Raw genomic sequence first — 55,900 nt, forward strand, 5'->3', positions numbered from 1 at the left:
AGACCCGCGAGGACAAGAAGGGCAGCTACTACGTCGCGGTCATCGAAAAGCCGGGACGCGACACCGCCGATGTGATCGCCGAGATCGTGCCGGAGATCGTGAAGACGTTCCCGTGGCCGAAGGCGATGCGCTGGGGCGCCGGCAAGCTGCGCTGGGTGCGGCCTCTACACTCCATACTCTGCATCCTCGGCGGCAAGGTCGTGGACTTCGAAGTCGATGGCATCAAGAGCGGCAAGACCACACGCGGTCATCGCTTCATGGCGCCGAAAGAATTCGACGTGAAGAGCTTCGCCGACTACGAGGCGAAACTGCGCAAGGCCTACGTCATTCTCGAAAGCGACGAACGGGTCGCCAAGATCCTGGATGGCGCGCGCGCGCGGGTCGGGGAGCATGGTCTCGCGCTCGTCGAGGACGCGGGGTTGCTTGCGGAGAATGCCGGTCTAACCGAATGGCCCGTGCCGCTCATGGGCGCGTTCGACGAAGAGTTTCTGAGCGTGCCGCCGGAAGTGCTCGCCACCTCCATGAAGGCGCATCAAAAGTGTTTCTCTGTGTCGAAGGGCGACGATCTTGCCAACAGCTTCGTGCTCGTGGCGAACCTGGAAGCCGATGACGGTGGCACCTCCATCACCCAAGGCAACGAGCGCGTGATCGCCGCGCGATTGTCGGATGCAAAATTCTTCTTCGATCAGGACCTCAAGGTCTCGCTCGAGACACGGGTGCCGCAGCTCAAGGACATCACGTTCCATGAGAAGCTGGGCACCCAGTACGAGCGCGTTCAGCGCATCTTCAAGCTGGCGCGCGATCTAGCCCCGCTTGTCGGCGCGGACGCGGAGGATGCAGAGCGCGCGGGCATTCTCTGCAAGGCCGATCTCGTCAGTGACATGGTCGGCGAGTTCCCCGAGTTGCAAGGCACGATGGGGCGTTACTACGCGCTCGATCAGAACGAGCGGCCCTCCGTCGCCAACGCCATTGCCGATCACTACAAACCTGTCGGTCCTACGGATGACGTGCCGCGTACGCCTGTCTCCATTGCTCTCGCGCTTGCCGATAAGCTCGACACGCTGGTGGGTTTCTGGGCCATCGACGAAAAGCCGACCGGCTCTAAGGACCCTTACGCCTTGCGCCGCGCTGCGCTCGGGATCATCCGGATCGTGCTGGAAAATGGCATCTCGCTACGGCTGATGGACATCTTTGAAAGCCAGGGCGAAGGAGCCCGTGGCGAAGTTGATTGGGGCGGGCGCAAGGTCGAGCAGCGAAACGTCGATCTTCTCGACTTCTTCGCCGACCGCCTGAAAATCTATCTGCGCGACCAAGGTGCACGGCACGATCTGGTGGACGCAGTGTTCGCGCTCGGCGGCGACGATCTGTTGATGATCGTGGCTCGCGTGAACGCGCTCGGCCGCTTTCTCGACACGGACGATGGCGCGAACCTGCTGGCGGGCACCAAGCGTGCGGCCAACATCCTTCGCATCGAGGAGAAGAAGGACAAGAAGACCTACGACGAAGCCCCTGACCCCGCGCTGCTGGAGGCACCGGAAGAAAAGGCGCTGGCGAAAGCGGTCGACGATGTCGAGAAGGCCGCCGCCAAGGCCGTGCAGGACGAGGACTTCGAAGCGGCCATGTCCGCCATGGCCAAGCTGCGCGCGCCCGTCGATGCGTTCTTCGACAGTGTCACCGTCAACGCGGACGATCCGAAGCTGCGTGACAACCGCTTGCGGCTCCTTAACCGCATCCGCAATACGACCAAGACCGTCGCCGATTTCTCAAAGATCGCGGGATAACCCATGCGTCCGCATATCAGCATGATCACACTTGGCGTCGCCGACATTGCCAAGGCGACCGAATTCTACGAGCGGCTAGGCTTCACGCGGTCGAGCGAGAGCCAGGAGGCGGTGACGTTCATGCAGGCCGGCGCGGTGGTGCTTGGGCTGTTCGGCCGCGATGCGCTCAAGGACGACGCCAAGGCCGACGACATCTGGACCGGCAACGGCGGCACGGCCATCGCCATGAACTGTGCGGACGAAACGCAGGTCGACGCCATGATGGCGCAGGCCGAGGCGGCGGGCGCGCAGATTCTCAAGCCCGCCGAGAAGGTATTCTGGGGCGGCTATAGCGGCTATTTCGCCGATCCGGACGGCCATGCGTGGGAGGTCGCCCACAATCCGTTCTGGACGCTGGACGAAACCGGCCGCGTCGAGTTACCCGCGTGAGTAACAAGGCCGAGGCCGAACCAGGCCACGTCTTCGTCTACGGGACGTTGCGCCAGGGCAGCAATCATCCGATGGCGCGGCGTCTCTCCGCACAGGCGCGCTATGTCGGCCAGGCCCGCGCGAACGGCAGGCTCTACGACATGGGCTGGTATCCCGCCGCGATGTTCGACGCGAACGCGCCGACACGCATTATCGGCGACGTATTCGCCTTGCCGCCCGGGGAGCGACTGCTGGCGGAACTCGACGCCTATGAGCATGGCGACCCGAACTATGCGCGCATTCCCCTCGAAGTGTCGCTGGCTGGAACCGGAACTGTCCTCGTCTGGACGTATGGGGTGTCCGCGCCGCCGAACAGCCGCGTCATCCCCGGGGGCGATTTCTTGACCCATTGGAACGCCAAGTCGCGACGTCCCATCCGGCCCTGACTGCGCGCATCGAGAGTCGCGCACACCCTACGTCCATTTGCCCGTTTGTGTGTGGCGCGCTGGGCAGGCTAAAAGAGGGGCCGGACGGGGCAATCAACGACGAACGATGAGGAGGCGAGGCCTTAAATGGCGGAACAGACGCCCAAATGGGTGTACAGCTTCGGCGGTGGACACGCCGATGGCTCCGCCGCGGACAAGGATCGCCTCGGCGGCAAGGGCGCGCATCTCGCGGAGATGTCGCGCATCGGTCTGCCCGTCCCGCCCGGTTTCACCATCGCCACGGATGTGTGCGCGGCCTATTACGAGAACGGCCGTAAGCTCCCCGACGCGCTGAGACCCATGGTGGACGAGGCGCTTGTGCAAATGGCGTCCTTCAGCGGCGCGCAGTTCGGCGACGTGGAGCATCCGCTACTCGTGTCCGTTCGTTCGGGCGCGCGCGCCTCCATGCCCGGCATGATGGACACTGTCCTCAATCTCGGTCTCAACGACCAAACCGTCGAGGGGCTGGCCCGCCGGACCGATGACCGGCGCTTCGCCTACGACACCTACCGGCGCTTCATCCAGATGTACGCCGATGTGGTGCTGGGCGTCGATCACGGCCTGTTCGAGGATATTCTCGAGAATTACAAGGCGTTGAAAGGCTACGAGCTCGATCCTGAACTTCAGGCGGACGATTGGATCGAGATCGTTGCGCGCTTCAAGTCGCTGGTGGAGAAGGAGCTCGGCCTGCGGTTCCCGCAAAGCCTCGGCGACCAGCTTTGGGGCGCGATCGCCGCCGTGTTCGGGTCCTGGCAGAATGCACGGGCCATCGCTTATAGGCGGTTGCATGACATTCCCGACGACTGGGGCACCGCCGTCACCGTCCAGACCATGGTGTTCGGCAACAAGGGCGACAACAGCGCCACCGGCGTTGTGTTCACCCGCAATCCATCGACCGGCGAGAACGAATTGTTCGGCGAATTTCTCTTGAATGCGCAAGGCGAGGACGTGGTTGCCGGCCTGCGCACGCCTCAGCCCTTGACCAAGCAAGCCAGCGCCGCCAACGGCAATGGCAAGCTGTCTCTCGAAGAGGCGATGCCGGAAGCCTTTGCAACGCTGAAGCAAAACTGCGCCGCCTTGGAACGGCACTTCCGCGACCTGCAGGACATCGAGTTCACGATCGAGGCAGGCGAGCTCTTCATGCTGCAGACCCGCACCGGCAAGCGCTCCACGCAGGCCGCGCTAAAGATCGCTGTCGATATGGCGGGCGAGGGCATCATCACCCAGGAAGAGGCGGTGATGCGGATCGATCCGGCGCAGCTCGACCAGTTGCTGCATCCGACGCTCGATCCCAACGCGGACATGACGGTGCTGGCGAAGGGATTGCCCGCATCGCCCGGCGCCGCGTCCGGTGAGATCGTTTTCGATGCGGACGAAGCGGTGCACATGAAGAGCCAAGGGCACACGGTCATTCTCGCGCGCATCGAGACCTCGCCCGAGGACGTGCAAGGCATGCACGCGGCAGCAGGCATCCTGACAACGCGCGGCGGGATGACGAGCCACGCAGCCGTGGTGGCGCGCGGCATGGGCCGCCCTTGCGTGGCCGGTGTCGCCGCAGCTCATATCGATCTTGAACGCGAAACTTTGGAAGCGGCGGGCGTCGTCCTGCGCAAGGGCGACATCGTCACCATCGACGGCTCTTCCGGAAAGATCATCAAAGGGCGCGTCTCCATGCGGCAGCCCGATCTGTCGCCCGACTTCGCCACCCTGATGGAGTGGGCCGACGGACTGCGGCGTATGGACGTGCGGGCCAATGCGGATACGCCGGCCGATGCCCGGCATGCCCGGGACTTCGGCGCCGAGGGGATCGGCCTGTGCCGGACCGAGCACATGTTTTTCCAGGCCAACCGCATCGTCGCCATGCGCGAGATGATTTTGGCGGAGACGAAGGAGGCGCGCCGGGCCGCTCTCGCCGAGCTCCTGCCGGAGCAACGCCAGGACTTCATCGAACTCTTCGAGATCATGAAGGGCCTGCCGGTGACGATCCGGCTCTTCGATCCGCCGCTGCACGAGTTCCTGCCGCATGAAGACGATGCGATCGCCGACGTGGCGGAGGCCATGGGCGTGAGCATCGAGCGGCTCAAGCGGCGCGTCGCCGTGCTCAGCGAATTCAATCCCATGTTGGGTCAGCGCGGCGCGCGTCTCCTCGTCTCTTATCCGGAGATCGTGGACATGCAGGCGCGGGCGATCATCGAGGCCGCCATCGAGACGGGCAAGGAACTGCATGATCGCGTGCGTCCCGAGATCATGGTGCCGCTCGTTGCCACCAAGCGGGAACTCGACATCATCAAGGACCGTATCGCGGAGACGGCGCGTGCGGTGGAGAAGGAACGCGAAACGACGGTCGCATTTCAGGTCGGATCCATGGTGGAACTGCCCCGGGCCTGTCTCGTCGCCGGCGAGATCGCGGAGTCTGCGGAGTTTTTCTCCTTTGGAACCAACGACCTAACCCAGACCACGTTCGGCCTCAGCCGCGACGACGCGGGCCGTTTTCTCGGGGAATACGCCGACAAAGGCATCATTAACCACGATCCATTTATGACGCTCGACGCTGCCGTCGGCGAACTCATGCAAATCGGCGTGGAGCGGGGCCGTGCGGTTCGTCCGGATCTCAAGATCGGCATTTGCGGCGAACATGGTGGCGACCCGGAAACCATTGGTTTTTGCGAGAAAATCGGGCTGAGCTACGTGTCCTGCTCACCCTATCGGGTGCCCGTCGCGCGCCTTGCCGCAGCCCAGGCGGCCGTGAAAAACCCTGCAGTAACGGATCGTTAGCCAGTCTGCGACGAAAGTGTTGGGCGTTGCCGATATGCACAGATTGATCTAGAATAATCACTGCTCGTTAAGGCAAACAACGGGATCCGGGCTCAAACCGGCAGGGGGCTTAGCACCGATTTTCCGTCGGTGATCTTCCAGCCAGCAGCTTGGAAAATTTGGGGACGCCCCAATTTTGGGGACACCCTATGGAACGCGTGGTTCGTCCACACGTTTGAACGGGGTAAGAAGTTTCGGAGGCTTTCCAGGGGGATGCTCGCCAAAGCGGGCAGCTGGAAAAGCCGACCGTACGGGGACCTTGGAGGGAAAATGGGCCGACGCTCGTTTCGTCGGATGTGGTACGCCGCCGCTGCGCTCGTATCGCTCCCGTCAATCGGTGTGGGTTATGCAGCCGCGTACGGCAGCCTGTTTGGCGCCGAGGTCGAGTTGTATCTGCCCGCTCCCGGTACTGTTTCCAACGCAATTCGGACTGAAGACGACGCCGAACCCAGAGAGGTTTCGACCGCCGCCGCCCGTCTGTTCTACGAAGAAGGTAAGGGTCCTCGCGCGGATCGCTTTGCGGTAACCGCCTCGAAGCCGGCCAAGCCGTCGATCATGGCCAGCATCGCCAAGTTGCCTGCGCTGCCGGGGTTCTTTACCGAGAATGATGACGACGAGGGAGGCGCCGTCGTTCCCGTCGCCTTCGTCCCTTCGCAGCAGGATCAAGACATCGGCAGCGCCGTCCTCCCGACGGCGGGTTATGCGGCGCTCTTCGATGCCAACTATGAGGTGGACGGTTTCCGGCCCGACCCCTACGACATCGCCTATCGCCCGTCGGAGGAAGCCCTGAAGTTCCGCTACAAGGGCGAAACTCAGGCCGAGTTCGAAGAGCGCGAGCGCCACTGCTTGGCCACCGCCATCTATTTCGAAGCCCGCGGCGAGCCGCTCAAAGGGCAGATTGCCGTTTCGCAAGTGATCTTGAATCGCGTTCGCAGCCCGAAATTCCCGCAGACGATTTGCGGCGTGGTCTATCAGGGCCAGTACCGCAAAGGCTGCCAGTTCTCCTTTACCTGTGACGGTCAGTCCGACACGCCGCGCGACAAGGCCCTATGGGCCCGCGCCCAAGAGCTCTCCAAGAGCTTCATGGCGGGCGAACATTGGCTGCCAGAAGTCGGCTACTCGACCTTCTACCATGCCGACTATGTGCGGCCGCGCTGGTCGTACCGCATGAACAAGATCGACAAGATCGGTCGGCACATCTTCTACAAGAAGCGTGGCGAACAGCCCTATCTGGTCGAGGCTTCCTTAAGCGAGGACTCCGGGACGGACGGCGAGGCGGAGAACGACAGCGAATTGCCGACGACCTCTCTTGCGTGGGCCGTGCAGGCCGTGACGGGTTCCGTCAATGCGGTCACCGGGACGAGCGCTACTGCTCCCACTCAAGTGATGAGTCTAGGTTACGGGGCGAGTGAGTAAGGGCTCCGACTGAGATCAGGTCGACGCCCGTTCGCGCGATTGCCGCGACACTTTCCAGCGTGACGCCGCCCGAGGCCTCGGTCACCACCTTGCCCTCGGCGATTGTCACGGCCTCTTCCAACGTCGCCACATCCATATTGTCCAGCAGGACCGCGTCGATCGGGTAGGTCAGCGCCTCGCGCAACTGGTCGAGCGTGTCCACTTCCACTTCGATCTTGACCATGTGACCGCCCCGAGCGCGCACGTGCGAAAGCGCTGCGCCGATCCCGCCGGCCGCGGCAATGTGGTTGTCTTTGACCAGCACCGCGTCATAGAGGCCGAAACGGTGGTTCACGCCGCCTCCACAGCGCACCGCGTATTTCTCGAGACCGCGCAAACCGGGCGTCGTCTTGCGCGTATCGGCGATCCGCGCGCCGGTGCCGTCGACCGCGTCCACATAGGCGGCCGTCAGTGTCGCTATTCCGCAGAGCCGGCCGAGGAAGTTCAGCGCGGTGCGCTCCCCGGTCAGCAGCGCCCGCGTCAGGCCTTCGACCCGGGCGATTGCCGTGCCCGCTTTGGCCTTGCCGCCGTCGTCCACGATGCGGTCGAAGGCCACGTCCGGATCGAGCGCACGGAACGCGGCCTCCGCAAGATCGAGGCCGGCGATGCAAGCCGGCTCGCGGACGACGATCGCGGCGGCACCGCGCGCTTCGGCGGGAATAATGGGATCCGTGGTAATATCGCCCGCGAGGCCGAGATCCTCTTCGAGCGCCTCGCGCACGGCCTTCTCGACGAGATGCCGCGGCAGAGGTGTCAACGGTTCCGGGGTATTCATGAGAGGCCCCTCGGGGTGCGTTGTCCGCTCACGCGGAGCAGGATCTAACCTTGGCTGACGACGCGCAGGCGCGGCGGGCTCGCGATACCGGCAGCCTCGCGGGCCAACTCGTCAGCCTGCTCCAGGGTCAGGAAGCTCCGCCGGGCCTGAGCCTCGTCGGGCGCAGGGTAGTCGCTGCGGAAATTCGCCCCGCGGCTCTCGGTTCGGGCGAAGGCGGCCGTGGCCACGAACTTGGCCGTCGTCAGCATGTTCGCAAGTTGCGGGTCGCCTTCGTTCTCCCGCTCGAGAGCGATGATCGTTCCGAGAGCCTCCGACAGTCCGTCCGCATCGCGGACAACGCCCACATTGGTCGACATGGTTTCGCGGAGCGTCCGTTCTGCCTGGCTGTTGCGATAGATCTCACCGCTGGCGCGCGCGACCGCATGCAGGTTCTGAGGCGGCAGCGGGGGCAGGGCGGCGGTGATGTCCTCGGCGACACGGGCGCCGAACACGACGGCCTCCAGAAGCGAGTTCGAGGCAAGGCGATTCGCACCGTGTGCGCCAGTCGAGGTCACCTCGCCGCAGGCCCACAAGCCGTCGACGGTGCTGCGGCCTTGTACGTCCACCAAAATGCCGCCCATGTGATAATGCGCTGCCGGCGCCACCGGGATGGGCTCCTGTGCCGGGTCCATGCCCGCCGACATACAGATCGATGCGACCGTCGGGAACTTTTCCGTGATACCGGGGCCGATCGGACGGCAATCGAGAAATGCGCCGCGCCCGCTGACGACCTCGCGATGGACGGCGCGCGCAACCACGTCACGCGGGCCCAGTTCGGCATCCTCGTGAACGGCGCGCATGAAGCGCTCGCCCTTGCGGTTGATGAGCACGGCGCCGGCGCCCCGCAGCGCCTCGGTGGCGAGCGGCGCCGGATCGCGGCCGATATCGATGGCGGTGGGATGGAACTGCACGAATTCCGCGTCGGCGATCACCGCGCCGGCGCGCGCGGCGATCGCGACGCCTTCGCCACGGGCCTCGACCGGATTGGTGGTGACCGAGTAAAGGTGACCGGCGCCGCCGGTCGCCAGCACCACGGCCCGTGCGGGCAGAACGAAGGTGTCGGTCCGAGACCCTTCCATGGTGGGCGCAAGCACGATGCCCCGGACACGCCCCTTATGGACGACCAGATCGCGTGCGGTTACGCCTTCGAGCACGGTGATCGACGGCGTCTTGCGCACTGCGGCGATGATCGCGCTCATGATTGAGCGGCCCGCGGTGTCGCCTTTGATATGCAGGATGCGATTGGTGCGGTGAGCGGCTTCGTGGCCGAAAGTCAGCTTGCCTTCGAGGTCTTTGTCGAAGGGCACGCCGTAACGCAGCAGATCCTCGATCCGGGCCCGGGCCTCTCGTGCCATCAGAAGCGCGACGGCCTCGTCCACGATGCCTGCGCCGGCGCGCACCGTGTCGGCCGCATGGTCCTCGGCCGTGTCGCCTTCGGACAGCGCGGCGGCGATACCGGCTTGCGCCCAAACGCTGGAAGCGCCTTCGCCGATCGGTGCCGGCGAAATAACGGTGACGTTCAGCGGCGCGAGCTTGAGGGCCGTGAAGAGGCCCGCAAGGCCGGCGCCGACAACAACCACGCTGTCAGCGGCGTTACTCGGCACAAAGGATGGACTGCCGTTCGTCATCGCTGTCCTTTCGACGTCGTAGTGACGCGTACGCTAGTGGTTGAGATTGATCATCCGCTCGACTGCCGCGCGGGCGGGGCCCGCAACGGCCGGATCGACGGTCACCTCTTCCTTCATGAAGATGAGGCTATCGAGGATCTTCGGCAGCGTGATGCGCTTCATGTGCGGGCAGAGGTTACAGGGCCGCACGAACTGGGTGTTCGGCGCTTCGACCGCGACGTTGTCGCTCATCGAGCATTCGGTCACGAGCAGCACCTTGGACGGCTGATTGTCCTCCACCCATTTGATCATGCCGGACGTCGAGCCCGTGAAGTCGGATTCGTCGATCACCTCGGGCGGACACTCGGGGTGGGCGATGATCTTCACGCCCGGGTCGCTCTCGCGATAGGCGCGAAGCTCCTCGGCGGTGAAGCGCTCATGCACCTCGCAGTGACCCTTCCAGGTGATGATCTCCACATCCGTCTGCGTCTGAACCCATTTGGCGAGAAACTCGTCGGGGATCATGATTACCCTTTTCGCGCCCAGGGCCTCGACGACGCGCACGGCGTTCGACGACGTGCAGCAGATATCGGACTCGGCTTTCACGTCGGCCGACGTGTTCACATACGTGACCACCGGAACGCCCGGATAGGCCTCGCGCAGCGCCCGGACATCCGCACCCGTGATCGACTCCGCCAGCGAACAGCCAGCGCGGCTATCGGGGATCAGAACCTTCTTGTCGGGATTGAGCAGCTTCGACGTCTCCGCCATGAAGTGCACGCCGCACTGGACGATCACCTCGGCGTCGGCCTTGGCGGCCTCGCGGGCAAGCTGCAAGGAGTCGCCCACGACGTCGGCCACGCAATTGTAGATCTCCGGCGTCATGTAGTTATGCGCCAGGACCACCGCGTTGCGGACCCGCTTCAGATCGTTGATGGCCTTCACGTAAGGCGCGAACTGAGGCCATTCGACAGGCGGAATCACACGCGCGACACGCTCGTACAGATGCGCGGTTTCGCGGGCCACTTCTGGCGTATACGTGAGACCGGGAACGAGCGAGGACGGCAGCACGGCCTGCGCCTTGGCCTCCCAGGCCTCACTCCCAATTTGAACGGATTCCATCAGTATCGGCCTCCTGATAATATACTCAATATGAGTATATATAGGGTGTAAAAAGGTCCGGCTCAAGGCCGGCGCGTTTCCTCGACCGCGCACAACAGCGCTATTCTCAACGTGAGTATAGGGTTTTCTCCTTATTCTTCAAGGCGTCGCTGCTCTGCACAATTTTCATGGGCCTATCAACACGTTACTCCAAGGCCCCGAAACACCGGCAAGGGCGAGGGATACGCCGACAGACCAGTTGTGGTTGGCATATAGGGGCATCCCGGATTACCCTGAAGGCTGTAAGCGGGGATTGTAGGATGCGTGGGCATGCTTCATTCGCGATCCTTAGACGGCTGGGGCCGTGTGCCCTCGCGCTCCCGCTCGGCCTCCTGACAGTTTCCTTGCCGCAATCTTCTCGCGCGGACGACACCGTTATTCTCGAGATACCCGATCACCCGGGCGCGGGCGCTGTCGACCTACAGGTCGAGGAGGAAGACGCCGAGCCGCCGGCGGAAGAGTTGATGATTGCCGATGCGATCAAGGTGCAATCCAACAAGCCCAGTCTTCAAAAAGGACAGCATGCGGACGATGTTGCGGCGCTCACGGAATTCTACAGGACTCGCACCGGCCCAGCATTGTGGCTGACGACGGCTGGGTTCTCGGAGCGCGGGGCGGCTCTTCTCGAGGTCATAGGAAAGGCAGACAACTGGGGCCTCGACCCGACGGCGTTTCCCGTGCCGCCGAAAGACTACAAACCCAGCTCGGCGGAGGATCAGGCGGCCACGGAATTGGCGATCAGCCTCGCCGCGTTGAAATACGCGCGCGCGGCCCGCGGCGGGCTAGACGATCCGAAGAACATCAACCCCATCTATGGCCATGAGCCCACGGTTCGTCCGCCGGCAGAGGTGCTCAAGGAACTTTCCACCGCTTCCGCGCCGGATGAGGTGCTGCTGGAGCTCCACCCAAAACACGAACAGTTCGTCCGGCTGCGCAAGGCGCTCGCCAACGCCAAGTCGGAGAACGAGGACCTGCTGTTGCGGCGGAATATGAACCGCTGGCGCTGGATGCCCGAGGACCTCGGCGCGACCTACGTTTGGCTGAACATTCCCGAATTCATGGTGTACGCGGTCGAGGACGGTAAGACGGTCGAATCCGAAAAGGCCCTTGTCGGTGCAACCAGCTCGCCGACACCGGTGCTGTCGGCGGACATGACGGAGATCGTCTTCAATCCTGAACGGATCGTGCCACCCGCCGTGTTCCGCCGGGATGTGCTGCCCAAGCTGAGGGGCAGCGGCTCGTTCTTCGGCGGTACGCCCAATACGGCGGTCCTGGATCAGTACGGCATCACGGTGAAGAAGGGCGGCAGGACTGTCGACCCCAAGACGATCGATTGGAGGAAGGCTAACCTGTCGGGCCTTACCTTTGTGCAGAAGCCGGGCCGGACCAACATCATGGGGAACGTGCAGTTCCTCTTTCCGAACGACCGGAAGGTCTTCATGCGGGCCACGACGTTCGGCGGCAAGTTTGCGCGCGACACCCGCGCCGATGGCGCCAAGGAGCCCCGTGTCGACAATGCGGAAGACCTTGCTGCGCGTATCCTCGCCGCCAGCAACGGCACAAGCAGCGCGACCGTCCGCCAGCAGATCGCAAGCGGCAAGACCAGTCGGGTCAGCCTCACGAAACCGATCCCTGTGCACCTGACTTATTTCACGGCCGTGGTCGGTGACGATGGCACGGTGAAGACGTTCGGCGACATCTACGAGCTGGACAATCTGCCGGCGGCAACTCCGGCGCCGGCCGAGGATGCATCGTCCGCTCCCGCGGCGGGAGCGCCGTCCAGTGAAGCGCCCGACACAGTGCGCAAGCCGATCAACGGCAGCCTTGCGACCACGAGCCCTTAACGGCCACGAGCCCTCATCAGCTTCTCGTCGGCGCTTCCGCGTCGGCCGTGTCCTCGCCGATGTCACGAATGGCCTCGGGGTCGAGCCACCGCATTAGCAGGAAGATCAGGAAAGAGGCGAGCAGGAGTCCTCCGGCGATGGCCGGGGCTTCCCAGTCGCCGCTCGACACGCGCGCGACGATCAACCCGAGGCAAACGAGGAACCCCAGCGCCGGGATGATGCGCGGGATCTCGAAGCGGCCCGGCGGCTCGCCTTTGCGGCCCTTCAAGATGAAGAGCGAGCCGTTCACCACCGCGAACACGGTAAGCAGCAGCAGCACCGTGGCGGCGGCAAGCTCGGCGATCGTGCCCATAAGCGCCAGCGGCACCAGGATCAGGAACAAGACCAGGATTGCGATATGGGGCGTCCTGCGCTGGCGGTGCACCTTGCCCAGGTGATCGGGCAGGAGGTTCTGCCGCGCCATGCCGTAGAGCAGGCGCGAGGAGGTGACGAAATTCACCAGCCCCGTGTTGGCGACGGCGAAGATGGTGATGGCCGTGAACAAGACGGGCGGAACAAACGGCGCCGCTCGCGCCATCACCTCGGTGATCGGGCCGGGCGCCGCGGCCAGTTCGTCCCAGGGCACCACGGATACAGCCGTGATCGCCACGGCGATGTAAACGAGCGCGGCGATCACCATGGCCGATATCAGCCCGAGCGGAATAGTCGTCTCCGGCTCGCGCACCTCTTCGGCGACGTTGTACATGTCCTCGAAGCCAATAAAGGCGAAGAAGGCGAGTACGGCGCCTTGAATGACGATCAGGAACGTCAAGTCGCCATCCGCGACGGGCGGCGTTTCGAAATAGTCGACAGAGCCCCAATAGGGCAACCCCACCGCCATCAGGAGAAGAAGGCCGGCGACGGAGACGACGGTGCACAGCACGTTCACCCACATGGCTTCCTGGATGCCGCGAAAGATAATCGCGGTCGTCGCGAACAGGTAGCACAAGGCGATGGCGGAGACGGGCAAGCCGTGCAGGCCGAAAAGCTCGAGGAAGTTCGCGCCGAATACGCGGGATTGCGTGGCGATCGACGTCAGTCCGGAACAGACCAGCGCCAGACCGACCATGAAGCTCAGGAGCGGAAAGCCGTACGCGCGCTGCGCCACATAGACGGCGCCGGCCGCGCGCGGATAGCGCGAACCGAGCGACGCATAGGACAAGGCCGTGAGCAGGGCGGCGATGAGGGCGACGACGAATGCGAGCCAAACGGCGTTCCCGACTTCACCAGCAGCCTTGCCGATCAGCCCGTAGATGCCCGCGCCCAACATGCTGCCGAGCCCGTAGAGCGCCATCTGAAACGGCCCGATCGACCGGTTCAGTGTCGGGCCGCTCTCTTGCTCGGGCGTATTCAGGTCATCCCCCATAGTCCGTTCAGTACCATGGGCTCGCTGCATCGCCTATGACGGCGTATGCCTGCCCCAGTCGCGGGCCGCACGTCGCGAGCTTGCTTGGCCCGGACGACCATGCGTACGCGTGCCCGCTGTCCGGCTAGCTCTTCAGGCGGTAGCCGGTTTTGAATACCCACCAAACTGCGGCGAGGCACAAGGCGAGGAACAGACCGATCATGGCAAGGCTCACTTCCACGCCGACATCGGCAGTGCTGTAGAAGCTCCAGCGGAATGCGCTGACAAGATAGACAACCGGGTTGAGCAGCGAGATTTTCTGCCAGAGCGGCGGCAGCACCTCGAGCGAGTAAAAAGTCCCGCCGAGAAACGTCAGGGGCGTGATGACGAGGAGAGGGACGAGCTGAAGCTGCTCGAAGCCTTCGGCCCAGAGCCCGATCACGAAGCCCAAGAGGCTGAAAGTGATGGCGGTCAGCACGAGGAAGAACACCATCCACGCGGGATGATCGATCCTGATGTCAACGAACAGGGTCGCAGTCGCGAGGATAATAAGGCCGAGAACGATCGACTTCGTCGCGGCCGCTCCCACATACCCGGCGACAACCTCGACAGGGGACAAGGGCGCTGACAGCTGCTCGTAGATCGTCCCCGTGAAGCGCGGGAAATAGATGCCGAAGGATGCGTTCGCCACGCTCTGGGTCAAGAGGTTCAGCATGATCAGGCCCGGCACGATGAATGCGCCGTAGGGTACGCCGTCGATCTCGCTGATGCGGCTGCCGATTGCCGCGCCGAACACCACGAAGTAGAGCGAGGTGGCGATAACGGGCGACACAAGACTCTGCAGCAGCGTGCGAACCCAGCGCGCCATTTCGAATTTGTATATCGCGACGATGGCGGGAAGGTTCATTGGTCGCGCCTCACTAGGTCGACGAAGATTTCCTCGAGCGAGCTCTGCGACGTGTCGAGATCCTTGAAGCGAATTCCGGCCTCCGCCAGATCCGTCAGAAGATGGGTAATACCCGTGCGCTCGCCCTGACTGTCATAGGTGTAGATCAGTTCCTGCCCGTCCTTCGCGAGCACAAGCTGATGCTGCTTCAGCGCGGCAGGCACCGTGTCGATCGCATCGTGAAGCTGAAGGGTCAGCTGCTTCTGGCCGAGCTTCTGCATCAGCTCGTGTTTGTTCTCGACGAGGATGAGCTCGCCCTTGTTGATCACCCCGATCCTGTCAGCCATGTCCTCGGCCTCTTGGATGTAATGAGTGGTCAGGATGATGGTCACGCCCGAGTCCCGGAGGTGCCTGACGAGGCCCCACATCTCGTTGCGCAGTTCCACGTCGACACCGGCTGTCGGCTCGTCGAGGAACAGGATTTGCGGCTCGTGAGAAAGCGCCTTGGCGATCAAGACACGGCGCTTCATGCCGCCCGACAACGTGATGAGCTTCGAATCCTTTTTGTCCCAGAGAGCAAGATCTTTGAGGACCTTCTCGATATGAGCAGGATCCGGCCATTTTCCGAACAGGCCGCGACTATGGGACACGGTGGCCCAGACGGTTTCGAACATGTCGGCGGTGAGTTCCTGCGGAACCAGACCGATCATGGACCGCGTCGCCCGATAGTCCGTGATGATGTCGTGTCCGCCCACCGTGACCGTGCCCGCGCTCGGGGTCACGATGCCGCAGATGATGCTGATGAGTGTGGTCTTGCCGGCTCCGTTCGGTCCGAGCAGCGCGAAGATCTCGCCCTTCTCGATCTCGAGGTCGATGTTCTTGAGCGCGTGAAAACCCGACTTGTAGGTTTTCGACAGGCCTTGAATAGAAATGATCTGCGACATGGTTGGCGGCAGGCGTGCGTTGAGGGTGGGGACATGCAGAGCAAGGCCGCATGGTGGGGTGTCTAGGGCTGGGTTCTGGGCCGACTCACCCGGAATCGGTCTCCAACCTATAGTGCTCAATAACGCTCGGCTGAATCACATTTGCATGAAGTGCCAAGAGGATGAGTCTTGCGTCGGAACTCGTATCATCGTCGAGCGCCAGGTCAATCCGCTTCTCGACGGACTGGGTGAGATGGATTCCATTGGCGGTGGCAAACGGCTCTGCTCCCACCATGCAATAAGCGAGGAGTTCCGCAGCCGCCTTGCTGTCGTTGTCCAGCAGGGTCGCGCCATCTGTCTTCGCCATTAGGATTCGCAGTGCGGCAAGTTTGACCGCTTCTGGCACGAGCTTTGGATGCAGGTCGAGTGCGCGCAAATCCGCGTCGAATGTGCGCAACGCCGGCGAGCGGCCAAAAAGGCCCATGAAGCCGATCGAGAGAGGCGGAATCATTGATTCTCTGCCGTGAGGCGCAGAATCTTCCCGTTGTCTTCGTCAGTCAGGGCGTAAACGGCACCGTCGGGCCCTTGCACCACGTTGCGAATGCGGACGCCAAGCGGGATGCGCTCCTCGCCGGTGACCTTGTCGTCGTCAATGCTCAGCCGGACGATGCTCTCTGAGGACAGCCCGCCAACGAGCAGATCGCCGGCCCAGGCAGGGATGGCCTCGGAAGTCCAACCGGGAATCGGCTCGGCCGTGTAGAACGTCGCGCCCGACGGAGAGATCACGGGCGTCCACTGTCTGACGGCGTCGGCGAATTCGGGCCGCGTCGGCGGATTGGGAATGTCCTTGCCGTCATAATGCGTGCCCCAACTGACCAGTGGCCAGCCGTAGTTCTCTCCCGGCGCCGGACGGTTGAGTTCGTCGCCGCCTTTCGGACCGAACTCCAGTGTCCAAAGCTTGCCCGTCTGAGGGTCGATCGAGGCGCTCTCGACATTCCGGTGGCCGAGCGACCAGATCTCGGGCTGCGCGTCCTTCTGCCCGATGAAGGGATTGTCCTGCGGCACCGACCCGTCCGGATTGATCCGCACGACCTTTCCGAGGTGGCTGGAAAGATCCTGCGCAGGTTCGAACTTGAAGCGGTCGCCGAGCGTGACGAAGAGGGTGCCGTCTGGGGCGAAGGCGAGCCGTCCGCCGAAATGATTGGGCCCCTTCACCTTTGGCGTCTGCTGAAAGATCACCTTGAGGTCCGTCAGCCCGCCGTCCTCGAGCCGGCCCCGGGCAACGGCGGTGCCGACCCCGTCGTCTCCGGCTTCCGCATAGGACAGATAAATCAGCTTGTTGGTTATGAACGTGGGGTCGAGCGCCACGTCGAGCAGACCGCCCTGGCCCTGGGCCACGACCTCGGGCACGCCGGAAAGGGGATCGGACAAGGAGCCGTCCGCACCGACCAAACGCAGCGTTCCCGGCCGTTCCGTCACCAGCATGCGGCCGTCCGGCAAGAACACCATGCCCCAGGGGTGTTTCAACCCCTCCGCCACCGTCTCCACCCTGACCGGGCCGGCTTCAGTCTCGATTGTTTGCGGAATGGCAGCGGCAGGCCCCAAGGCGAGAGCCAGAGCGGCGACCATCCCGGCAAGAGCGTATTGCGTAGCAATTTTGCGGAGGTCGGCGAGGCGAGTCGGTGTCATCGGTGGCCAATACTCCGAAAGGGTCGCGGGGACGTCTCGCCTGCAATGTCGCTTTTCCGGCTGCCCCGTTCAAGGGGCCCAGGGTGCGGCCTCACGGCTAGCCCCGTCCCGCGCTCACGCGCAGCCCAGGGGCGGGACGCTCGAGGACGACTTCCCGGCGGAAGCGGTAAAGCCTGGCCGGACGCCCGCCGGTCTCGGTCGAGACATTGCCGGTCGGCTCGACAAGCCCGCCCTTTTCGACGAGGCGCCGGAAATTCTGCTTGTGCAGCAGCCTGCCGGAAATCGACTCTACCGTCTTTTGCAGGTCGTAGAGGGTAAACTCCGGCGGGAGCAGTTCGAACACCACGGGCCGGTATTTCAGCTTGCCGCGCACGCGGCCCATGGCGGTCGCGAGAATGCGTCGGTGGTCGAGCGCCATGGGGCGGCCAAGCTCGGGCAGATCGCCCCAGCGGTTCGCCGCCGAGCGGCCGTCGCGCCGGGCTTCTTCCACGAGACCCGCTTCGTACAGCAGCTCGTAGCGTTCCAGGACTTTTTCCTCGTCCCAGCCGCCGCCGATGCCGAAACCGATCTTGAGGCGCTCGGGACGCCGCAAGGGCCGGACTGGCTCGCCGGGAGAAGGCGGGCGTTCGGCCCAGGCCTTCAGGCGCGGTTCGATCTCTTCGGTGAGGATCTGCGGCTTGCCGTCGCGCCAATCCTCCCACGGGAAATAGGTGTACCAGGGGGACCAGTGGGCGCCGCGCATCTCCGCGGGCGTGCCGCGGGTCAGGGCGAGATACCCGACCGACAGCGTATGGGCGCCGCCAGGCTCCGCATGCCGTCCCCGGTCGCCGAAAGTGTAGAGCTGTTCGACGTATCCGAGTTCGATGCCCGTCTGCCGCTCCACCCATTCGCGCAGGCCGATCTCGAGCGTGCGATGGGCGCGCGGCGCGAAAGGACCGAAGGGAAGGGCGTCCCGGCAATCCTCGCCCGCGATGCCGGGCCGCACGACCAAAATGTGCGGCTGCTGGTCCTGGACCATGACGATCGCCGCGTTGAGGCCGAGTTCGATCTGTGGATTGTTCGCGGACGGGTCGCCGTCCGAGTAGGTCTCGGCAGCCGCGTTCTGGCGCCGACCGCTCGCCATGGGCTAGGCCGCGTGTTTGGCGGGAAGCGAGAACACTTTGCCTTCTTCGGCCAGCAGGCCGCGCCCGATGAGTTCGACGGCGGCGTTCATGCGGCCGCCGCGGCCAAGGACCTCGTCCGCGATGGCGACGATCCGCCGGTTGGGATAGGCGGTGGGGGAGGCGCGGCGGAGGGCGCGTGCCAGGGAATGCTCGTCCGCGTGCGGATTGAGAGCGCAAAGAACGACGAATGCCCCGGCGGTTGAGCGGCTGATGCCGGCCCAGCAGTGAATCAGCATCGGCGCCTTCTGATCCCAGTCGGCGGCGAACTCGATGAGCTTGGCGACATGGTCCGCGCTCGGCACCACCAGGCCGTCGCGCGGTTCGGCGATATCGTTCATGGCCAGGCGCAAATGCCGCTCCTGGCCAATGGTTTCGGGCGTGTCGATCAGGGTCTCCCCGTTGATCAGCGTCACCAGGTGGCTCACGCGCGCCGTCGAGACGGTGGCCTGAACGTGGCTCAAGGGGCACACAAGGACGGTATCCGGGGACATTGTCTCCGGCTCCGCCAGGTGACCACTATCGAACGTCAGAGTATCCATGAGCCTCCCTAATGTAGCGAATCGCCTGCCGTCTGTACGCTATTCATCTGGCAAGCTCGTGAAACCGTTTCAAGAACCTCTCCTCGCCTTCTGACGCCGGAACCGGGCGTAACCCGGTCAGAGTCGTGACAAGACGGGGGCTTAGCCCCTTTGGCTGGCCGAAAAATTTCCGGGCTTCGTCCTGCGAGAAGCCGGCAAGACCCACGGCCTCGTAATAGGCGGCGATCTTATCGGCGCGCTTGATGAGCTGACTGGCGTCATCGGGCAGCTCGGTCGGAAGCCCGAAACGGACATGAATGGCCGCGAGAAGCCGCGATTCGAAGGTGCGGTAGTCGAGCGACAAGGCGGCCTTGAAGGGGCTGATCAGGTCGCCGATGACATATTCGGGTGCATCGTGAAGAAGCGCGGCGAGCTGGTGCGCGGCAGCTTCGGACGGTGACAGGTCCCGCACGATCGCCTCCACCAGCAGGCTGTGCTCGGCAACAGAGAACGTGTGGTCGCCCCGCGTCTGTCCGTTCCAGCGCGCGACGCGCGCGAGCCCATGCGCGATGTCCTCGATCTCGATGTCGAGCGGGGAGGGATCGAGAAGATCAAGCCGCCGTCCGCTGAGCATGCGTTGCCAAGCGCGCGGCAAGGGAGTGTTGGATGCGGCGTTCAATGCGCTCTCTTCATTGTTCGGCGCGAGACTGATCGCAACCTAGCGGACAAGTCAAACAGGTCCTGCCGAACGTTCGCCGCTATCGGAAGAGGGCCGGCCAAAAAAGACATGGACGATGCAACGCATGGATGCCAATCATAACGGTCTCGCGAAAACTTAGAGGAACGACCAAGCACGATTGGGAGAACGCGACATGGCGAAGTTGCCGAGATTCTCGCTCAGCTATAACGACAAGAATAAGAAGTGGGAGCTGAAGCGTGAGGGTTCTGGAGAAGTCGTAAAACGATTCAAGACCAAGGCCGACGCGACGAAGGGCGGCGTGTTGGAGCGGGCTGTCAAGAAGATGGGCTCGGTACGGATCAGAAAGCGCGACGGCAAGATTCAAGAAGAGCGTACCTATCCGCGCAGCATGGACCCGCGCGGACGCGGTTAGTCCTCCGGAAGATCAGAGGGCGGCGCATTCCTTGTGCCGATGGCAACTCGTCAAGTGATCGTTGACGAGCCCTGTCGCTTGCATGAAGGCGTAGATGATCGTGGGGCCACAGAACTTGAAGCCCCGCGCCTTCAGTTCCTTCGACATCGCACGCGACAAGGGAGTCTCGGCGGGAACGTCGCGCATGGTCTTGAACCGGTTGACGACCGGTTTTCCGTCCACGAAATCCCATAGGAAAGCCGAGAAGCCGGGGCTGGTCTCCATCATGTCGAGCCAGACCTGCGCGGACCGGATAGCGCCTTCGATCTTGAGGCGGTTGCGCACGATGCGCGCATCGCCCATCAGCGCTTCCACCTTCTTGGGAGTGTAGCGGGCGATCTTCTCCGGCTCGAAACCGTCGAAGGCGTCGCGGAAGGCGTCGCGTTTGCGCAGGATCGTGATCCAGGCGAGGCCCGCCTGGAAGCCATCGAGAATCAGTTTCTCGTAAAGTGCCCGGTCGTCGTACTCGGGCACGCCCCATTCCTCGTCGTGATAGGCCACGTAAAGCGGATCGGTCCCGGGCCAGGGACAGCGGGGGCGAGCGCCGTTGCTCATGTGCTTTCGTCCGCCGGCAACTCGAACGTCGCGAAGTCGGGAAGCCGGACGGTGATCGTCGTGGTTCCGGCTTGCGGCGACGCGCCCTTCGCCTTGGCCGAAGCCAGCCGGTCGAGCCGGAGCAACGCAAGCCCATGGGGTCCTTGCGCGGAGCCGATGGCGCCCAACGGCACGGCGCCGGCCACCACCTCGGCACCGGGCTCCAAGGGAGCATCGCCGTCGACGGGGACCACGCGTTTTCGTGCCGTGTTGCGATGCTGCATACGGGAAACGACCTCCTGGCCTACGTAGCAGCCCTTCTTGAAGTCGACGCCTTCCAGTTGATCGTACAGCGCCTCGTGCGGAAAGGTGTCGCCATAGGCGTAGTCGGGACCGCCTTCCGGAACGCCGAGGGCAATGCGGTGAGCGTGGTAGTCGGCCTCGCTAGCTGATGAACATGCCGCTTCGCCCAAGCGGACGCCATCGGGCAGAAGGATACGCAGGCCAAGCTCTGGCAGCCGCGGGTCGGCAAAGGCTATGGCGCCATCGGGCAGCGCGGGTGTCCCGCCCCAGGCCGCCGCGACAGTCCATGCGGGTTCCGCTTCGACGGTGACATCAGAGCGCAGCTTGTAGAACGACAGCCGTTTCGCGAGCGCGTCGACGCTTTCCGCGGGCGCCTCGATCAAAAAGCCGTTGCCGTCCGGCACCACGAAGAAATCGAACAGTATTTTTCCTTGCGGCGACAAGAGTCCCGCGAAGATGGCGCCGCCGTCGTCCGTCTTGTTCAGGTCGTTGGTGATCAAGCCTTGCAGGAACGTCTTGGCGTCGGCGCCGGAAACGCACAACACCCCGCGATCGGTCAGGGAGGTTTCGTGGCAAAGTTCTTGTTCGCGGTGACTCATGGGGTGCCCATCTGCTACCAAAGCAATGACTATCTAAGTGCCGGGCGATTGCCCGACAAGGAGAAGCCGAAGCGCGATGGCTGAGACGTTCGACATCCTTTTCAAGGGCGGAACAGCAGTAAACCACACCGGCGAAGCGGCTGTCGATATCGGTGTGCGCGACGGCCGGGTTCGTGCGATCGGCGAGATAGATGCAAGTCGCGCGGATCAGACGGTCGATGCGCGCGGCCTCCATATTTTGCCGGGCGTCATCGATACCCAGGTCCATTTTCGCGAGCCGGGCATGGAACACAAGGAGGACCTGGAAACCGGGAGCCGGGCCGCGGTACTGGGCGGTGTCACGGCCGTTTTCGAGATGCCGAACACGAGCCCGCCCACCACGAGCGAGGAGGCTTTGGCCGCCAAGGTCGCCGCGGGCACCAATCGCATGCATTGCGACTTCGCGTTTTTTGTTGGCGCAACGCGCGAGAACGCCGCCGATCTCGCCGAACTCGAACGGCTGCCGGGCGCTGCCGGGGTCAAGATCTTCGCGGGCTCCTCCACGGGCGACCTTCTCGTCGAGGACGACGAGACTCTCACGCAGGTGTTCTCGACCATTCGCCGCCGGTGCTCGATTCATTCGGAGCTCGAGTCCCGTTTGCGGGAACGGCTCCCGATCCGGCGCGTCGGCGATCCGACCAGCCACTATGAATGGCGCGACGAGGTGGCTGCGCTCGAATCGACGCAGCGCCTCCTGCGGCTGGCTCAAGCCACGGGTGCGCGTATCCACATCCTTCATGTGTCGACAGGCGCCGAGATGGAGCTGCTGTCGCACCACAAGGACGTAGCGACGGTCGAGGTCACGCCGCAACATCTGACGCTTGTGGGACCAGAGGACTACGAGCGTCTCGGGACAAAGATTCAGCAGAACCCGCCGATCCGCGATCTGGCGCACCAGGACCTGCTGTGGTGGGGGCTGCAACAGGGTGTCGTCGATATCCTGGGGTCGGACCATGCCCCGCATACCCTCGCAGAGAAGGCCGCCACCTATCCCGCGACGCCCTCCGGCATGCCCGGCGTACAAACGCTGGTCCCGATCATGCTCGATCACGTCAATGCGGGGCGGCTGACCCTCGCCCGCTTTGTCGACCTGACCAGCGCCGGCGCGCAGCGCCTCTTCGGAACCACCTGCAAGGGCCGGATCGCCGTCGGCTACGATGCCGATTTCACGGTCGTCGATCTGAAGGCCGAACGCGTCATCGAGGATTCATGGGTGGCGAGCAAGGCAGGCTGGACGCCCTTTGCAGGCCGGAAGGTGCAAGGCTGGCCGATCGGCACCGTGATCCGGGGGCATCTGGCCATGTGGGAAGGCGAACTGGGCGTGGCGCGCGGTCAGGCCGTTCGCTTCGACGAGGGGTTCCCGCAAGGCGGGACGCACTAGCGTCTGCCGCCGCGCCTACTTCATGAAGTAGTGCCAAATCCCGTTGGGCGCGACCCCGAGGCGGTAGCCGGTGTATTTGCCTGAGGCCATCATGGCTTTGGCCTGCTTGGGTGGGACAAGCCGGTAAAGCTCCACCTGTTCTTTCGGCGTCAGTGTGGTGAGGTCGATCTCCGCGAAGTACGGCCAGACATACATTCCGGTATCGCCTTTGCCCTTCAGGACGAAGCCGGTGCTAAGCATGTCCAACATGTTTGCGAGAACGTCGCGCCCGGTCCCGTCCACGGACTGCGCCTTCCAATAGGCGATCGGGTCGTCGATGTGCTTGGCCGCGACCATCGGCTTCAATTCGTTCGATTCGAGTACGGCCCGCATCTCTTCGATGTCGCCGGTCTCGGCCGCAAGGACGATCATTTTGAGGATGCGCTGAACGAGTTTCGGGGTGGCCGTGGTGTCGTACAGCACCTCGGGCCCGCTGCGGGCCTGGGCTGCTTCGGCCTCGGGGTCGGGCAGTTTGTCGCTTGCGGCGGCCCTGTGTCCCGAGCCGTAGACAAGCAAGGCGGCGCCCGTTACCAATGCCGCGAGGGCGGCTACGACCACTTTTTTCCGCACGTTCATGCCAGACTCCATACGATTTGGGTCAATCTCGCAGAACCGCGGTCAGTTGCAAGTTCGGGTCGCTGAGAGTCAGGTGCGGGATCGTGGTGATCGAGCCCGATCGATAGTCAGCGAATAGGTCCTTGGACTTTGGAAGCAGGCGCGCAAATTGTGCTGTCCGCCATCCAGCTCGTGCTTGCCGGGCTTGGGATCGGCTTGTTGATGGCGGCGCCGATCGGACCTGTGAACGTGCTCGTGATCCAGCGTGCCGTGTCCAAAGGATTCTGGGGCGGTTTGGCGGCAGGCCTGGGCGCTGTCCTGGGCGATGGCGTTCTCGCGGCGGCAGGCGCTTTCAGTATCGCGGCGATTTCGGATGTGATTCTCGCCTACGGTGACACGATTCAATTCATCGGCGGCGTGCTTCTCGTGGCGTTCGGCATCGCGCTTCTCGTGATGCGGCCCGTGATGACGACGCCGCCCCATGAGCGCTCCCACATTCTCGAACACATGGGCATCATCCCCCAGACCTTCATCCTGACGGTCACGAATCCCGGCGCGGTGTTAGGCATGGCGGCCATGATCGGCGGTCTGGGATCGCTGATCGGCGGCCTCAATACGAATCTGGAGGCGCTGATCCTCGTCGCCGCCGTGATGGGCGGCAGCCTGTTGTGGTGGCTCGGCCTGTCCGAATTAATCGCAAAATTCCGTCACAAACTGACGGACAACCGCCTGAAACTGATCAATCGGATTGCAGGCATAATCCTGCTCGGCTTCGGGGTCGCCCTGATTGTCGAAATCGGTGTGCGGTATTTCCGATAACGATTTGTGACGTAGAGACTTTGCGCGCTATTGGGCCGTGCGGCGCAAGGTGAACTCGCCGTGGTGGATACGGCGCGGGAGCCGGGAGGTCATTTCGGCGACGGCGTTCTCGCCATAGACGTCGATCAGATCCGTCAGCGCAGCGAACAAGGCCGCGTTGGCCAGCATCTCGGGCTCGATGCCGTCGTGAAGCGCGTCCTCCCAGGCATCGAGGATGTAGCGCAGAGCCGCTTGCTTGCGGACTTCTCCATCCTCACTATGCTGTTCGATGCCGAATTCGGTGCTCAAGCGGGCAACTCCCTCCAGATGCGAAATCATCTTCGCCCGACACACTTACAACGCGTGCCGCCCGTCCGTAGGAGGAGAGTAAACTGACGGTTAATTTCTGGCCGCGCTCGCGCCGTCGTCCGACTCCGGTGCCTGAACCCGTGCCTGCGGGGCGCTTGCAAACACCGACGTTTGCGACAACGCGGTCGCGAGTTCCGCGCCTTCCGTCGAGAACCGGCTCGCGGCCCGTGTGGCGGACTCGGTGCAGGTCCGGTAGGTCCGGCGGTAGCCCCGGTAGCCGTCGTTGAACTTGTTCACCAGCTTGGCGCGGCGGACGGCGGTGGTGCCTTCGTTTCGCAGGATCTCGGCCATCTGATCGCGCCAGAGTTGTCCCTCGCCTGCGCCGCAGAGCTCGCGCAGATAGTGGACCGCACCGAGAATTTCGGCCAAGCGCATCAGATTTTCGTCGTAGGGCCGGTCGTCCGGCGGCGGCGGAGCGAGCACTTCCTCCTTTGGGGGCGTCACTTTCGGGAGGTCGTAGCCGCGGCGCGGCGCGGCGCGGCGCTGCTTCTTCGGCTTTTTCTGGTCGAAGAACCAGAAAAACTGGGCATTTGCGGGCGGGACATAGGCCACGGTGCCCGTACCGGCCCAAAAGAGCCCGCACAAAAGCAGTGCCAAAGGTTTTGCAAGCCGTCCCATAAGGTCTGACTAGCGCCAATTCATGGTGAAATCTAGCCGCGCCGTAGGGCGGGGCCCGCACCGACGGCGGTCGAGACTAGCGCTTCCGGAGCCGGAACAGCGTATCGATCGTGATCTGCTTGCGCTTCGGTCCCTTGCCGCCATCGTCCTCCGAGACATAGCCGTTGGCGATGGCATTGGCGTCGTCGATGAGAACCCGCAGGCGCGATGCCGCTCCCGAGCAGGTCATTGCGAGGTCGTTCTGGCTGTCGAGCGCCTGAGCGACCGCGGCCACGACCCTCAGGGCCTCGGCCTGGAGACGAGCAACCGCGGAATCGAACTGCTCGCGCACCTTCTCCGGCGCCCGGCGATACGCCGCGATCGCAAGGTCCTTGTTGTCGAGGGCAGAGCGGTTGAAATGCTCCTCGTAGTCCACCGCGTTCCAGCGGTGCAGGTCGGGTCCGAACGCGGACGGGTCGACCGGGAGCGCTTCCAGCAGCATCACCAGTTCGTGGAATTGATTGAGATAGTCCGAGGCCAGAAAGGTCTGTTCGTTGATGTTCGTGCCGGGGACATGGGAGCGCAGATGGCTGGCCATGGCGTTCTGAAATGCGGCGGCGATCGCGTCGCGGCTAACGTCTTCCTGGATTTCCGGGCTGGTCACGCTAGGCTCTCTCTTCGTTGGCAAAATCATGGGTCGCTCCTCGCTTTAGAGTTGCGGCATTATGGTTTCCGTCGGGTTAACAACGGTTGGGACTCATCAGCGCGCCACCATGTGCTCTCGCTACGATCTGACCACGCCGCCGGAGGCCGTCCGCGCCTTTTTCGGTTACACCGACAAGCCGAACTTTCCGCCGCGCGACAACATTCGGCCGACCGAACCGATCGCCGTCGTCCTTCTGGATGCCGAAGGCGAGCGGCGGTTTCGTTTGATGCGTTGGGGTTTGCTGCCGCACTTCGTGAAGGATCCGAAAACGTTCCCGACCCTGTTCAACGCGCGGTCCGAGGAACTCCTCTCCAAGCCGTCGTTTCGCAACGCCGCGCGCCGCCGGCGCTGCTTAATTCCCGCCGACGGCTTCTACGAGTGGACCGGACCCAAGGGACAGCGCCGTCCTTACTATTTGCGGCCGGAGCCGCCGCATCTGTTCGCCTTCGCCGGGCTTTACGAAAGTTGGAGCGAACCCGAAGGCGGCGTGATCGATACGGCGACGATCCTCACCTGCGAACCAAACGCGACGGTTGCTCCTCTGCATAACAGGATGCCCGTCATTCTCGCGCCCGACTGCTACGATGCATGGCTCGATACGAAGGACGTCACTGCGGAGGAAGCCCTTGCCATGACGGGCCCGGCACCCGACGATCTCCTGGAGGCGATTCCGTTGCCGGGAAAAGTCGGCGCAGAGCCAAAGGCTGGAGCGAAGTCGACGGAAAAGGACGCCAAGAAGAAATCGTCGCAGCCGCCATTGCTTTAGGCGGTCGCGCGGTGAGGGGGGGAAAATGCTGCCAGAAAAGATTCTCGATCGCTACCGCGTCACCAAGGGCGACGGGTTCAAGCTCAAGGATTACGACCCCGACGACTCGGGCAATGTCGATTTCAACAAGAAGGACGGCGAGGAGCTACTCGAGGTCGGCGTCAAGCGGCTGTCCAGACTCCAGCAGCGCCTCTACGCGGAAGGCCGCTGGGCCGTTCTGATGGTACTGCAGGGGATCGACACCGCCGGAAAGGACGGCATCATCAAACACGTCCTCACGGGTGTGAACCCGCAAGGGGTCACCGTGCATTCCTTTAAGCAGCCGAGCCACTTGGAACTGGCGCATGATTTCCTTTGGCGCGCCTATCGCGCGCTGCCCCAGCGCGGCCATATCGGTATCTTCAATCGTTCCTACTACGAAGACGTCCTTGTCGTGCGCGTGCATCCGGACCTGCTTCAGAACTCGAATCTGCCGCCCGAACTGATCACGAAGGACATTTGGAAAGAGCGCTATCAGGACATCAACAATTTCGAACAGCACCTGTCGCGCAACGGAACGCTGCCGATCAAGTTCTTCCTGAATATCTCAAGGAAGGAGCAGCGCGAACGTCTGCTTGCGCGCTTGGAGGATCCCGACAAGATCTGGAAATTCTCCGCTGCCGATGTCGCCGAGCGCCGGCTGTGGGACAAGTACCAGCAGGTCTATGAGGACATGATCCGCAGTACCGCGACGGAGCACTCTCCCTGGTACGTGGTCCCGTGTAACAAAAAGTGGTTTGCCCGGCTCGTCGTCGCCGGCGTGCTGTCCGAACACATCAAATCCCTCGATCCGAGCTTCCCGAAAATGTCCAGCGAGGACGCGGCGGAAATCGACGCCGCCCACAAGGAGCTCTTGGACGAGGAGAAATAGCTCCGCGCCCTATGGGGCTTTCGTCACTTGTACGATCGCGAGGCCGTCATGACCCTTGTGTCCGACGGTCTGAAACGCGGTGGCCGTCACACGCGGGTCGGCGGCCGCGCGTTCGTAGAACGCACGCAAGCCTTTGACATGTTTGTTGTCGCTTTGCGCGGCGAGGATCGCACCTTCGCGCACGACATTGTCCACCACGATGAAAGAGCCGGGCCGGGCGAGCTTCACGGCCCAGTCGAAATAGTCGGGCGTGCTCGGCTTATCGGCATCGATGAAGATCAGATCGAAAGGTCCGGCAGCCTCGGTGTGCAACGCGGCCATGGAGTCGAGTGCGGGACCCACACGGACGGTGATCTTGTCGCTCAGGCCGGCGTGCTCGAAATTCCGTTCGGCGATTTCGGCATGACGCGGGTCCAACTCGAGCGTCGTCACATGACCGCCGTCGCTGAGGCCGCGGGCCAGCCAGATCGTGCTGTAGCCGCCGAGCGTCCCCACTTCGAGAATATTGCGTGCTTGTAAGGCCCGGGCGAGCATCATCAGCAGTTTGCCCTGCAGGGGCGCGACCTGGATCGGCGGCAGGCCCGCCGCGTCGCAGGCGGCTTGCGCCGCCTCGAGGACCGGGTCGTCCTCGAGAAAGTTCTCGACGATGTAATCGTCGATCGCGAGCCATTTGTCGTCCTGAGTCATGTGGGGCGGTTTCCCGGGCGGCGCGGATGGGGTCATAGGAGCTTGCCTGGATTGAGAATGCCGTTTGGATCGAAGCTGGCTTTGATCGACTTCATGAGGTCGATTGCGACCGCGCCTTTCGCGTGCGGAAGAAGATCGCGCTTCATGCGCCCGATCCCGTGTTCGGCGCTGATCGAGCCGCCGAGATCGAGAACGATCTCATGGACCGCGGCGTTGAGCGCCTCCCAATTTGCGAGATAGACATCCTTGTCCATGCCGACAGGCTGGCTGACATTGTAGTGGATGTTGCCGTCGCCGAGATGGCCGAACGGAACGGGCCGCGCGCCGGGGATCATCAGCTCCACCAGGTCGTTGGCCCGGAGAATGAACTCAGGCACATGCGCGATGGGAACCGACACGTCGTGCTTGATGCTGCCGCCTTCGTATTTCTGCACCTCGCTCATGACCTCGCGGAGCTTCCACAATTCGCCCGTCTGGCGGTCCGACGTCGTGAGCACGGCGTCTTCGATCACCCCGGTTTCGATGGCGTCGGCGAGTTGTGTTTGCACAAGGTCGTGGACGGCTTCGCCCGCGAGCGGGCTCGAAACCTCGAGAAGCACATACCAAGCATGGGGTGCTCTGAGCGGATCGTGGAGTCCGGAGCCGTGTTTGAGCGCAAATTCGAGGCCGATACGCGGCAGGATTTCAAACGCGGTGAGCAAGGGGCCGGCGGCGTCGCGCATGCGGGCCAGAAGCTCGGTTGCGCTCGTGAGGTCGCGCAAACCCGCCATACAGGTGACCCTCTCGGCGGGGCGCGGAAAGAGGCGCAAGACCGCCGCCGTGATCACACCCAGCGTCCCCTCGGCGCCGACGAAGAGGTTCTTGAGGTCGTAGCCCGTGTTGTCTTTGCGCAAGGACTTCAGGCCATGCCAAATCCGCCCGTCCGCGAGCACGACTTCGAGCCCGAGCGCGAGGTCTCGCGCATTTCCGTAGGCAAGGACGGACAGGCCGCCCGCGTTCGTGGAAAGGACGCCGCCGATCTGGCAGCTACCCTCGGAGGCAAGACTCAACGGAAATAGACGCCCCACCGTCTCAGCCCGTTGCTGCGCATCTGCCAGGGTCAGCCCGGCTTCGACCGTCATCGTGTTGCTGGCGAGGTCTATGTCGCGAATATGCGTGAGACGCTCCAGCGAGACCACAATCTGGCTGCCGCTCTCGTCGGGAATCTGCGCGCCCACAAGGCCCGTATTGCCGCCTTGCGGCACGACGGCGGCCCGCGCCCCGTTCGCGCATGCCAGCACAGCTGCGACCTCGTCCGTTGAGCCGGGTTTCAACACGATCGCCGCTTTTCCGCGATAGCGGTCGCGCCATTCCGCGAGGTAGGGCGCCATGTCCTTGGGATCGCGCAGCGCATGGTGCTCCCCCACAATGGCCTCAAGCGCGTCAAGCGTCTCCGCCGAAGGCGGCCGGAGCGTCGTCGTCGTGGGGCGTGTGTCAGGGCTCATGGCACAGGGCTACCGCGCCTGGGCTGCCCGCCGCAAGCGGTCGTTGATTGCCTCACCCAGTCCCTCGTTGGGAATGGGCATGACGGCGATGGCGCGCGCACCGCTTTCGTCGAGCGTCCGCAGTGCCGCAAAAAGCTGCGTGGCCGCCTCGGCGAGGTCGCCCTTGGCGCTGAGATTGATCGTTGTGGCCGCGCCTTCGGGGACCTCCGGACCAAAGGCCAGCAGCGCCTCGTGCGGTTCGACCTGCGTTGCGTCGAGGCGCACGGGCGTCTGCGGCGCGTAGTGGCGTTCGAGCTGGCCGGGCGAGGCGATCGGCGCATCCTCGCTTGCAATTTCGATCGAGTGCCCCAGGACCGCCTCGATCTCCCGCCGCGGCACGGCGCCGAGGCGAAGCAGCGTCGGCGTGTCGTCCACAACGCTCACCACGGTGGATTCGAGGCCGCGTTCGCACGGGCCGCCGTCCAGAATGACGTCCGGAATATCGCCGAGCTCCGCCGCCACATGGCCGGCTTCCGTCGGGCTGATGCGTCCCGAACGGTTGGCGCTGGGCGCGGCAATCGGCAGGCGTGCCTTTTCGAGGAGTTCTCGCGCGATTGGATGAGCGGGAACGCGTAACGCGATCGTACCGAGCCCGGCCGTGACCAGATCGGCAATTCCGCAGTCGGGCCGTTTCGGCGCCACGATCGTCAAGGGGCCGGGCCAGAAGGCGGCCGCAAGCGCCCGTGCCTCGGCCCCGAACTCAGCCAGGCCCTCGGCCGTCTCCAGATCCGGCACGTGCACGATCAGCGGATTGAATTGCGGCCGCTCCTTCGCGGCGAAGATCTTGGCGACGGCGTTCGCCGCCCGTGCGTCGGCCCCAAGTCCATAGACGGTCTCGGTGGGGAAGGCGACGAGACCTCCGGCGGCGAGCGCGCCGGCCGCGCGCGCGATGGTTTCGTCTGTGGCAGGAAGAACAGGCATGGTGCGTCCGATTTTCTCGTTCCATGTCGCGTGTCCGACCAGACAGGTCAAGCGAGCGTGTGCGCTCACGCTAGCCCAGCGCTCGAAACGGGGTATCATGGGCCCGGGAGACTTCAAGGACCGCATGACGACGCTGCTTCTCACGCACCCGGCCTGCCTTGCGCACGACACGGGATATGGCCATCCGGAGCAGGCTGACCGCTTGCGCGCCATCGAACAGGCCCTCGCGGACAAGGACTTTGCGGATCTGAAGCGGGAGGAGGCCCCGCTGGCCGATCTCGCGGTGCTCGAACGGTTGCATCCGAAATCCTATGTGGCCGAAGTGAAGGCCGCGATTCCCAAGCAGCTCCACAACTGGCTGGACCCGGACACGGTGGTGTCGCCGGGAAGCTGGGAGGCGGCTTTGCGCGCGACGGGGGCGGTACTCCACGGGGTGGACCAGGTGGCGGCCGGCAAGGCGGACAACGCCTTTTGCGCCGTACGCCCGCCGGGACACCATGCCGAGCCGTCCCGCGCCATGGGCTTCTGCCTCTTCAATTCAGTCGCCGTCGCGGCGCTACATGCGCGTGCGGTCCACGGGGCCGAGCGCGTGGCCGTGATCGACTTCGACGTCCACCATGGCAACGGCACCCAGGCGGCCTTCTGGAACGACGAGGACCTGTTCTACGGCTCCACGCATCAGATGCCGCTCTTTCCGGGAACCGGCGCCAAGGACGAGACGGGGGTCGGCAATATCTGGAATGCGCCGCTCGCGCCCGGAGACGGCGGCAAGGACTTCCGGGAGGCGTACTCGGCGCAGATCGCCCCCGCGCTCGACGCGTTCGCTCCCGACTTCGTGCTTGTTTCGGCCGGTTTCGATGCCCATTTGAGAGACCCATTGGCGCAACTCCGGCTGCAGGAGGACGATTTCGCCTGGGTCACGGAGCAGTTGCTTGAGGCCGCGGCGAAACATTCCGGCGGTAAGCTCGTTTCTACTTTGGAGGGCGGTTACGATCTCGAAGCTTTGGGCTCGTCCACCGCGGTCCACGTCAAGACGCTGATGGGCGCTTGAGGCAGAGAGGGGAAACAGCTAATTCAAGCCATGGCTAAATCTTCCGGCACCGCTGATATTTCCGCCTTGAGCTTCGAAGACGCACTCAAGGAGCTCGAGACCATCGTCGATCGCCTCGAGAAGGGCGACGTCGAGCTCGAAGCGTCGATCTCGATCTACGAACGGGGCGAAGCCCTGCGTGCTCATTGCGATAAATTGCTGCGCAGCGCCGAGGCGCGCGTTGAAAAAATCACCCTCAATCAGGACGGCGCACCGAGCGGCGTCGAGCCGCTCGACGTCGACGACTGACCGGCACGCTTGGGCATTGCCGGATTTAGGATATGGTTACAGACGTTGCCAGCGTGAGGTCGGCCCAGTAAGCTTACTGTAACGCATTGATACGACGAGAAATTTCAAGACTGAAACCGTCGCGGGGAAAGTCCTCCTACAGGAAAGCGAATGAGCGCCGAGAACGCCACGCCACTATTAGACCGAATTCACACGCCGAAGGATTTACGCCAGCTCACGGATGCTGAGCTCAAGCGCCTCGCGGACGAACTTCGCCAAGAAACGATCAGCGCCGTTTCGGTGACCGGCGGTCACCTGGGCGCAGGGCTCGGCGTGGTCGAACTGACGGTCGCACTCCATCACGTCTTCGATACGCCGGACGACCGGCTGATCTGGGACGTCGGCCACCAATGCTATCCCCATAAAATTCTCACGGGGCGCCGGGACCGCATCCGCACCTTGCGCGCGCCCGGCGGCCTGTCCGGTTTCTGCAAGCGCGCGGAAAGCGAATACGATCCGTTCGGCGCGGGCCATTCGTCCACCTCCATCTCCGCCGGCCTCGGCATGGCCGTGGCCCGGGATCTGTCCGGCGGCGCCAACAATGTCGTCGCCGTGATCGGCGACGGCGCCATGAGCGCCGGCATGGCCTACGAGGCCATGAACAACGCCGGCGCGATGGACTCGCGGCTGATCGTGATTCTCAACGACAACGACATGTCGATCGCGCCGCCCGTGGGCGCCATGAGCGCGCATCTGGCGCGGATCATTTCAGGCGGCACCTATCGCCGCTTCCGCCGCTGGATGAAGGAGGCGGCGCACAAGCTGCTGCCGGGACGCTGGCAACGCCAAGCGGCGCGCGTGGAGGAGTTCGGCCGCGGGTTCTGGACCGGCGGAACGCTGTTCGAGGAACTCGGCTTCTACTATGTGGGCCCGATCGACGGGCACAATCTCGATCATCTCCTACCCGTGCTGCGCAACGTGAAGAAGATGCAGAACGGTCCGATCCTGGTTCATGTGGTGACCCAGAAGGGCAAGGGCTATGCGCCGGCCGAGGAGTCCGCCGACAAGTACCATGGCGTCAGCCGCTTCAACGTCGTCACCGGCACGCAGGAAAAGGCGGCGCCGGGCGGCCCACCCAGCTACACGAAGGTTTTCGCCAAGGCCCTCATCGAGGAGGCGAAGGCCGACGACAAGATCGTCGCCATCACGGCGGCTATGCCGTCTGGCACGGGGCTCGACAAGTTCGGCGAGGCCTTTCCAGACCGCTGCTTCGATGTGGGTATTGCCGAGCAGCACGCGGTAACATTCGCGGCGGGGCTCGCGTCCGAAGGCTACAAGCCGTTCGCCGCGATCTACTCGACCTTTCTGCAGCGGGCCTACGACCAGGTTGTGCACGACGTGTCGGTGCAAAAACTGCCCGTGCGCTTCGCCATCGACCGCGCCGGTCTCGTCGGTGCGGACGGCCCCACCCATGCGGGATCGTTCGACACGTCGTTTCTGACCTGCCTGCCCAACATGATCGTGATGGCCGCCGGCGACGAAGCTGAGCTCATGCATATGACGGCGACCGCCGCCGCGATCGACGACAGGCCGACGGCCTTTCGGTATCCGCGCGGGGAAGGCCTCGGCGTCGACCTGCCCGAGCGCGGCATACCGCTCGAGATCGGCAAGGGCCGCATCGTCCGGGAGGGCTCGGCCGTTGCGCTTCTGTCCTTTGGAGCGCGGCTCGGCGAATGCCTTGCTGCCGCCGACGAATTGTCCGGGTTCGGCCTGTCCACGACTGTGGCCGACGCGCGCTTTGCGAAGCCGTTGGACGTGGACCTCATTCGCGACCTCGCCAAGAACCACGAGGTGCTCCTCACCATCGAGGAAGGGTCGACCGGCGGTTTTGGCGGCCATGTGCTCCACCAGCTTGCGTCCGACGGATTGCTCGACGGCACGCTCAAGGTGCGCACGCTGGTCTTGCCCGACCGCTATATCGACCAGGGCAAGCCCGCCGCGATGTATGCGGCTGCGGGCCTGGATGCGGACGGGATCGTGAAGGCGGTCTTCACGGCCCTCGGCAAGAACGACGTCGGCAAGGACGCGAACGCGGGCTCTGCGCAGCGCGCCTAATCCAGCGAGCAGTTCTTCGCGAACTCCGCGACGGTCTCGGCGCGGCCCACGTCCGACAGCTCGACCGCGTTCGCGCCCGACTTCATCGTGACCGGGCCCTTCTGTTCGAGAACCTTGAGGATGGGCTTCACGGCGATGTCGCCGGCCTCTCCGTAGATAATGCCGGTACCGTCCTCGGCGGCTGTCTCGCCGGCCACCGGCGCCGTCTTGTCGCCGGCGCTGAACTCGATGGTGAGCGCTTCGCCCGTCGCCTCCTGCGGAAAATCCATGTGGACGGACAGGACCGCGATCCCAACGCCGTTCAAGCAGGACAGGAGAAACGGCGCGTTCTCCCGCTCGTCGAGAGGCCCATATCGCAGCGTGATAAAGCTGCCGTTCGTCTTCGCGCGCCAAATATCGGTGGCATGGGCGGACGTTACGGGCACGCTGACCGAGCCTGCGAGAAGCGCGAGCAGGAGAAATATGGGTAGGGAACGGAACGGCATGGAAAGCTCCAGCGCGAGATTAGGTCGCATTGGCTTAGTCGAGCCGGGAAGATTTGGCAATGTCGTCCTCCCGGCGCGCCGACGGTCTATCGTCCCTCTAAGCGCACTCCGAACCTAGATCGCGGGTGGTCCCAGCACAGGCAGATCCGCGGGCTCCGCGAACGCCACCGTCCCGAAATCCACGAAGGCTGGGTCGAACTCACGATAGTTGCAGGTGATCTCGTCGCCCTGCGCGATGTCCGTCAGCGCAAAGCCCCGGTCGAACAAACGGAAATCCGTATTCGGTGTGCGGCTGTGATTCATGTACTTGCCGTTGTCGACGTCGATCACGCGGAAGCCGGGCCTTTCGAGGTGCGGATAGCTGTACCGGGCGATGTAGTTCTGCATGTGGGGCGGCAGGGCGTCGACATCCGTGTCTCCGACGAGAATGTCGAATTTCGGGTTGTACAGCCAGATGAGCGTGCCGCGCGGCACGAATTCATCGGCGAACACCCCAAGACCCTCGATGGAGCTGAGGCCTACATAGGTGCTGATGAGCAGCATGGCGTTTGTCCTAGACCAGTTCGGCCTTAGCGCATTTCAGCGCATCGATCCGCCGTTGAAGATAGGGAGAGAAGTGGCCCGCATAGCGTTCCCAGAGCGCGGGATTGCGCCAATCGTTGCCGGTCACGCGGCCACGGCATGTCGCCGCGCCGCAAGCGCACGGAAACTCGTCGTAGGGCGAGCCGTCACACATGGCGTAGTCGATGGTCACCTCTTCGCCGGGGAGGATGCACCGTAGCGCCACGAGCGTGATCTGGCCGCTCAGTCCCGCATTAGGCTCGCAGGAATGGTTGATGAAGTCGGGCGGTTCGTCCGGGGTGAGGGACACGAGGAATAGATCGTCCTCGACCTGCACCGTGTGGTGACGGATATCGTCCGGCAGGCTATCGAGTTCCCCGCTGCCGACGATGCGGCCGCTCCAGGTGCCGATAAGCTCTCCCGGCTGGATCACGGAGGTCGCATAGACCCCAAATCCACCGGTCACGTCCCGATTTCGAACTTCACATTTTTCAGTTAGGTAGGCCGTCTTTTCTCGGCTGAGAGAATCTTGGCTCAAACAGGTCTTGCCTCACGAAGCATCCGCGTCTCAAACCTACAGGGGCGCGGGCGAAATGCGATGCGGCTGCCGCTTTGTCGGCCAGGCCGCGCGCGAGGACTCTCGTCGCGACGCAGAGCATATGAGAATGCAAATTGGCCAGCTACAGAAAAAAACGCATCGACCAGCGCTTGGTGGAGGAGGGGCTGGCGCCCTCGCGGGCTCAGGCGGCCGACCTCGTCCGGCGGGGCCGCGTTCTGGTTGACGGCGTGCTCGCGGCGAAGCCCGGGGCGGCCGTCGCGGACGATGTGTCCGTGGGCCTGGTTCCCGGAACAGATGCCCATGTCTCCCGCGGGGCGCTGAAGCTCGAAGCGGCGCTGGAGGCCTTCGACCTGTCGCCAGAGGGATGTGTGGCGCTTGATGTCGGGGCTTCCACGGGCGGCTTCACCGAAGTGCTGCTCGCCCGCGGCGCGGCGAAGGTCTACGCGGTCGATGTGGGCCGCGATCAACTTCATGCAAGCCTGCGCGACGACCCGCGCGTGGTCCCACTCGAAGCAACCGATGCGCGCCGGATCGACCAGACTCTGGTGCCCGAGGCGGTCTCGGCCATAACCGCCGATGTCAGCTTTATCAGTCTCACCCAGGCGCTGCCGGCTGCCCTTCGCCGTGCCGTGCCGGGGGCATGGCTGGCGGCGCTGGTGAAGCCGCAATTCGAGGCGGGCCGCGACGCAGTCGGGAAGGGCGGTCTTGTGCGGGACGAAGCGGACCGCCAAAGGGCCGTTGCACGCGTGCAGGAATTCCTGGCGGCGGAGGGCTGGCTCGTGATCGGCGTGATCGAGTCGCCGATTCCCGGCGGCAGCGGCAATGTCGAGTACTTGATCGGGGCACGGAATGACCGTTGAGCTGACCGTCGACCGTCTGGGTGCCCAGGGTGACGGCATTGCCGAAACCGCCGACGGACCAGTCTTCGTGCCGTTCACGCTGCCCGGTGAGCGCATCCGCGCCGAGATGGCGCCGGACGGAAAGCACGCCGACTGTGTCGAAGTTCTGGAGGCCAGCCCGAACCGTGTCGAGCCGGTCTGCCCGCATTTCGGCCAGTGTGGCGGCTGCACCCTTCAACATCTCGATACGCCCAGCTATCTGGCCTGGAAGCGGGATCTCGTCGTTACCGCCTTGCGGTCGCGTGGGCTCGACGTGCCGGTCGAACCGGCGCGCGCCGTTCCGCTCGGAAGCCGGCGGCGGGCCACGTTCAGTCTGGAACGGCGGGACAAGGATGTCGTTCTGGGCTATCGCCGCGCCCGGTCCCACGACACGATCGGCATCGACACTTGCCCGATTCTATCGCCCAGGATCGTATCGGCCCTGCCGGCTCTGAAGGCGATGTTGACGCCCTTGCTCGGCGGCGCTCCCGAGGCGCGGGTCGCCGTCACCGAAACCGAAACGGGACTCGACGTGGCCATCGAGGGCGTACGGCCACTGGAGACGGCGCTCGGAAAGCTGGCGGGCGCCGCGGAGGCGCACGGCATCGCGCGCCTCACCGCGGGCTCCGAGATCGTCATGCTGGCGCCGCCCATGCTGCAGCTGGGCCGCGCGCAAGTGCGTCTACCGGCAGACAGCTTCCTGCAAGCCTCTCCCGCGGCCGAGGCGGAGATGGTAGCGCTGGTACGCGAGGGCGTCGGCAAGGGCAAACGTGTTGCCGATCTGTTTTGCGGATTGGGCACGTTCTCGTTTGCGCTCGCCGAGCGCGCGCAAGTCGACGGTTATGAGTCGAACGCCGAGGCTCTCGCCGCCCTCAGTGACGCTGCCCGGCACACACCCAAGCTCAAACCGATGCGCGGGTATAGGCGCGACCTGTTTCGCGATCCGTTGGGCTGGCAGGAGCTGAAGCCGTACGATGCGGTCGTCTTCGATCCCCCTCGCGCGGGTGCCGCCGCCCAGGCCGAGCAGTTGGCGAAGTCTAAGGTGAAGCGGGTCGTCGCCGTGTCGTGCAATCCCGGCACCTTAGCCCGAGACCTAAGGCTCCTTGTGGACGGGGGCTACAGGATAACCCGCGTAGTGCCGATCGATCAGTTTCTCTATTCGAGCCACGTGGAGGTCGTCGCTCATCTGGAACGGTGAGGGCGCGCACGCCGGGCGCGCTACCTGCCGCCTTGCAGGAGCGATTCGACGTAAGCTGGCACGATCTCCGTCGCCGAGCCGTAATGAGTCTCGGCGAAGAGGGTCGCGCCCTCTGACGGCTCGAGATTGAGTTCGACCGTATGAGCGCCCGCGCGATGGGCCTCGGCGACGAACCCCGCCGCCGGATAGACCGTGCCGCTGGTCCCGATGGCGACGAACAGATCGCACGCGCCGAGCGCTGCATAGATGCGCTCCATCTCGCGCGGCATCTCGCCGAACCACACCACGTCGGGCCGCATGTAGCCGGACTCGCCGCAGGCGGGGCAGCCGGTCGCGAGCGAGAGGTCTTCGGTCCAGGGGCGGCTTGCGCCGCACGCCGCGCACAGGGCGCGGGCCAACTCGCCATGCATGTGGATCAGCGATGAGCAGCCGGCATCCTCATGCAGGGGATCGATGTTCTGCGTGACGGTCAGAACCTCGCCGCCATGCTCGCGCTCGAGTTTGGCGAGGGCGAAATGCGCTGCATTGGGGCGGACATCCGCGAGCCAGCCCCGACGCATGTTGTAGAAGTCGTGGACCTTGGTGGGATTTCGCGCGAAGCCTTCGGGCGTCGCCAGCTCTTCGACATTGTACGCGTCCCACAGTCCGTCCTTGCCACGGAACGTGCCCAGCCCGCTCTCGGCGGAGAGCCCCGCGCCGGTCAGAATGACGATTCTCTCAAAGCTCATGAACAACCTGCGTGTCGAGATATCCCTCGTAGCGTAGCAATAAGCGGCCCCAAAGGTGCATCGCGACATCGAATCGATACACATCGCCGTCGGCGCTCTCGCGAATGTCCAGCGTCGGCCAAAACAGCTTTGGCAAGGGGATGCCGGCAAGGCGCACGTTCTCCGTGATCTGCTGCACCCCTCGCGCGTCGGGCCGAAGCCGCAGACAGACGGTCACGCCGCCAAGTGTCTCCTCGATCGTACCGGGGGCGGAGCCCGGCACGAGGCGGGACGTCATCGCATGCGCACCAAACCGCCGCCGCCAAATCTCTCCGTCGCCGGCCGGTGTCATTTCGACCGAGAGCGGCACTCGGCCCGCCGACGGCGGAAATCCCAAGCACGAACGGACTAGTCGCGCGAGCAGGGAGCGGCCCGTTTCGACGGTGGCTTCGCCGTGCCAGACCGCACTGTCGCCGACGTCATGCACGGCTAGAATCGCCGCTGGGACCCGCTTCGCGTCCTCGCCCAGCACCCGGTGAAACAGAGGCGGCTGCATCAGCCGATCAGCCTTTGAGCGATGGCGGCATCGCGGTGAACGGGACAGGTTTCATAGCGCCCAAAGAGAGCGTACCGGTTTCGGGCGATGCGCTCGTAGAGCCAATTGCGCAACGGGCGTGGCAGGAGGAGGACGGCGCGCACGCAAGGCCAGGCGCCGCCGAGCTGGCTCACGATCTGAACGAAGGCCTCCATGCGCCCATAGGCCCGGCCATCCTGTATGAGCAGGTTCGTCTCGTAGTTCACGTCGTCGAGGCCGTAGTGGCGAAACAGCGCGCCACCGACGGCCGACTGCGCCTCGGCAAAACGGAAGCGCTTATCGGCATCGCGCTTCGCGACAAATCGCGCGAAGCCGTTGCACAGGACACACACACCGTCGAATACGATGAGCTGCAAGTCGTCTGGAAAACCGGGAACCGCGGGATCGTCTCGATAGGAATAGGGCGCATAGGCCTCGAGCCCTGCCGAGTGCCCTGCGCCGGTCACGACGATGATTTGGTCGGCAGCCAATCCAAATTCGCGTCGATGTCTTGCGCGGCGTCTTGGCCGGTCTGGCCGCGATGACGCAGATAGTGGTCTGCCAGCACGATGGCCACCATGGCCTCGCCGATCGGCACCGCGCGAATGCCCACGCATGGGTCGTGGCGCCCCTTGGTGACGACCTCGGTGTTGTTGCCGTCTTTGTCAATGGTGTTGCGCGGGTTCAGGATCGACGAAGTCGGCTTGACCGCGAAGCGCGCGACCACCGGCTGGCCCGTGGAGATGCCGCCGAGAATTCCGCCCGCGTGATTGGAGAGGAAGGTCGGCCAGCCCGGCGGGCCGTTCCGAATTTGGTCGGCGTTCTCTTCGCCGGACAAGGCCGCTGCCTCGAAGCCCGCGCCGATCTCCACGCCCTTCACGGCGTTGATGCTCATGAGCCCCGAGCAGATGTCCTGGTCGAGCTTGGCGTAAAGCGGTGCGCCGAGGCCGACCGGCACGCCGTCCGCAACGATCTCGATCACGGCGCCGGTGGACGATCCCGACTTGCGCACCTCGTCGAGGAAGTCGGCCCAAACCTCCGCGGCCTTGGGGTCGGGGCAGAAGAACGGGTTCTCGCCGACCGCGTCCCAGTTCCAGTTCGCGCGATCGATTTTGTGGGGCCCGACCTGGACGAGCGCGCCGCGCACGCGCAGACCCGGTACGACCTTTCGCGCCACAGCGCCGGCGGCCACACGGGTCGCGGTCTCGCGCGCCGAGGCACGGCCCGAACCGCGATAGTCCCGCACGCCGTATTTCTCCGCATAGGTGTAGTCGGCGTGGCCGGGACGGAACTTGTCCTTGATGTCCCCGTAGTCCTTGGAGCGCGCATCGACATTCTTGATCTGGAGCGCGATTGGCGTGCCGGTCGTGACCTGCTGCCCGTCGTCGTCCACGAACACCCCGGACAGGATTTCGACCGTGTCGGGCTCTTTCCGCTGGGTCGTGTATTTCGATTGGCCCGGGCGGCGCTTGTCCAGATAGGCCTGGATCTCGCTTTCCGTGATCGGGATGCCGGGCGGGCAGCCGTCGACGACGCAGCCGATCGCGGGCCCATGGCTCTCGCCCCAGGTCGTGATGCGGAAAAGATGGCCGAAACTGTTATGCGACATGGCCTTTCTGTACTCGCTTCTCGCCTAAGCGTCCATTGGGCTGCGCGCTCCGGATCACGAAATTGACGCGCACCGGTCACGGCGGGAGCCTGTTTTCGTCTTAATTTTCCTTAGCTTGCCCCTCGCGCGGGTTCTCGCGCCGGCCAGCTCGATCCGTCGCTGGCCGCTCCCTCCCAAGACATAAGAGTAATAGGAGTTGCCGATGCGTGCGGTGCATGCACGTCTGTTGACGTTGACTATCGTTTTTCTGTCGAGCGCAATAACGCTCTCTCCCGCCATCTCGATGCCGTTGAACTTCTCGATGACGGCGTCGGGCGGTGCCCCATCCAAATCAATCGTGAAACGGGCCCATGTGGCCACGGCGGCCCGGCAAGCCGTGGGACCGCGTCCCGCGCGCTGGTGCGGCTGGTACATGCGCACCCAGTTCGGAGGTGGCCCCGAATACAACCTCGCCCGCAACTGGGCGAAGCGCGGCCGGCCGCTGAACGGTCCGCGCGTCGGCGCCGTGGTCGTTTGGTCGCATCACGTGGGCCTGATCACGGGCAAGACGGACGACGGCCAATGGATCGTCCGGTCCGGCAATGACGGGGGCCGGGTGCGCGAGCGTCCGCGCTCGGTTGCCGGCGCCGTGTTCCGTAAGATCTAGCTGGGCAAAGATCTAGCCGGGATAGGGCGGGCGTCGTCCCGCCCTAGTCCTTCACCACGGAGATGTCCGGGGCGTCCTCGTTCTTCATGCCGACCACGTGGTAGCCCGCATCGATATGCAGGACTTCACCTGTGACACCGGCGGAAAGATCGGACAGAAGATAGAGCCCGCCGCCGCCCACATCTTCGATGGTGACGGTCCGGCGCAGCGGCGAGTTGTACTCGTTCCACTTCAGAATATAGCGGAAGTCGGAAATGCCCGACGCGGCCAGCGTCTTGATCGGGCCGGCCGAGATCGCGTTCACGCGGATATTGTTCTTGCCGAGATCAGCGGCGAGATATTGCACGCTCGTCTCGAGCGCGGCCTTGGCGACGCCCATCACGTTGTAATGGGGCATGACCTTCTCGGCGCCGTAATAGGTGAGCGTCAAGATCGAACCGCCATTCGTCATCAGCGGTTCGGCGCGCTTCGCCATGGCCGTCAGCGAGAAGCAGGAGATATTCATCGTCTTGGCGAAGTTTTCTTCGGTCGTGTCGACGTAGCGGCCGTCGAGCTGGTCCTTGTCCGAAAAGGCGACAGCGTGGACGATGAAGTCGAGGCTTCCCCATTCCTTCTCGACAGTCGCGAAGACGGCGTCCATCGTTGCCGTGTCGGTAACGTCGCAGGGAAGAACGAGCTTCGCGCCAACCTCGGCGGCCAGCGGCTCGACGCGCTTCTTCAAGGCATCCCCCTGGTAGGTCAGCGCGACTTCGGCGCCCTGTCCGGCGATTGCCTTGGTGATGCCCCAAGCGATCGAGCGATTGTTGGCGACACCGAAAACGATGCCACGCTTGCCCGCCATGAGATTTCCGCCGTCCGCCATAAGCCCTCCTTCAGACCAATCTGGGGGCTTCTTATACACCGGGCTGGCCTCGCCGGAAGGGCTTTCGCCGATTCGGCAGGACCAGCCCGGTGCTAACGGGCAGGGGGGCGAGTAATCAAGTGTGTTGGCGCCGTACCGGCACGAGCGGGGAGAGCGTCTCTCCGGCGTCCGCGTGGGCGTTGCTGTCCCGCACGACGATTGCGGATCGCAGCGGGGTGAAGCGAACGCCAGCTTTTGGAGCTTCCTTGATCGCTTCAGTGCGAAGCGGCGTGGTGGTCTCGGTAACGATGTAACTCTCGGACATAAAACCCTCTATCCGGCGATGGCCCAGTGACCGTCTGGCGACCGGCACGCAACGCCTTCGATCTCGTTTTCCTTGCCGCCACGGCTCAACGAATAGAGGACCGTCCGGCATAAGCGGCCGTGCTCGTCCCGGAACACGGAGAGGGGCTTGATCCGGCCCGCGAGTTTGGTGGCTTGCCGCCGCCATACGAGGGTCGCCCCGTCGCCAAGCTCCGTCAGGGCCATTTGCAGGGCCCGCAGCGCGACTTCCCTATCTGAACGATCAAGACTGGTTTTAAGTTCCGTGAGCGGGCTATCCGGCTCCGTCACGGTTTGCGGCGTCACGGTCTTGAAGACCGGCACCACGACTTGTGCCCCGCGATCCTCTGCCTTGAGAGGAATGAGGGCGGGGAGCAATACACACAACACGAGAGCCCCCGCCCCCTTGATAGGGGCGTTCCAATGGAACGTACGCATAACAAACCGTCCCCAAATACTGACGCGGATACTGAAATCCCCCCGCGCCCACTATCAACACGACCGATCCTGGCCTATCAGGGTGAGGAAAACGTAAATGCCCGTATCGTGCTGGGAAGTTTTTCGACGGCGCGGCCGGGCGGAGTGACTGGCAAAATATGATGGACAATCAAGACTTCACGGCCGCGAACGATCCTTTCGCCCTGTTCCAGACCTGGCTCGCGGAGGCGGAAAAAACCGAACCGGCCGATCCGGAGGCAATGGCCTTGGCCACGGCCGACGCGGACGGGCTTCCGAACGTCCGGATGATTCTCCTGAAAGGCGTCGACGAGCGCGGCTTCGTCTTCTACACGAACTGCGGCAGCGCCAAGGGCGGCGAACTCGCCGTCAACCCAAAGGCCGCGCTTCTTTTCTACTGGAAAAGCCTCGGCCGGCAGATCCGCGTGCGTGGGCCCGTCGAGCCCACGACAGAGGCCGAAGCGGACGCCTATTTCGCAACCCGTCATCCCCAGAGCCGCATCGGCGCGTGGGCATCCCAACAATCGAGGCCCTTGGAAAGCCGCGCCGCGCTGGAAGACGCGGTGGCGCGCTATACGGATGAGTTTGACGGGCGGGAGGTGACGCGGCCAGACTACTGGCGCGGCTACCGAGTACGCCCGGTTGAGATCGAATTTTGGCAGAATGGCGAGTACCGGCTGCACGACAGGATCGTGTTCCGCCGGGCTGCGCTCGACGGCGCCTGGACAAAAACGCGCCTCAATCCATGAGCCGAATTGTGCTATCGCAGCACGTGCACGGATAGGACGATGTCCGGCGGGAATGCGCACGAGGACGACATAACTTGACCGCGGAAGACACAATCGAACGTTACGCGACCGCGCGCTACGTGGTGAAGGAAGCGCACGAGGCCCGCTGGGCTCGCCGTATCGCCGTATTCTTCCTCCAGCTCTTGATCCTAACGGCAATCCTGCACCGCTTTTTCGAACTGAGCACGCCGGCGGCCATCAATCTTATCCTCGTGTCGGTCGCGGGGCTCGCGCTGGCGGTTCTGATCGCCGTCGTCTCCTTGATCCGCATCTGGTTCGGCGGCCAGACCGGCGCCGGGAACGACTTCGCGGCCATTATCGTCGGCCTGCTCGGGCTCGCGGTGCCGGCATATTTCATGTCGCAGGCTTTTCTCCTGCCGGACCTCAACGATGTCCAAACATCGCCGGAGGATCCTCTGCAGTACACGGTGCTTTTGGAGCAGCGGCCGCGCGACGCCAACCCCCTCGGGAACCCAACGGCCGAACAGATTCAGATCCAGGCCGAGTCCTATGAGGATATCGGGCCAATCGAGGTCGACCGGCCCGCAGGAGCCGTCTTCACCGTGGTCAACGAGGCCGTGAAGCAGCTTGGCTGGACGGTGGTCGTCAACGAGGCGCCAGGGGAGAGCGGAGTCGGACGCATCGAGGCGACCGATACCTCGCTGATCATGGGCTTCACCGATGATGTGGTGGTGCGCGTGAAGGGCGACGACACGTCGGCGGTCGTCGACATCCGGTCTGCGTCGCGTTACGGCAGCAGCGATTTCGGCGCCAACGCCGAACGCATTCGGGCCTTCGAGGACGAGGTCAACACCGCGCTTGAGAAGGGTGAGACGACTGTGCTTGAGCAGACAGCCGCCGAGCCTGAGGAAGAACCCGTCGCGGCGCCTGCGAAGCAGGTCAAGAAGAAGAAGCGCCGGAGCCGGAAGCGGCGCGTAAATAGAACGCGCTGAGCCCTTCCGTCGCGCCCTCGGCCGTGACGATGCCGCGCTCTTTCAAGAACTCCAGATGCGCGAGTACCGACAGCGCCGCAGCCACTTTCAGGTCGGCATCGAGCCCGCCATAGAGCCGGGCCACGATACGGGGAACCGTGTTCACGCCCTCATCCACACAGGCGAGTATCGTCTGTTCACGCCAAAGGCGGTGAGTCATGTACGCCCTCACGACGCGGCGCGGCGTTGCGATGCGCCCGCCATGCCCGGGGAAGAAGACCTTGTCGTGCCGCTGCGCCAGGCGCTGGAGCGAGCCGAGAAAGTCCGACATGCTGCCCTCGGGCGGCGCGATGACCGTCGTGTTCCACCCCATCACATGATCGCCGGTGAAGACGGTCCGCTCGCCAATCAGCGCGAAGCACAAATGATCGGGTGCGTGTCCGGGCATATGCAACACGTCCAGGGCAAAGCCGCGGCTCTTGATGGTGTCGCCGTCCGCGACCGGCCGATCTGGCTTGAACGCGGCGTCGACGAACCCGTCGCCAAGTCCCGGTGCGACTGCGCCGCGCGTCGTGCCCGTCGGGCCGTAAGCGACGATCTCGCCGCCGAGCCGCTGCTGCAAGGGCTGGGCGCCATCGCAGTGGTCCCGGTGGCTGTGCGTGACGAGGATATGGCTGACGCGCTGTCCGCGGGTGGCGCGCGCAACAGCGTCGAGATGGGCCTCGTCCGCGGGGCCGGGATCAATGACCGCGACCTCCTCGGTGCCGACGAGATAGGTGTTCGTGCCGAGAAATGTGTACGGGCCGGGATTGTTGGCGACGATGCGCCGGACGCCGGGGCCGACGTCCTCGGCCACGCCATAGTCGACATCGGCGTTTCGATTGAATGCGAGCTCGGCTGACATGAATTGGGTACTGATCGATGTTTAGGTGCGAACCAGCGGAGGGCAACCGCAGGCGAGCCGGACGATAGCAGAACGGGTCGCGCGCCGCGCCCCCTTATGGGGCCGCCAAGCTCACACCGGTTCGTGCGCAAAATATGACTGAAATCAGGCCGCACGCGGCCTTCAGTTAGTGGCCGCAGCGCTCATCCAAGAGTCCACCACAGGCAAAGTTTCATCAGCCCATTCTCGCGCACCTACGCCTGAGTATGGTACCGTCGACGCGCTCCCACGGGAGCCAAGACGAAAGACGTGGAGGCGTCGATGGTTGGGTTCCGCAGCTATGTGGCGATAGCCGCAAGCGCGATCGCGTTGGCCTGTCCGGCTGCCGCTCAGGACGGCGGCAACCTCGCGCAAGAAGCGCAGAACCCCATCGCCAATCTGATCTCGGTTCCGTTTCAGAACAATACGAACTTCAATGTCGGGCCCTACGACTACGACCAGAACATCCTGAACGTCCAGCCGGTGATTCCATTCAAGCTGAACGAGGATTGGAACCTGGTCACGCGCTGGATCTTGCCGGTCGTGTATCAGCCGGCGGTCTATCAAGGTGACGAGAGCGATTTCGGTCTCGGCAATTTCAATCCGAGCTTTTTCTTCGTCAATCAGGTCAGCCCGACGCTCATGATCGGCGCCGGCCCGACCTTCCTGTTGCCGACGGCCACGGACAGCAGCCTCGGTCCGGAGAAATGGGGGGCGGGGCCAACGGCGGCCATCGTATGGACGCCTGGCAAATGGGTGGTCGGTGCGCTCGTCAACAACATCTGGTCATTCGCCGGCGACAACAGCGAACCGGACGTGAACGCCTTCCTGTTCCAGTATTTCGTGAACTACAACCTCAAGCACGGCTGGTATCTCACCTCCGCGCCGATCCTCACCGCCAATTGGGAGGCGTCCGCCGACGATCAGTGGACTGTGCCAATCGGTGGCGGTGTGGGCCGCGTGTTCAACATCGGCTCGCAGCCGGTGAACATGTCCTTGCAGGCATACGACAACGTCATCACGCCTGAAGGCGGTCCGGACTGGCAGGCGCGCTTCCAGATCCAACTGCTTTTCCCAACGGGAGGATAGACCGACCCAATAAGAAGTGCGTCCGCATATCTGAGGAGGAGATCATGAAGTCACACGCGTCACTGATCACGTGCGGGCTCGCACTGTCCGCGGGGTTCTTCTTTGCAGGGTCGGCTGCCGCCGAGCAAGACTCGGTTACGAAGGAAGTCATCCAACTCCCGACCAAGGAAGGAGTGGCTGAGATCACGCCGCCTCAGTTCTCCCCCTACGCGGGCCGCAACTTTCCCACCAAGGTCTATTGGGGCGACACCCATTTGCACACCGCGGTCTCCGTAGATGCCGGTACGATGAACCGCATCGGCCAGGAAGACGCCTTTCGCTTTGCGCGCGGGGAGGAGATCACAACCACCCACGGGCTGCGCGCGAAGCTATCCCGTCCGCTCGATTTTCTCGTCATCTCGGATCACGCCGAGATGTACGGGCTGATGCCGCAGCTCTTGAGCGGCGATCAGGAGATCCTGTCCACGGAGCCTGGCAAGCGGTGGTATGACGCCCTCACCAAAGGTGACAATCAGAAGAAGTTCGATACGGCGATGGAAATCGTCGTGTCGCTGTCGGGCGACGAGCCGCCGATCAAGAGCGACGCGGCGGTGAAGAACGCATGGCAGAACTACACGGCGCTCGCCGACAAATACAACGAGCCAGGCAGGTTCACGGCGCTGATCGGCTATGAGTGGACCGCCATCGGCGGTTTCAACCTACACCGCAATGTGATCTTCCGCGGCGATGCCAGCGTCGCGAACCGCACCGTTCCGCTCTCGCAATATGACAGCCAGAACCCTGAGGACCTCTGGAAGCATCTTGCCGCGCTCGAGGACAAAATCGGCGCCGAGGTTCTGGCGATTCCGCACAACGGCAATCTGTCGAACGGGCGGATGTTCACCGTGGAGACATTCGACGGTCAGCCGCTAACGAAAGAGCTCGCAGCCATGCGGGCCCAATACGAGCCGCTGGTCGAGGTCACGCAGATCAAGGGCGACGGCGAAACGCACCCCTTCCTGTCGCCGAACGACGAATTCGCGGACTACGAATCCTGGGACAAGTCCAACCTCAACGGCACCGAGGCGAAGACGAAGGACATGCTGCAATGGGAGTATGCCCGCGAAGCCTTGAAGAACGGGCTGAAGCTCGAGGACAAGCTTGGCGTCAATCCCTACAAGTTCGGCATGATCGGCTCGACGGACTCGCATACGTCGATGGCGGCGGTCGAGGAGGAGAACTTCTTCGGCAAGCATTCCGGCGTCGAGCCCGAGCCCCATCGGTGGGAGCATGTCGTGATCGAAGCGCCCGATCCCGAATTCACGATCAAGGGCTGGCAGCAGGCCGCCGGCGGCTATGCAGGCATCTGGGCGACTGAGAATACGCGCGAGGCGATCTTCGATGCCATGAAGCGCAAAGAGACGTACGCGACCACGGGCCCGCGAATGACTGTGCGGTTCTTCGGCGGTTGGGACTTCGATGATGCCGACGCCAAGACGCGGCTTCCGGCGTCCGCGGGCTATGCCAAAGGCGTACCCATGGGCGGCGATCTCAGCGCGGCGCCGGAGGGCAAGGCGCCCACCTTCTTGGTTGCGGCGGCGAAGGATCCCTATAGCGGCAATCTCGATCGCATCCAGATCGTCAAAGGCTGGATGAATGCGGACGGGGAGACCGAGGAAAAAGTCTACGACGTCGTATGGAGCGACGATCGTAAGCCGGGCCCGGACGGTAAGCTGCCGCCCGTGGGCAATACGGTGGATGTCGAAAACGCCACCTGGAGCAACTCCATCGGCGAGCCCGAGATGATCACGGTGTGGACGGATCCGGATTTCGATCCGGACCAGCGGGCGTTCTACTACGCGCGCGTCATCGAGATCCCGACACCGCGCTGGACGGCCTACGAGGCCAAGCGCTTCAACGTCGAGATGACCGGCGACGTGCCGATGACGACCCAAGAACGCGCCTACACGTCGCCCATCTGGTACACGCCGCGAGGATAGCAATCGAACGGAGCTCGCCCATGTTACGACTAGTCATCGCCACCTCAATCCTCGCGGTCACTGCAGCAGGTGCTGCGACGGCGCAGGAGATCAAGCCCAACCCGTTGCGCGACGCCTATTTTGGCAATCTGCACGTCCATACCGGTTGGTCGTTCGATGCGTATATCAACGACTCCATCACCACGCCGGACTCCGCCTATCGCTGGGCCAAGGGCGAAGCGATCTCGGCGGGCGAGGGACTTCCCGATCTGCAGATTCTGCGTCCGCTCGACTGGTATGCGGTGTCCGACCATTCCGAATATATCGGTGTGCTCCCGCTGATGGAGGACAAATCCAATCCGCTAAGTCAGCATCCTCTGGCGGCGGACATTACCGGTGGCGACCCGGAAGCGGCCTTCGCAGCCTATGGCAAGCTCTCTGACACGATCTACGAGCACCACCCCGATGAGGAACTGAATGACCCGAAGATCCGTCGTACGGTGTGGGCAGAAATCGTGAAGACCGCCGACGAGCACTACAAGCCGGGCACTTTCACGACCTTCCCGGCCTTTGAGTGGACCTCGGCGCCGGACTGGCGAAATTTGCACCGCGTCGTCCTCTTCAGGGATTCCACGCATGTTCCGGATATGGCCCTTTCGGCCATGGATACGGACGTTCCCGCCGAGTTGTGGAAATGGATGGAGCTTCAGCGCGAGAGCGGGGCGCAGCTGCTCGCCGTTCCCCACAACGGCAATGCCAGCGACGGCATGATGTTTCCGGTTGGTCAAGCCTATGGAGACGTCAACGTCGATGGCGACTACGCGGCCGCTCGCATGCGCAACGAGCCTCTCTTCGAGCTAACCCAAATCAAGGGCACGTCGGAAGTCTACCCGCCGATGAGTCCGAACGACGAGTTCGCCGACTTTGAGATCTGGGATTACACGCTCTCGCCGGATGCGGTACCCCCTGAGCATAGGCTCGGCGGCTACGCGCGAGAGGCCATCATACGGGGGCTCAAATATCAGCAGGAAGGTCGCGGCAATCCCTTCAAATATGGCTTCATCGGAGATTCCGACACGCACAACGCCGCGGCATCGATCGAGGAAAACAACTACACGGGCAAGTTCGGCTTCGAGCTCGATCCACGTCACCGGCTCGAAGGGCCTCCGGGTGTTCCCGAGTCCGCGATTGAGCAGGTGCGGCGCTTCAGTTCCGGCGGCGTGGCCGGTGTATGGGCCGAGTCCAATACCCGCGAGGCTTTGTTCGACGCCATGGTGCGCAAGGAGACATTCGCCACGTCCGGCCCGCGCCTGAAGGTACGCCTCTTCGGCGGTTACGCGTATCCCGAGGACGTGATGGACAGGAGCCAGTGGCTGCAGACGGCCTATGACGGCGGCGTGCCGATGGGTGGCGATCTCGGAGCTGCCCCCGAGGGGCGCGCGCCGACCTTGCTTGTTGCGGCGACGAAGGAGCCCGATGGCGCGAACCTCGACCGTATCCAAATCGTCAAGGGCTGGATCGAGAACGGCGAACAGAAGGAGCGCATCTACGACATCGCGCTTTCGGACGGCCGCAAGCCCGACAGCTCCGGCGCGATCAAGCCGGTGGGCAACACGGTCGACGTCGCGACCGCCAGCTACACCAACGACATCGGCGCCACTGAGTTGATGGCGAACTGGACAGACCCCGACTTCGATCCCGCGGTGCCCGCCGTGTATTACGCTCGCGTCTTGCAGATCCCAACGCCGCGGTGGTCGACATTTGACGCAGCTAAACTAGGTGTCGAGGTGCCGAAAGGCCTGCCCACGTCGATTCAGGAACGCGCCTGGACGTCACCCATCTGGTACACGCCGTCGTCCTAAAGGAAGGAAAAGGAGAGAGTGATGAATGCCCACACTTCGCCGTTTCTAGTTTCTGCTATCGCTGCGTCGGCGTGGGTCCTGCTTCCCGCCATCGCGCCCGCGCAGGATATTGCGGTCACCAAAGAAGACATCAGCGTCGGCAAGAAGCAATATTCGCCCTATCTCCACCAAAGTTATCCCAATCGCGTTTTCTGGGGCGATACCCATCTCCACACGTCCTATTCGACCGATGCCGGCATGGTGGGCAACACGCTTGGACCGGAGGAGGCCTTGCGCTTCGCCAGAGGCGAACAGGTCATTTCGTCGACCGGGGTGCCGGCCCGCCTGATCAGGCCGCTCGATTTTCTTGTTGTGGCAGACCACTCCGAGAATTTGGGCCTCGCGCCAATGATCGAGGAATCCAATCCGGAGCTGCTGAAAGACCCGATGGGCAAGAAATACCACGACCTGGTGAAGTCGGGAAAAGGTTGGGAGGCCTACCAGCTATGGAAGAAGAGCGGTGCGGAAAGAAAAGATTCCATGCCCAATCCGGCGCTGCAGCGCACGGCTTGGGACGAGATCATCGACGCGGTGGACCAGTATAATCAGCCCGGCGTGTTCACCGCCTTTCACGGCTTCGAATGGACCTCGACGCCGGATCTCCGCAACCTGCATCGCAACGTCATCTTCCGGGACGACGCGAAAGCGGCCAGGCAGGTCCTGCCGTTCAGCTTTTTCGACTCGGCCGATCCAGAAGATCTCTGGGATTACATGGAGGCTTACGAGAAAAAGACTGGAGGCCGAGCCCTTGCCATCCCACATGGCGGTAATCTGTCCCAAGGCTTGATGTTTGCGGTAGAGACCATGTCCGGCCAGCCGATCGACGCCGCCTATGCCAAGCGGCGGATGCATTGGGAGCCGATCTACGAGGTCACGCAGATGAAGGGCGATGGCGAGGCCCATCCCCTGCTGTCACCCACTGACGAGTTTGCGGACTACTACCAATGGGACAAGGGTGACTTCGGTCTCAATCCCAAGGAACCGCAAATGCTGCCGCACGAATACGCCCGCAGCGCACTCAGGATTGGCCTGGAGCAGCAAGCCAGACTCGGAGTCAACCCATTCAAGTTCGGCATGATTGGTTCGACCGACAGCCACACCTCACTCGCCACCACGCGCGAAGAAAACTATTTCGGCAAGTTTGCAGGCGCCGAGCCGGGGACCGAAGCCCGGTTCGATGACCTGGTCTCGCAGGACCTCCGGGAGGACGGAGACGGGAGCCTGAACGTCTATCACTGGGAATCTCTCGCGTCCGGGCTTGCCGGTGTATGGGCCACGGAAAACACGCGCGAGGCGATCTGGGACGCCATGGCGCGAAAGGAAGTCTATGCGACGACCGGCACCAGGATGCTCGTTCGGGTCTTCGCCGGCTGGGATTTCGAGCCTGAAGAGGTCCAACGCCCTGACTTTGCACCGCAGGGATACCAGCGAGGCGTGCCCATGGGCGGCGGCCTAACGGGTGCACCGGAAGGCGTCTCGCCCAAGTTCATGGTGCGTGCCCTGCGCGACGCTGACGGCGCCAACCTCGACCGCATCCAGATCATCAAGGGCTGGGTCGATGCTGACGGCAAGTCGCGCGAACGCGTCTTTGACATAGCCGTATCTGGCGGCCGCAAGATCGACGAGGACGGACGTTGCAAGACGCCGGTTGGCGATACGGTTGACGTGCCGAATGCGTCCTACACCAACACTATCGGCGACGCGGTCCTGGCCGGCTACTGGGAAGACCCGACCTTCGATCCGACACAGCGCGCCTTCTACTATGTGCGCGTGCTCGAGATCCCGACGCCGAGCTGGATCGCCTACGACGAAAAGATATTTGGAACACATGCGCCGGACCGGGCGCTCCGAAAGCAGCAAGAGCGCGCTTACACCTCGCCCATCTGGTACTCGCCGTCGTCCTAAAGGAAGGAAAAGCCATGGCTGTTCGCTTCGCATCGCCTCTGATTGCCGCAACCGCGGCAACAGTCCTTGTCCTTCCGTCTGCGGCCCAAGCGCCGCAAAGCGTGACCACGGACGGGGGGACCATCGACCGCGCCGAGGTCGAGCGGTTCTTCAATCAGCCGGGCTACTCGCCCTACGCCGGGCGGAGTTTCCCTACCCGGCCGCTATGGGGCGAGATCCATCTTCATACGTCATGGTCACCGGATGCGATCGCCGCTGGGACGCGGGTTGGGCCGGATGAGGCGCTGCAATACGCCAAGGGCGCGGAAATCACCTCCAGCACCGGTCAAAAGGTGAAGCTGTCACGTCCCTACGACTTCATGATGGTCGCGGATCATTCGGATGCGCTCGGCGTGATGAGCGGCGTCCTCGAAGGTGACCCGTCGCTGCTCGCCGATCCCAAGCTGAAGGAATGGCACGACGGCATGAACGCGGGCGGCGAGAAGGCGAGCGCGGTGGTGATGGAGATGATCACGCTCCAGAGTCAGGGCAAACTGCCCAAGGCCGTGACGGACCCGAACGTCCAGTTCGACATGTGGCACAACATGACCGAGATCGTGGAGAGCCACAACGAGCCGGGCAGGTTCACCGCGTTGATCGGCTACGAATGGACCTCTAATTATGGCGGCGGCAACAACCTGCACCGTAATGTCGTGTACCGCGACGGTAAGACGAAAGCCGATCAGGTCCGTCCACTGACGACCTTCGACACCGAGATTCCGAACGAACTTTGGGACTGGATGTCAATGTACGAGGAGAAGACCGGCGGCCGGGTGCTGGCAGTTCCGCACAACGGCAACCTCTCAAACGGGCTGATGTTCGCGACGGAGACACCGGACGGCAAGCCGATCGACGCGAAATGGGCCGAGGAGCGCGCGCGCTGGGAACCTCTCTACGAGGTCACGCAGAGCAAGGGCACCTCCGAGCAGCATCCGAAGCTCGCGCCCGCCGACGAATTCGCCAACTTCGAGATTTGGGACAAATACAATCTCGCCGGAGTGCCCAAGAAGCCGGGCGAGATCGAGTACGAGTATGCGCGCCAAGCGCTGAAGCGCGGCCTTAAACTCGAGCCCGAGCTCGGCACCAACCCCTTCAAGTTCGGCCTGCTCGGTTCGACCGACGACCATACCGGCGTCTCCTCGGCCGAGGAGAACAACTTCTTCGGCAAGTTCCCGGCGAGCGAACCGTCGCCTGAGCGGTCCACCGGCAACGCCTTCGACTTCGACGGCAACACGGTGAAGGATTGGCAGCTTGGCGCCTCGGGCCTAACCGCTGTTTGGGCACCTGAGAACACGCGCGCGTCTATCTGGGATGCGATGAAACGCAAAGAGGTCTACGGCACGACCGGCTCGCGGATTTTCGTCCGCTTCTTCGGCGGTTGGGACTTCGAGAAGGACGATGCAGAGCGCCGCGATCCGGGCACGGTCGGATACGGCAAGGGCGTGCCCATGGGCGGCGACCTCCCGCCGGCGCCTGAAGGCAGCGGTGCACCGACATTTCTTGTCGCAGCATTGAAGGACCCGATTTCCGGCAATCTCGATCGCATTCAGATCGTCAAGGGATGGGTCGATGCGAATGGAGAGATGCAGGAAAAGATTTACGACGTCGTGTGGGCAGGTGACCGGAAGCCTGGCGAAGACGGCAAGGTGCCGTTGGTCGGCAGCACGGTCGATGTCGAGAAGGCGACCTGGACGAACACGATCGGCGCGCCGGAGCTGATAACGGTGTGGCAGGACCCGGACTTCGATCCCTCGCTGAGGGCCTTCTACTATGCCCGCGTCCTTGAAATCCCGACGCCACGTTGGACGGCCTTCGACGCCGCCTATTTCAAAGACGCAAAGTTCGATGCCGACACGCCGATGACGGTCACCGAACGTGCCTACACCTCGCCCATCTGGTACACGCCGCAGGGTTAGCGAGATTCGCGTGACGCATTCGGCCATGGACGCACGGGGACCTGCATGAGTGTGCTTGGCAGGCTTTTGCGCGAACCGCTTGTTCATTTCGTGCTTGTCGGCGCGGCTGTATTTGCGGCCTATTCCTTGTTTGCAGACGGCGACGAGACAGAGACTCGAGACCGCATCGTCGTGACTGAGGGCCGTGTCCTGCAGCTCGCGCAGGTTTTCGCGAAGACCTGGCAACGGCCGCCGACGCCTCAGGAACTGCGGGGTTTGGTGGACGCCTTCATCAAGGAAGAGGTCTATTACCGCGAAGCCGTCAAACGCGGCCTCGATCGGGACGACACCCTCATTCGCCGCCGCATGCAGCAGAAGATGGAGTTCCTGTCGGAGCCCGGCGAAGAGGCGCTGGCCGCGGACGATACAGCGCTGCAAGCCTATCTCGATGACCACAAAGACGCCTATCGTGTCGAGCCGAAGCTGGCGTTCAAACAGGTCTTCATCGATCCGAAGCGCTCCGACGGCGATGCGGAGGCGCGCGCCGCGGAAATGCTTCAGGCTCTGAAGGCGGGCGACAATCCTGACGACATTGGCGACCCCACGCTGCTCCCGCAGTCGGTGCCGCTCTCGCCGTTGCGCGCGGTCGAGCGCGACTTTGGTGAGGACTTTGCGAAAGACGTTTCGGTCGCTCCGGAGGGACAGTGGGCGGGACCGATTACCTCGCCGTTCGGGCTGCATCTCGTGCGCGTTACCAAACGCGAGGAGGGGTACGATCCTGATCTCGACGAGGTGAGGGATGCCGTGCTTCGCGATTGGCGGAATCTGAAACGCCAGGAGTACCAGGCGGACGCCTACGACCAGCTGCGCGCGAAGTACGAGATCGTCCTGCCGGAGCTGGAGTCTCCCCGGCAAAAGATGCCGCGACGTCCTGAGACGTCGCCGTCCGAGAAATCCTCTCGGCTGGAGAAGGGGGAAGCGGAGTGATCCGACTCCTCGCGGCAGTAGTCCTCCTGGTCGGGTTTCACAGCGCCTCGGACTCCCATGAACTACGCCCCGGCTTCCTGGAAATCCGACAGACAGGCGCGGACACGTACGACATTCGTTTCAAAGTGCCGGCGCGCGGCGATATGCGCCTTGGGCTTCATGTGCGGCTGCCGGCAGATTGCGCGGAGACATCGCCGCCCCGAATCGAACGGTCCGGCGCGGCACTTTTGGAACACTCGGCAGTGCGTTGCCCCGGCGGTCTCGCCCACCGCGAGGTGTCGATCGACGGCCTCTCCGGCACGTTCACGGACGTGGTCGTGCGAGTCGAGTCTGCGGACGGCGCCGTGCAGGCCGCTCGCCTCACGCCTGACAGTCCGTCTTTCAC

Annotated in this window: 57 protein-coding genes (2 of these 57 only partly in view); 26 read left to right on the top strand and 31 right to left on the bottom strand. The window is 63.6% G+C overall.

Translation table 11 applies throughout. The annotated features are described in order from the left end of the window. The 5 genes from glyS to GL4_RS16575 form a co-directional block, all read left to right on the top strand. Positions 1–1,781 carry the 3' portion of a glycine--tRNA ligase subunit beta gene (gene glyS, locus GL4_RS05025; protein WP_045369493.1) on the top strand. Its footprint begins 292 nt before the window's first position, so 1,781 of the gene's 2,073 nt are visible here — the last part of the coding sequence; its start codon lies beyond the left edge, outside the window; it ends in the stop codon at positions 1,779–1,781. A gap of 3 nt (positions 1,782–1,784) precedes the next feature. Further along, positions 1,785–2,210 carry a VOC family protein gene (locus GL4_RS05030; RefSeq protein ID WP_045365236.1) on the top strand — a complete coding sequence of 142 codons (426 nt, stop codon included), beginning with the start codon at positions 1,785–1,787 and terminating at the stop codon, positions 2,208–2,210. Next, positions 2,207–2,635, top strand: coding sequence for a gamma-glutamylcyclotransferase family protein (locus tag GL4_RS05035; RefSeq protein ID WP_052464137.1), 429 nt, complete (start codon positions 2,207–2,209; stop codon positions 2,633–2,635). Before GL4_RS05030 ends, GL4_RS05035 begins: the two co-directional genes overlap by 4 nt. Positions 2,636–2,761: 126 nt before the next feature. Continuing rightward, entirely contained in the window at positions 2,762–5,449 is a 2,688-nt protein-coding gene (gene ppdK, locus GL4_RS05040) for a pyruvate, phosphate dikinase (protein ID WP_045365239.1), read from the top strand. A gap of 333 nt (positions 5,450–5,782) precedes the next feature. Beyond that, the gene (locus tag GL4_RS16575; protein WP_052464138.1) at positions 5,783–6,904 is read left to right on the top strand and encodes a cell wall hydrolase; all 1,122 of its coding nucleotides are present in this window, start codon (positions 5,783–5,785) and stop codon (positions 6,902–6,904) included. Here the strand turns inward: GL4_RS16575 and nadC are convergent. The 3 genes from nadC to nadA are packed head-to-tail and all read right to left on the bottom strand — an operon-like array spanning position 6,855 to position 10,486. Further along, positions 6,855–7,718, bottom strand: coding sequence for a carboxylating nicotinate-nucleotide diphosphorylase (gene nadC / locus GL4_RS05050; RefSeq protein WP_172653297.1), 864 nt, complete (start codon positions 7,716–7,718; stop codon positions 6,855–6,857). The genes GL4_RS16575 and nadC overlap by 50 nt on opposite strands. Before the next feature lie 44 nt (positions 7,719–7,762). Further along, complete coding sequence (locus GL4_RS05055; protein ID WP_045365242.1) at positions 7,763–9,385, bottom strand: L-aspartate oxidase; 1,623 nt, start codon at positions 9,383–9,385, stop codon at positions 7,763–7,765. A 33-nt stretch (positions 9,386–9,418) separates the two neighbouring features. Beyond that, positions 9,419–10,486 carry a quinolinate synthase NadA gene (nadA, locus tag GL4_RS05060; RefSeq protein ID WP_082025484.1) on the bottom strand — a complete coding sequence of 356 codons (1,068 nt, stop codon included), beginning with the start codon at positions 10,484–10,486 and terminating at the stop codon, positions 9,419–9,421. 383 nt (positions 10,487–10,869) lie between these two features. Here nadA and GL4_RS05065 point away from each other — a divergent pair, with 383 nt between their 5' ends. Then, complete coding sequence (locus tag GL4_RS05065) at positions 10,870–12,369, top strand: L,D-transpeptidase scaffold domain-containing protein (RefSeq protein ID WP_172653298.1); 1,500 nt, start codon at positions 10,870–10,872, stop codon at positions 12,367–12,369. A gap of 16 nt (positions 12,370–12,385) precedes the next feature. On the opposite strand, the gene GL4_RS05070 is transcribed toward GL4_RS05065, so the two are convergent. From GL4_RS05070 to GL4_RS05105, 8 genes are all read right to left on the bottom strand, one after another. Beyond that, complete coding sequence (locus GL4_RS05070) at positions 12,386–13,774, bottom strand: APC family permease (protein WP_045365248.1); 1,389 nt, start codon at positions 13,772–13,774, stop codon at positions 12,386–12,388. A gap of 124 nt (positions 13,775–13,898) precedes the next feature. Beyond that, positions 13,899–14,660 carry an ABC transporter permease gene (locus GL4_RS05075; protein ID WP_045365251.1) on the bottom strand — a complete coding sequence of 254 codons (762 nt, stop codon included), beginning with the start codon at positions 14,658–14,660 and terminating at the stop codon, positions 13,899–13,901. Then, a complete protein-coding gene (locus tag GL4_RS05080) occupies positions 14,657–15,583 on the bottom strand; it encodes an ABC transporter ATP-binding protein (protein ID WP_045365253.1) in 927 nt (308 codons plus the stop codon). The genes GL4_RS05075 and GL4_RS05080 overlap by 4 nt, the downstream gene beginning before the upstream one ends. Before the next feature lie 85 nt (positions 15,584–15,668). Then, entirely contained in the window at positions 15,669–16,073 is a 405-nt protein-coding gene (locus GL4_RS05085; protein ID WP_045365256.1) for a hypothetical protein, read from the bottom strand. Further along, on the bottom strand, positions 16,070–17,251 hold the full coding sequence (locus tag GL4_RS05090; protein ID WP_082025486.1) for a PQQ-dependent sugar dehydrogenase: 1,182 nt from the start codon (positions 17,249–17,251) through the stop codon (positions 16,070–16,072). The genes GL4_RS05085 and GL4_RS05090 overlap by 4 nt, the downstream gene beginning before the upstream one ends. A 97-nt stretch (positions 17,252–17,348) precedes the next feature. Next, entirely contained in the window at positions 17,349–18,374 is a 1,026-nt protein-coding gene (locus GL4_RS05095; protein ID WP_425283185.1) for an NUDIX hydrolase, read from the bottom strand. Positions 18,375–18,377: 3 nt separating this feature from the next. Continuing rightward, the gene (locus GL4_RS05100) at positions 18,378–18,953 is read right to left on the bottom strand and encodes a tyrosine phosphatase family protein (RefSeq protein ID WP_244462683.1); all 576 of its coding nucleotides are present in this window, start codon (positions 18,951–18,953) and stop codon (positions 18,378–18,380) included. A 43-nt stretch (positions 18,954–18,996) separates the two neighbouring features. Next, positions 18,997–19,566 (bottom strand): YfbR-like 5'-deoxynucleotidase, encoded by a 570-nt coding sequence (locus GL4_RS05105; RefSeq protein ID WP_156137674.1) that lies wholly within the window; start codon positions 19,564–19,566, stop codon positions 18,997–18,999. Positions 19,567–19,804: 238 nt separating this feature from the next. Between GL4_RS05105 and GL4_RS05110 the strand changes: the two genes are divergently transcribed. Continuing rightward, the gene (locus tag GL4_RS05110; protein WP_045365262.1) at positions 19,805–20,044 is read left to right on the top strand and encodes a DUF2188 domain-containing protein; all 240 of its coding nucleotides are present in this window, start codon (positions 19,805–19,807) and stop codon (positions 20,042–20,044) included. Positions 20,045–20,056: 12 nt separating this feature from the next. On the opposite strand, the gene GL4_RS05115 is transcribed toward GL4_RS05110, so the two are convergent. Next, complete coding sequence (locus GL4_RS05115) at positions 20,057–20,638, bottom strand: DNA-3-methyladenine glycosylase I (protein WP_045365264.1); 582 nt, start codon at positions 20,636–20,638, stop codon at positions 20,057–20,059. After that, a complete protein-coding gene (gene ygfZ / locus GL4_RS05120; protein ID WP_045365266.1) occupies positions 20,635–21,519 on the bottom strand; it encodes a CAF17-like 4Fe-4S cluster assembly/insertion protein YgfZ in 885 nt (294 codons plus the stop codon). The genes GL4_RS05115 and ygfZ overlap by 4 nt, the downstream gene beginning before the upstream one ends. A 76-nt stretch (positions 21,520–21,595) precedes the next feature. Here ygfZ and GL4_RS05125 point away from each other — a divergent pair, with 76 nt between their 5' ends. Beyond that, entirely contained in the window at positions 21,596–22,939 is a 1,344-nt protein-coding gene (locus GL4_RS05125; RefSeq protein WP_045365268.1) for a dihydroorotase, read from the top strand. Between the two features lie 15 nt (positions 22,940–22,954). On the opposite strand, the gene GL4_RS05130 is transcribed toward GL4_RS05125, so the two are convergent. After that, the gene (locus GL4_RS05130) at positions 22,955–23,554 is read right to left on the bottom strand and encodes a hypothetical protein (protein ID WP_156137397.1); all 600 of its coding nucleotides are present in this window, start codon (positions 23,552–23,554) and stop codon (positions 22,955–22,957) included. 150 nt (positions 23,555–23,704) lie between these two features. Here GL4_RS05130 and GL4_RS05135 point away from each other — a divergent pair, with 150 nt between their 5' ends. Next, positions 23,705–24,352, top strand: coding sequence for a LysE family translocator (locus GL4_RS05135; protein WP_156137398.1), 648 nt, complete (start codon positions 23,705–23,707; stop codon positions 24,350–24,352). A 27-nt stretch (positions 24,353–24,379) separates the two neighbouring features. On the opposite strand, the gene GL4_RS05140 is transcribed toward GL4_RS05135, so the two are convergent. From GL4_RS05140 to GL4_RS16580, 3 genes are all read right to left on the bottom strand, one after another. Continuing rightward, positions 24,380–24,640 (bottom strand): hypothetical protein, encoded by a 261-nt coding sequence (locus GL4_RS05140; protein WP_045369508.1) that lies wholly within the window; start codon positions 24,638–24,640, stop codon positions 24,380–24,382. 90 nt (positions 24,641–24,730) lie between these two features. After that, positions 24,731–25,297, bottom strand: a complete 567-nt coding sequence (locus GL4_RS17115) for a TIGR02301 family protein (RefSeq protein ID WP_244462684.1) — start codon at positions 25,295–25,297, stop codon at positions 24,731–24,733. A 97-nt stretch (positions 25,298–25,394) separates the two neighbouring features. Beyond that, complete coding sequence (locus GL4_RS16580; protein WP_172653299.1) at positions 25,395–25,991, bottom strand: hypothetical protein; 597 nt, start codon at positions 25,989–25,991, stop codon at positions 25,395–25,397. A 79-nt stretch (positions 25,992–26,070) separates the two neighbouring features. Here GL4_RS16580 and GL4_RS05160 point away from each other — a divergent pair, with 79 nt between their 5' ends. After that, complete coding sequence (locus tag GL4_RS05160; protein WP_052464142.1) at positions 26,071–26,769, top strand: SOS response-associated peptidase; 699 nt, start codon at positions 26,071–26,073, stop codon at positions 26,767–26,769. A 25-nt stretch (positions 26,770–26,794) separates the two neighbouring features. Then, positions 26,795–27,679, top strand: coding sequence for a polyphosphate kinase 2 family protein (locus GL4_RS05165; RefSeq protein WP_045365272.1), 885 nt, complete (start codon positions 26,795–26,797; stop codon positions 27,677–27,679). Positions 27,680–27,688: 9 nt separating this feature from the next. On the opposite strand, the gene GL4_RS05170 is transcribed toward GL4_RS05165, so the two are convergent. The 3 genes from GL4_RS05170 to GL4_RS05180 are packed head-to-tail and all read right to left on the bottom strand — an operon-like array spanning position 27,689 to position 30,810. After that, positions 27,689–28,366: an O-methyltransferase gene (locus GL4_RS05170; RefSeq protein WP_045365275.1), complete on the bottom strand. Its 678-nt coding sequence runs from the start codon at positions 28,364–28,366 to the stop codon at positions 27,689–27,691. Positions 28,367–28,398: 32 nt separating this feature from the next. Continuing rightward, positions 28,399–29,850, bottom strand: coding sequence for an FAD-binding oxidoreductase (locus GL4_RS05175; RefSeq protein WP_082025488.1), 1,452 nt, complete (start codon positions 29,848–29,850; stop codon positions 28,399–28,401). A gap of 9 nt (positions 29,851–29,859) precedes the next feature. After that, positions 29,860–30,810: an L-threonylcarbamoyladenylate synthase gene (locus GL4_RS05180; protein WP_045369520.1), complete on the bottom strand. Its 951-nt coding sequence runs from the start codon at positions 30,808–30,810 to the stop codon at positions 29,860–29,862. Between the two features lie 124 nt (positions 30,811–30,934). On the opposite strand from GL4_RS05180, the gene GL4_RS05185 reads away from it, so the two are divergent. From GL4_RS05185 to dxs, 3 genes are all read left to right on the top strand, one after another. Next, the gene (locus GL4_RS05185) at positions 30,935–31,861 is read left to right on the top strand and encodes a histone deacetylase family protein (RefSeq protein ID WP_045369522.1); all 927 of its coding nucleotides are present in this window, start codon (positions 30,935–30,937) and stop codon (positions 31,859–31,861) included. 30 nt (positions 31,862–31,891) lie between these two features. Continuing rightward, entirely contained in the window at positions 31,892–32,149 is a 258-nt protein-coding gene (locus tag GL4_RS05190; RefSeq protein ID WP_045365278.1) for an exodeoxyribonuclease VII small subunit, read from the top strand. Between the two features lie 150 nt (positions 32,150–32,299). Next, a complete protein-coding gene (gene dxs / locus GL4_RS05195; RefSeq protein WP_045365281.1) occupies positions 32,300–34,243 on the top strand; it encodes a 1-deoxy-D-xylulose-5-phosphate synthase in 1,944 nt (647 codons plus the stop codon). Here dxs and GL4_RS05200 read toward each other — a convergent pair. The 3 genes from GL4_RS05200 to GL4_RS05210 form a co-directional block, all read right to left on the bottom strand. Next, on the bottom strand, positions 34,240–34,758 hold the full coding sequence (locus tag GL4_RS05200) for a hypothetical protein (protein WP_045365283.1): 519 nt from the start codon (positions 34,756–34,758) through the stop codon (positions 34,240–34,242). The two genes, dxs and GL4_RS05200, sit on opposite strands and share 4 nt — an antisense overlap. 84 nt (positions 34,759–34,842) lie before the next feature. Then, a complete protein-coding gene (locus GL4_RS05205; protein WP_045365286.1) occupies positions 34,843–35,271 on the bottom strand; it encodes an SET domain-containing protein in 429 nt (142 codons plus the stop codon). A 10-nt stretch (positions 35,272–35,281) separates the two neighbouring features. After that, positions 35,282–35,755 carry an SET domain-containing protein gene (locus GL4_RS05210; RefSeq protein ID WP_045365289.1) on the bottom strand — a complete coding sequence of 158 codons (474 nt, stop codon included), beginning with the start codon at positions 35,753–35,755 and terminating at the stop codon, positions 35,282–35,284. 206 nt (positions 35,756–35,961) lie between these two features. On the opposite strand from GL4_RS05210, the gene GL4_RS05215 reads away from it, so the two are divergent. Both GL4_RS05215 and GL4_RS05220 read left to right on the top strand, forming a co-directional pair. Next, positions 35,962–36,708 (top strand): TlyA family RNA methyltransferase, encoded by a 747-nt coding sequence (locus tag GL4_RS05215; protein ID WP_045365292.1) that lies wholly within the window; start codon positions 35,962–35,964, stop codon positions 36,706–36,708. Beyond that, the gene (locus GL4_RS05220; protein ID WP_045365295.1) at positions 36,698–37,924 is read left to right on the top strand and encodes a class I SAM-dependent RNA methyltransferase; all 1,227 of its coding nucleotides are present in this window, start codon (positions 36,698–36,700) and stop codon (positions 37,922–37,924) included. The genes GL4_RS05215 and GL4_RS05220 overlap by 11 nt, the downstream gene beginning before the upstream one ends. A gap of 20 nt (positions 37,925–37,944) precedes the next feature. On the opposite strand, the gene GL4_RS05225 is transcribed toward GL4_RS05220, so the two are convergent. Genes GL4_RS05225 through aroC form a run of 4 tightly spaced genes read right to left on the bottom strand, consistent with a single transcriptional unit; the run spans position 37,945 to position 40,814 of the window. Continuing rightward, a complete protein-coding gene (locus GL4_RS05225) occupies positions 37,945–38,652 on the bottom strand; it encodes an NAD-dependent deacylase (protein ID WP_045365298.1) in 708 nt (235 codons plus the stop codon). Then, positions 38,642–39,187, bottom strand: a complete 546-nt coding sequence (locus tag GL4_RS05230) for a DUF4166 domain-containing protein (protein ID WP_045365301.1) — start codon at positions 39,185–39,187, stop codon at positions 38,642–38,644. Before GL4_RS05230 ends, GL4_RS05225 begins: the two co-directional genes overlap by 11 nt. Then, a complete protein-coding gene (locus GL4_RS05235) occupies positions 39,187–39,696 on the bottom strand; it encodes a thiol-disulfide oxidoreductase DCC family protein (protein WP_197539089.1) in 510 nt (169 codons plus the stop codon). The genes GL4_RS05230 and GL4_RS05235 overlap by 1 nt, the downstream gene beginning before the upstream one ends. Continuing rightward, the gene (gene aroC / locus GL4_RS05240; protein WP_045365304.1) at positions 39,669–40,814 is read right to left on the bottom strand and encodes a chorismate synthase; all 1,146 of its coding nucleotides are present in this window, start codon (positions 40,812–40,814) and stop codon (positions 39,669–39,671) included. Before aroC ends, GL4_RS05235 begins: the two co-directional genes overlap by 28 nt. 202 nt (positions 40,815–41,016) lie before the next feature. On the opposite strand from aroC, the gene GL4_RS17935 reads away from it, so the two are divergent. Next, positions 41,017–41,460 carry a C40 family peptidase gene (locus GL4_RS17935; RefSeq protein ID WP_244462685.1) on the top strand — a complete coding sequence of 148 codons (444 nt, stop codon included), beginning with the start codon at positions 41,017–41,019 and terminating at the stop codon, positions 41,458–41,460. Positions 41,461–41,503: 43 nt separating this feature from the next. Here GL4_RS17935 and fabI read toward each other — a convergent pair whose 3' ends face one another. The 3 genes from fabI to GL4_RS16585 form a co-directional block, all read right to left on the bottom strand. Continuing rightward, positions 41,504–42,322, bottom strand: coding sequence for an enoyl-ACP reductase FabI (fabI, locus tag GL4_RS05255; protein WP_045365310.1), 819 nt, complete (start codon positions 42,320–42,322; stop codon positions 41,504–41,506). 115 nt (positions 42,323–42,437) lie between these two features. Next, positions 42,438–42,626 carry a hypothetical protein gene (locus tag GL4_RS17425; RefSeq protein ID WP_156137401.1) on the bottom strand — a complete coding sequence of 63 codons (189 nt, stop codon included), beginning with the start codon at positions 42,624–42,626 and terminating at the stop codon, positions 42,438–42,440. A gap of 8 nt (positions 42,627–42,634) precedes the next feature. Further along, complete coding sequence (locus tag GL4_RS16585) at positions 42,635–43,081, bottom strand: RT0821/Lpp0805 family surface protein (protein ID WP_052464144.1); 447 nt, start codon at positions 43,079–43,081, stop codon at positions 42,635–42,637. A gap of 158 nt (positions 43,082–43,239) precedes the next feature. Here GL4_RS16585 and pdxH point away from each other — a divergent pair, with 158 nt between their 5' ends. Together pdxH and GL4_RS16590 are read left to right on the top strand one after the other, a co-directional pair. Beyond that, positions 43,240–43,848 (top strand): pyridoxamine 5'-phosphate oxidase, encoded by a 609-nt coding sequence (pdxH, locus tag GL4_RS05265; protein ID WP_045365313.1) that lies wholly within the window; start codon positions 43,240–43,242, stop codon positions 43,846–43,848. Between the two features lie 74 nt (positions 43,849–43,922). Continuing rightward, on the top strand, positions 43,923–44,840 hold the full coding sequence (locus tag GL4_RS16590; protein WP_052464145.1) for a DUF1499 domain-containing protein: 918 nt from the start codon (positions 43,923–43,925) through the stop codon (positions 44,838–44,840). Here the strand turns inward: GL4_RS16590 and GL4_RS05275 are convergent. Further along, positions 44,788–45,723 carry an MBL fold metallo-hydrolase gene (locus GL4_RS05275; protein WP_045365316.1) on the bottom strand — a complete coding sequence of 312 codons (936 nt, stop codon included), beginning with the start codon at positions 45,721–45,723 and terminating at the stop codon, positions 44,788–44,790. The genes GL4_RS16590 and GL4_RS05275 overlap by 53 nt on opposite strands. Before the next feature lie 300 nt (positions 45,724–46,023). Between GL4_RS05275 and GL4_RS05280 the strand changes: the two genes are divergently transcribed. The 7 genes in view from GL4_RS05280 to GL4_RS05310 are tightly spaced (at most 45 nt apart) and all read left to right on the top strand, a layout consistent with a single transcriptional unit that may run on beyond the window. After that, a complete protein-coding gene (locus GL4_RS05280; RefSeq protein ID WP_197539061.1) occupies positions 46,024–46,830 on the top strand; it encodes a hypothetical protein in 807 nt (268 codons plus the stop codon). A gap of 44 nt (positions 46,831–46,874) precedes the next feature. Beyond that, positions 46,875–48,809 carry a DUF3604 domain-containing protein gene (locus tag GL4_RS05285; RefSeq protein ID WP_045365319.1) on the top strand — a complete coding sequence of 645 codons (1,935 nt, stop codon included), beginning with the start codon at positions 46,875–46,877 and terminating at the stop codon, positions 48,807–48,809. Between the two features lie 20 nt (positions 48,810–48,829). Then, positions 48,830–50,650 (top strand): DUF3604 domain-containing protein, encoded by a 1,821-nt coding sequence (locus GL4_RS05290; protein WP_045369530.1) that lies wholly within the window; start codon positions 48,830–48,832, stop codon positions 50,648–50,650. Between the two features lie 21 nt (positions 50,651–50,671). Then, the gene (locus GL4_RS05295) at positions 50,672–52,594 is read left to right on the top strand and encodes a DUF3604 domain-containing protein (protein ID WP_045369534.1); all 1,923 of its coding nucleotides are present in this window, start codon (positions 50,672–50,674) and stop codon (positions 52,592–52,594) included. A gap of 14 nt (positions 52,595–52,608) precedes the next feature. Next, positions 52,609–54,549, top strand: coding sequence for a DUF3604 domain-containing protein (locus GL4_RS05300; protein WP_045365321.1), 1,941 nt, complete (start codon positions 52,609–52,611; stop codon positions 54,547–54,549). 45 nt (positions 54,550–54,594) lie between these two features. Beyond that, entirely contained in the window at positions 54,595–55,515 is a 921-nt protein-coding gene (locus tag GL4_RS05305) for a peptidyl-prolyl cis-trans isomerase (protein WP_045365324.1), read from the top strand. Then, positions 55,512–55,900, top strand: the 5' end (the start) of a protein-coding gene (locus tag GL4_RS05310) for a HupE/UreJ family protein (protein ID WP_045365326.1). Its footprint extends 598 nt past the window's final position; only the first 389 of its 987 coding nucleotides appear in the window; its start codon is at positions 55,512–55,514; its stop codon lies beyond the right edge, outside the window. The genes GL4_RS05305 and GL4_RS05310 overlap by 4 nt, the downstream gene beginning before the upstream one ends.

It is taken from the genome of Methyloceanibacter caenitepidi (assembly GCF_000828475.1).
GTDB lineage: Bacteria > Pseudomonadota > Alphaproteobacteria > Rhizobiales > Methyloligellaceae > Methyloceanibacter > Methyloceanibacter caenitepidi.

Bases quoted from the DNA above. Each gene is read 5' to 3' on its own strand.
- GL4_RS05105 (WP_156137674.1), bottom strand. From the start codon at position 19,566: ATGCTCAGCGGACGGCGGCTTGATCTTCTCGATCCCTCCCCGCTCGAC.
- pdxH (WP_045365313.1), top strand. From the start codon at position 43,240: ATGATGGACAATCAAGACTTCACGGCCGCGAACGATCCTTTCGCCCTG.
- GL4_RS05090 (WP_082025486.1), bottom strand. From the start codon at position 17,251: ATGACACCGACTCGCCTCGCCGACCTCCGCAAAATTGCTACGCAATAC.
- GL4_RS05095 (WP_425283185.1), bottom strand. From the start codon at position 18,374: ATGGCGAGCGGTCGGCGCCAGAACGCGGCTGCCGAGACCTACTCGGAC.
- GL4_RS05115 (WP_045365264.1), bottom strand. From the start codon at position 20,638: ATGAGCAACGGCGCTCGCCCCCGCTGTCCCTGGCCCGGGACCGATCCG.
- GL4_RS05085 (WP_045365256.1), bottom strand. From the start codon at position 16,073: ATGATTCCGCCTCTCTCGATCGGCTTCATGGGCCTTTTTGGCCGCTCG.
- GL4_RS05300 (WP_045365321.1), top strand. From the start codon at position 52,609: ATGGCTGTTCGCTTCGCATCGCCTCTGATTGCCGCAACCGCGGCAACA.
- GL4_RS05075 (WP_045365251.1), bottom strand. From the start codon at position 14,660: ATGAACCTTCCCGCCATCGTCGCGATATACAAATTCGAAATGGCGCGC.
- GL4_RS05190 (WP_045365278.1), top strand. From the start codon at position 31,892: ATGGCTAAATCTTCCGGCACCGCTGATATTTCCGCCTTGAGCTTCGAA.
- GL4_RS05170 (WP_045365275.1), bottom strand. From the start codon at position 28,366: ATGACTCAGGACGACAAATGGCTCGCGATCGACGATTACATCGTCGAG.
- GL4_RS05305 (WP_045365324.1), top strand. From the start codon at position 54,595: ATGAGTGTGCTTGGCAGGCTTTTGCGCGAACCGCTTGTTCATTTCGTG.
- GL4_RS17425 (WP_156137401.1), bottom strand. From the start codon at position 42,626: ATGTCCGAGAGTTACATCGTTACCGAGACCACCACGCCGCTTCGCACT.
- GL4_RS05180 (WP_045369520.1), bottom strand. From the start codon at position 30,810: ATGCCTGTTCTTCCTGCCACAGACGAAACCATCGCGCGCGCGGCCGGC.
- GL4_RS05100 (WP_244462683.1), bottom strand. From the start codon at position 18,953: ATGGATACTCTGACGTTCGATAGTGGTCACCTGGCGGAGCCGGAGACA.
- GL4_RS05055 (WP_045365242.1), bottom strand. From the start codon at position 9,385: ATGACGAACGGCAGTCCATCCTTTGTGCCGAGTAACGCCGCTGACAGC.
- GL4_RS05205 (WP_045365286.1), bottom strand. From the start codon at position 35,271: ATGCTGCTCATCAGCACCTATGTAGGCCTCAGCTCCATCGAGGGTCTT.
- GL4_RS05220 (WP_045365295.1), top strand. From the start codon at position 36,698: ATGACCGTTGAGCTGACCGTCGACCGTCTGGGTGCCCAGGGTGACGGC.
- GL4_RS05280 (WP_197539061.1), top strand. From the start codon at position 46,024: ATGGTTGGGTTCCGCAGCTATGTGGCGATAGCCGCAAGCGCGATCGCG.
- GL4_RS16585 (WP_052464144.1), bottom strand. From the start codon at position 43,081: ATGCGTACGTTCCATTGGAACGCCCCTATCAAGGGGGCGGGGGCTCTC.
- GL4_RS05285 (WP_045365319.1), top strand. From the start codon at position 46,875: ATGAAGTCACACGCGTCACTGATCACGTGCGGGCTCGCACTGTCCGCG.
- GL4_RS05030 (WP_045365236.1), top strand. From the start codon at position 1,785: ATGCGTCCGCATATCAGCATGATCACACTTGGCGTCGCCGACATTGCC.
- dxs (WP_045365281.1), top strand. From the start codon at position 32,300: ATGAGCGCCGAGAACGCCACGCCACTATTAGACCGAATTCACACGCCG.
- GL4_RS05130 (WP_156137397.1), bottom strand. From the start codon at position 23,554: ATGAACGTGCGGAAAAAAGTGGTCGTAGCCGCCCTCGCGGCATTGGTA.
- GL4_RS05290 (WP_045369530.1), top strand. From the start codon at position 48,830: ATGTTACGACTAGTCATCGCCACCTCAATCCTCGCGGTCACTGCAGCA.
- GL4_RS17935 (WP_244462685.1), top strand. From the start codon at position 41,017: ATGCGTGCGGTGCATGCACGTCTGTTGACGTTGACTATCGTTTTTCTG.
- GL4_RS16580 (WP_172653299.1), bottom strand. From the start codon at position 25,991: ATGATTTTGCCAACGAAGAGAGAGCCTAGCGTGACCAGCCCGGAAATC.
- GL4_RS05110 (WP_045365262.1), top strand. From the start codon at position 19,805: ATGGCGAAGTTGCCGAGATTCTCGCTCAGCTATAACGACAAGAATAAG.
- GL4_RS05125 (WP_045365268.1), top strand. From the start codon at position 21,596: ATGGCTGAGACGTTCGACATCCTTTTCAAGGGCGGAACAGCAGTAAAC.
- GL4_RS05230 (WP_045365301.1), bottom strand. From the start codon at position 39,187: ATGCAGCCGCCTCTGTTTCACCGGGTGCTGGGCGAGGACGCGAAGCGG.
- GL4_RS05080 (WP_045365253.1), bottom strand. From the start codon at position 15,583: ATGTCGCAGATCATTTCTATTCAAGGCCTGTCGAAAACCTACAAGTCG.
- nadA (WP_082025484.1), bottom strand. From the start codon at position 10,486: ATGGAATCCGTTCAAATTGGGAGTGAGGCCTGGGAGGCCAAGGCGCAG.
- GL4_RS05160 (WP_052464142.1), top strand. From the start codon at position 26,071: ATGTGCTCTCGCTACGATCTGACCACGCCGCCGGAGGCCGTCCGCGCC.
- GL4_RS05165 (WP_045365272.1), top strand. From the start codon at position 26,795: ATGCTGCCAGAAAAGATTCTCGATCGCTACCGCGTCACCAAGGGCGAC.
- GL4_RS16575 (WP_052464138.1), top strand. From the start codon at position 5,783: ATGTGGTACGCCGCCGCTGCGCTCGTATCGCTCCCGTCAATCGGTGTG.
- GL4_RS05185 (WP_045369522.1), top strand. From the start codon at position 30,935: ATGACGACGCTGCTTCTCACGCACCCGGCCTGCCTTGCGCACGACACG.
- nadC (WP_172653297.1), bottom strand. From the start codon at position 7,718: ATGAATACCCCGGAACCGTTGACACCTCTGCCGCGGCATCTCGTCGAG.
- GL4_RS05225 (WP_045365298.1), bottom strand. From the start codon at position 38,652: ATGAGCTTTGAGAGAATCGTCATTCTGACCGGCGCGGGGCTCTCCGCC.
- ygfZ (WP_045365266.1), bottom strand. From the start codon at position 21,519: ATGAGTCACCGCGAACAAGAACTTTGCCACGAAACCTCCCTGACCGAT.
- ppdK (WP_045365239.1), top strand. From the start codon at position 2,762: ATGGCGGAACAGACGCCCAAATGGGTGTACAGCTTCGGCGGTGGACAC.
- GL4_RS05200 (WP_045365283.1), bottom strand. From the start codon at position 34,758: ATGCGACCTAATCTCGCGCTGGAGCTTTCCATGCCGTTCCGTTCCCTA.
- GL4_RS05275 (WP_045365316.1), bottom strand. From the start codon at position 45,723: ATGTCAGCCGAGCTCGCATTCAATCGAAACGCCGATGTCGACTATGGC.
- GL4_RS05175 (WP_082025488.1), bottom strand. From the start codon at position 29,850: ATGAGCCCTGACACACGCCCCACGACGACGACGCTCCGGCCGCCTTCG.
- aroC (WP_045365304.1), bottom strand. From the start codon at position 40,814: ATGTCGCATAACAGTTTCGGCCATCTTTTCCGCATCACGACCTGGGGC.
- GL4_RS05295 (WP_045369534.1), top strand. From the start codon at position 50,672: ATGAATGCCCACACTTCGCCGTTTCTAGTTTCTGCTATCGCTGCGTCG.
- GL4_RS05070 (WP_045365248.1), bottom strand. From the start codon at position 13,774: ATGGGGGATGACCTGAATACGCCCGAGCAAGAGAGCGGCCCGACACTG.
- fabI (WP_045365310.1), bottom strand. From the start codon at position 42,322: ATGGCGGACGGCGGAAATCTCATGGCGGGCAAGCGTGGCATCGTTTTC.